Origin of the sequence: Paraburkholderia metrosideri (genome assembly GCF_904848625.1) — a bacterium.
Taxonomy (GTDB): Bacteria; Pseudomonadota; Gammaproteobacteria; order Burkholderiales; family Burkholderiaceae; genus Paraburkholderia; species Paraburkholderia metrosideri.
Genome location: NZ_CAJHCP010000004.1, coordinates 461,373 through 519,043, shown reverse-complemented (window position 1 = coordinate 519,043; position 57,671 = coordinate 461,373). Strand labels below are relative to the sequence as shown.

Annotated in this window: 49 protein-coding genes and 1 riboswitch (1 of these 50 only partly in view); of the genes, 26 read left to right on the top strand and 23 right to left on the bottom strand. The window is 59.6% G+C overall.

What is annotated here, in order from left to right; genetic code table 11:
- The first annotated feature begins 637 nt into the window (after positions 1–637).
- Positions 638–1,714, top strand: coding sequence for a helix-turn-helix transcriptional regulator (locus tag LMG28727_RS10905; RefSeq protein WP_201642308.1), 1,077 nt, complete (start codon positions 638–640; stop codon positions 1,712–1,714).
- Positions 1,715–1,816: 102 nt separating this feature from the next.
- Here the strand turns inward: LMG28727_RS10905 and LMG28727_RS10900 are convergent, their stop codons facing one another.
- On the bottom strand, positions 1,817–2,470 hold the full coding sequence (locus tag LMG28727_RS10900; RefSeq protein ID WP_201642307.1) for a TetR/AcrR family transcriptional regulator: 654 nt from the start codon (positions 2,468–2,470) through the stop codon (positions 1,817–1,819).
- A gap of 166 nt (positions 2,471–2,636) precedes the next feature.
- Between LMG28727_RS10900 and LMG28727_RS10895 the strand changes: the two genes are divergently transcribed.
- Together LMG28727_RS10895 and LMG28727_RS10890 are read left to right on the top strand one after the other, a co-directional pair.
- Positions 2,637–4,247, top strand: a complete 1,611-nt coding sequence (locus tag LMG28727_RS10895) for an AMP-binding protein (protein ID WP_201642306.1) — start codon at positions 2,637–2,639, stop codon at positions 4,245–4,247.
- A gap of 40 nt (positions 4,248–4,287) precedes the next feature.
- Complete coding sequence (locus tag LMG28727_RS10890; protein ID WP_201642399.1) at positions 4,288–7,560, top strand: carboxyl transferase domain-containing protein; 3,273 nt, start codon at positions 4,288–4,290, stop codon at positions 7,558–7,560.
- Between the two features lie 97 nt (positions 7,561–7,657).
- Here LMG28727_RS10890 and LMG28727_RS10885 read toward each other — a convergent pair whose 3' ends face one another.
- Positions 7,658–8,659, bottom strand: a complete 1,002-nt coding sequence (locus LMG28727_RS10885) for a hypothetical protein (protein ID WP_201642305.1) — start codon at positions 8,657–8,659, stop codon at positions 7,658–7,660.
- A 363-nt stretch (positions 8,660–9,022) separates the two neighbouring features.
- Between LMG28727_RS10885 and LMG28727_RS10880 the strand changes: the two genes are divergently transcribed.
- The gene (locus tag LMG28727_RS10880) at positions 9,023–10,384 is read left to right on the top strand and encodes an MFS transporter (RefSeq protein ID WP_201642304.1); all 1,362 of its coding nucleotides are present in this window, start codon (positions 9,023–9,025) and stop codon (positions 10,382–10,384) included.
- Between the two features lie 85 nt (positions 10,385–10,469).
- Here LMG28727_RS10880 and LMG28727_RS10875 read toward each other — a convergent pair whose 3' ends face one another.
- Positions 10,470–11,570 carry an NAD(P)-dependent alcohol dehydrogenase gene (locus LMG28727_RS10875; protein ID WP_201642303.1) on the bottom strand — a complete coding sequence of 367 codons (1,101 nt, stop codon included), beginning with the start codon at positions 11,568–11,570 and terminating at the stop codon, positions 10,470–10,472.
- A gap of 402 nt (positions 11,571–11,972) precedes the next feature.
- Positions 11,973–13,379 carry a sugar porter family MFS transporter gene (locus tag LMG28727_RS10870; RefSeq protein ID WP_201642302.1) on the bottom strand — a complete coding sequence of 469 codons (1,407 nt, stop codon included), beginning with the start codon at positions 13,377–13,379 and terminating at the stop codon, positions 11,973–11,975.
- A 444-nt stretch (positions 13,380–13,823) separates the two neighbouring features.
- Between LMG28727_RS10870 and LMG28727_RS10865 the strand changes: the two genes are divergently transcribed.
- The 5 genes from LMG28727_RS10865 to LMG28727_RS10845 all read left to right on the top strand — a co-directional run bounded on the left by LMG28727_RS10865 (position 13,824) and on the right by LMG28727_RS10845 (position 19,001).
- The gene (locus tag LMG28727_RS10865; RefSeq protein WP_201642301.1) at positions 13,824–14,714 is read left to right on the top strand and encodes a LysR family transcriptional regulator; all 891 of its coding nucleotides are present in this window, start codon (positions 13,824–13,826) and stop codon (positions 14,712–14,714) included.
- Positions 14,715–14,881: 167 nt separating this feature from the next.
- Positions 14,882–16,048, top strand: coding sequence for a CaiB/BaiF CoA transferase family protein (locus LMG28727_RS10860; protein ID WP_201642300.1), 1,167 nt, complete (start codon positions 14,882–14,884; stop codon positions 16,046–16,048).
- Entirely contained in the window at positions 16,045–16,809 is a 765-nt protein-coding gene (locus LMG28727_RS10855) for an enoyl-CoA hydratase (RefSeq protein WP_201642299.1), read from the top strand. Before LMG28727_RS10860 ends, LMG28727_RS10855 begins: the two co-directional genes overlap by 4 nt.
- Before the next feature lie 23 nt (positions 16,810–16,832).
- Positions 16,833–18,149 (top strand): MFS transporter, encoded by a 1,317-nt coding sequence (locus LMG28727_RS10850; protein WP_201642298.1) that lies wholly within the window; start codon positions 16,833–16,835, stop codon positions 18,147–18,149.
- Positions 18,150–18,362: 213 nt separating this feature from the next.
- Positions 18,363–19,001 (top strand): cysteine hydrolase family protein, encoded by a 639-nt coding sequence (locus LMG28727_RS10845; RefSeq protein WP_201642297.1) that lies wholly within the window; start codon positions 18,363–18,365, stop codon positions 18,999–19,001.
- A gap of 190 nt (positions 19,002–19,191) precedes the next feature.
- Here the strand turns inward: LMG28727_RS10845 and metE are convergent, their stop codons facing one another.
- Positions 19,192–21,483 carry a 5-methyltetrahydropteroyltriglutamate--homocysteine S-methyltransferase gene (gene metE, locus LMG28727_RS10840; protein ID WP_201642296.1) on the bottom strand — a complete coding sequence of 764 codons (2,292 nt, stop codon included), beginning with the start codon at positions 21,481–21,483 and terminating at the stop codon, positions 19,192–19,194.
- 112 nt (positions 21,484–21,595) lie between these two features.
- Here metE and LMG28727_RS10835 point away from each other — a divergent pair, with 112 nt between their 5' ends.
- Positions 21,596–22,504 carry a LysR family transcriptional regulator gene (locus tag LMG28727_RS10835; RefSeq protein ID WP_201642295.1) on the top strand — a complete coding sequence of 303 codons (909 nt, stop codon included), beginning with the start codon at positions 21,596–21,598 and terminating at the stop codon, positions 22,502–22,504.
- Between the two features lie 32 nt (positions 22,505–22,536).
- Here LMG28727_RS10835 and LMG28727_RS10830 read toward each other — a convergent pair whose 3' ends face one another.
- Together LMG28727_RS10830 and LMG28727_RS10825 are read right to left on the bottom strand one after the other, a co-directional pair.
- On the bottom strand, positions 22,537–24,468 hold the full coding sequence (locus LMG28727_RS10830; protein ID WP_201642294.1) for a TonB-dependent receptor domain-containing protein: 1,932 nt from the start codon (positions 24,466–24,468) through the stop codon (positions 22,537–22,539).
- Between the two features lie 72 nt (positions 24,469–24,540).
- Positions 24,541–24,750: a hypothetical protein gene (locus LMG28727_RS10825; RefSeq protein WP_201642293.1), complete on the bottom strand. Its 210-nt coding sequence runs from the start codon at positions 24,748–24,750 to the stop codon at positions 24,541–24,543.
- 127 nt (positions 24,751–24,877) lie between these two features.
- A riboswitch (cobalamin riboswitch) is annotated at positions 24,878–25,074 on the bottom strand.
- A 447-nt stretch (positions 25,075–25,521) separates the two neighbouring features.
- Here LMG28727_RS10825 and LMG28727_RS10820 point away from each other — a divergent pair.
- A complete protein-coding gene (locus LMG28727_RS10820) occupies positions 25,522–25,818 on the top strand; it encodes a hypothetical protein (protein WP_201642292.1) in 297 nt (98 codons plus the stop codon).
- 175 nt (positions 25,819–25,993) lie between these two features.
- On the opposite strand, the gene LMG28727_RS10815 is transcribed toward LMG28727_RS10820, so the two are convergent.
- Positions 25,994–26,917 (bottom strand): sterol desaturase family protein, encoded by a 924-nt coding sequence (locus LMG28727_RS10815; protein ID WP_201642291.1) that lies wholly within the window; start codon positions 26,915–26,917, stop codon positions 25,994–25,996.
- Between the two features lie 505 nt (positions 26,918–27,422).
- Here LMG28727_RS10815 and LMG28727_RS10810 point away from each other — a divergent pair.
- From LMG28727_RS10810 to LMG28727_RS10795, 4 genes are all read left to right on the top strand, one after another.
- Positions 27,423–28,775, top strand: coding sequence for an MFS transporter (locus LMG28727_RS10810; protein ID WP_201642290.1), 1,353 nt, complete (start codon positions 27,423–27,425; stop codon positions 28,773–28,775).
- A gap of 113 nt (positions 28,776–28,888) precedes the next feature.
- Positions 28,889–29,071 (top strand): hypothetical protein, encoded by a 183-nt coding sequence (locus tag LMG28727_RS10805; RefSeq protein WP_201642289.1) that lies wholly within the window; start codon positions 28,889–28,891, stop codon positions 29,069–29,071.
- A 290-nt stretch (positions 29,072–29,361) separates the two neighbouring features.
- Positions 29,362–29,826: a hypothetical protein gene (locus LMG28727_RS10800; RefSeq protein WP_201642288.1), complete on the top strand. Its 465-nt coding sequence runs from the start codon at positions 29,362–29,364 to the stop codon at positions 29,824–29,826.
- A gap of 1,415 nt (positions 29,827–31,241) precedes the next feature.
- Positions 31,242–33,047: a hypothetical protein gene (locus tag LMG28727_RS10795; protein WP_201642287.1), complete on the top strand. Its 1,806-nt coding sequence runs from the start codon at positions 31,242–31,244 to the stop codon at positions 33,045–33,047.
- 405 nt (positions 33,048–33,452) lie between these two features.
- On the opposite strand, the gene LMG28727_RS10790 is transcribed toward LMG28727_RS10795, so the two are convergent.
- Entirely contained in the window at positions 33,453–34,298 is an 846-nt protein-coding gene (locus LMG28727_RS10790) for an alpha/beta fold hydrolase (RefSeq protein ID WP_201642286.1), read from the bottom strand.
- A gap of 239 nt (positions 34,299–34,537) precedes the next feature.
- On the opposite strand from LMG28727_RS10790, the gene LMG28727_RS10785 reads away from it, so the two are divergent.
- Positions 34,538–35,602 (top strand): GlxA family transcriptional regulator, encoded by a 1,065-nt coding sequence (locus LMG28727_RS10785; RefSeq protein WP_201642285.1) that lies wholly within the window; start codon positions 34,538–34,540, stop codon positions 35,600–35,602.
- Positions 35,603–35,710: 108 nt separating this feature from the next.
- On the opposite strand, the gene LMG28727_RS10780 is transcribed toward LMG28727_RS10785, so the two are convergent.
- The 5 genes from LMG28727_RS10780 to LMG28727_RS10760 all read right to left on the bottom strand — a co-directional run bounded on the left by LMG28727_RS10780 (position 35,711) and on the right by LMG28727_RS10760 (position 40,909).
- The gene (locus tag LMG28727_RS10780; protein WP_236591701.1) at positions 35,711–36,268 is read right to left on the bottom strand and encodes a cupin domain-containing protein; all 558 of its coding nucleotides are present in this window, start codon (positions 36,266–36,268) and stop codon (positions 35,711–35,713) included.
- A 230-nt stretch (positions 36,269–36,498) separates the two neighbouring features.
- Complete coding sequence (locus LMG28727_RS10775; protein WP_201642284.1) at positions 36,499–37,275, bottom strand: sulfite exporter TauE/SafE family protein; 777 nt, start codon at positions 37,273–37,275, stop codon at positions 36,499–36,501.
- 12 nt (positions 37,276–37,287) lie between these two features.
- Positions 37,288–37,482 carry a hypothetical protein gene (locus LMG28727_RS10770; protein ID WP_201642283.1) on the bottom strand — a complete coding sequence of 65 codons (195 nt, stop codon included), beginning with the start codon at positions 37,480–37,482 and terminating at the stop codon, positions 37,288–37,290.
- A 229-nt stretch (positions 37,483–37,711) separates the two neighbouring features.
- The gene (locus LMG28727_RS10765; protein ID WP_236591700.1) at positions 37,712–38,845 is read right to left on the bottom strand and encodes a cytochrome-c peroxidase; all 1,134 of its coding nucleotides are present in this window, start codon (positions 38,843–38,845) and stop codon (positions 37,712–37,714) included.
- Between the two features lie 183 nt (positions 38,846–39,028).
- A complete protein-coding gene (locus LMG28727_RS10760) occupies positions 39,029–40,909 on the bottom strand; it encodes an alkaline phosphatase family protein (protein WP_201642281.1) in 1,881 nt (626 codons plus the stop codon).
- A gap of 569 nt (positions 40,910–41,478) precedes the next feature.
- Here LMG28727_RS10760 and LMG28727_RS10755 point away from each other — a divergent pair.
- Complete coding sequence (locus LMG28727_RS10755; RefSeq protein ID WP_201642280.1) at positions 41,479–42,093, top strand: HAD family hydrolase; 615 nt, start codon at positions 41,479–41,481, stop codon at positions 42,091–42,093.
- A gap of 200 nt (positions 42,094–42,293) precedes the next feature.
- On the opposite strand, the gene LMG28727_RS10750 is transcribed toward LMG28727_RS10755, so the two are convergent.
- The 3 genes from LMG28727_RS10750 to LMG28727_RS10740 all read right to left on the bottom strand — a co-directional run bounded on the left by LMG28727_RS10750 (position 42,294) and on the right by LMG28727_RS10740 (position 44,039).
- A complete protein-coding gene (locus LMG28727_RS10750) occupies positions 42,294–42,566 on the bottom strand; it encodes a hypothetical protein (protein ID WP_201642279.1) in 273 nt (90 codons plus the stop codon).
- Positions 42,550–42,954: an NUDIX hydrolase gene (locus LMG28727_RS10745; RefSeq protein WP_201642278.1), complete on the bottom strand. Its 405-nt coding sequence runs from the start codon at positions 42,952–42,954 to the stop codon at positions 42,550–42,552. Before LMG28727_RS10745 ends, LMG28727_RS10750 begins: the two co-directional genes overlap by 17 nt.
- Before the next feature lie 452 nt (positions 42,955–43,406).
- Positions 43,407–44,039 (bottom strand): LysE family translocator, encoded by a 633-nt coding sequence (locus LMG28727_RS10740; RefSeq protein WP_201642277.1) that lies wholly within the window; start codon positions 44,037–44,039, stop codon positions 43,407–43,409.
- Positions 44,040–44,370: 331 nt separating this feature from the next.
- On the opposite strand from LMG28727_RS10740, the gene LMG28727_RS10735 reads away from it, so the two are divergent.
- From LMG28727_RS10735 to LMG28727_RS10710, 6 genes are all read left to right on the top strand, one after another.
- The gene (locus LMG28727_RS10735; RefSeq protein ID WP_328810524.1) at positions 44,371–44,805 is read left to right on the top strand and encodes a lysozyme; all 435 of its coding nucleotides are present in this window, start codon (positions 44,371–44,373) and stop codon (positions 44,803–44,805) included.
- Positions 44,805–45,224, top strand: a complete 420-nt coding sequence (locus LMG28727_RS10730; protein ID WP_236591699.1) for a hypothetical protein — start codon at positions 44,805–44,807, stop codon at positions 45,222–45,224. The genes LMG28727_RS10735 and LMG28727_RS10730 overlap by 1 nt, the downstream gene beginning before the upstream one ends.
- 469 nt (positions 45,225–45,693) lie before the next feature.
- Entirely contained in the window at positions 45,694–46,158 is a 465-nt protein-coding gene (locus LMG28727_RS10725; RefSeq protein ID WP_201642276.1) for a hypothetical protein, read from the top strand.
- A gap of 587 nt (positions 46,159–46,745) precedes the next feature.
- Entirely contained in the window at positions 46,746–46,958 is a 213-nt protein-coding gene (locus LMG28727_RS10720; protein ID WP_201642275.1) for a ParD-like family protein, read from the top strand.
- Positions 46,955–47,722: a type I methionyl aminopeptidase gene (map, locus tag LMG28727_RS10715; protein ID WP_201642274.1), complete on the top strand. Its 768-nt coding sequence runs from the start codon at positions 46,955–46,957 to the stop codon at positions 47,720–47,722. Before LMG28727_RS10720 ends, map begins: the two co-directional genes overlap by 4 nt.
- 253 nt (positions 47,723–47,975) lie before the next feature.
- On the top strand, positions 47,976–50,180 hold the full coding sequence (locus LMG28727_RS10710) for an OsmC domain/YcaO domain-containing protein (RefSeq protein ID WP_201642273.1): 2,205 nt from the start codon (positions 47,976–47,978) through the stop codon (positions 50,178–50,180).
- Between the two features lie 44 nt (positions 50,181–50,224).
- On the opposite strand, the gene LMG28727_RS10705 is transcribed toward LMG28727_RS10710, so the two are convergent.
- Positions 50,225–51,172: a GlxA family transcriptional regulator gene (locus LMG28727_RS10705; protein WP_201642272.1), complete on the bottom strand. Its 948-nt coding sequence runs from the start codon at positions 51,170–51,172 to the stop codon at positions 50,225–50,227.
- A 246-nt stretch (positions 51,173–51,418) separates the two neighbouring features.
- Here LMG28727_RS10705 and LMG28727_RS10700 point away from each other — a divergent pair, with 246 nt between their 5' ends.
- Positions 51,419–52,234, top strand: coding sequence for an SDR family NAD(P)-dependent oxidoreductase (locus LMG28727_RS10700; RefSeq protein WP_201642271.1), 816 nt, complete (start codon positions 51,419–51,421; stop codon positions 52,232–52,234).
- A 121-nt stretch (positions 52,235–52,355) separates the two neighbouring features.
- On the top strand, positions 52,356–52,751 hold the full coding sequence (locus tag LMG28727_RS10695) for a tautomerase family protein (RefSeq protein ID WP_201642270.1): 396 nt from the start codon (positions 52,356–52,358) through the stop codon (positions 52,749–52,751).
- Positions 52,752–52,798: 47 nt separating this feature from the next.
- On the opposite strand, the gene LMG28727_RS10690 is transcribed toward LMG28727_RS10695, so the two are convergent.
- Positions 52,799–53,917, bottom strand: coding sequence for an XdhC family protein (locus tag LMG28727_RS10690; protein WP_236591698.1), 1,119 nt, complete (start codon positions 53,915–53,917; stop codon positions 52,799–52,801).
- Positions 53,918–53,978: 61 nt separating this feature from the next.
- Here LMG28727_RS10690 and LMG28727_RS10685 point away from each other — a divergent pair, with 61 nt between their 5' ends.
- Entirely contained in the window at positions 53,979–54,341 is a 363-nt protein-coding gene (locus LMG28727_RS10685; RefSeq protein WP_201642268.1) for a hypothetical protein, read from the top strand.
- Positions 54,342–54,480: 139 nt separating this feature from the next.
- On the opposite strand, the gene LMG28727_RS10680 is transcribed toward LMG28727_RS10685, so the two are convergent.
- The 4 genes in view from LMG28727_RS10680 to LMG28727_RS10665 are tightly spaced (at most 8 nt apart) and all read right to left on the bottom strand, a layout consistent with a single transcriptional unit that may run on beyond the window.
- On the bottom strand, positions 54,481–55,131 hold the full coding sequence (locus tag LMG28727_RS10680; protein ID WP_201642267.1) for a nucleotidyltransferase family protein: 651 nt from the start codon (positions 55,129–55,131) through the stop codon (positions 54,481–54,483).
- Complete coding sequence (locus LMG28727_RS10675; RefSeq protein ID WP_236591697.1) at positions 55,128–56,213, bottom strand: XdhC family protein; 1,086 nt, start codon at positions 56,211–56,213, stop codon at positions 55,128–55,130. Before LMG28727_RS10675 ends, LMG28727_RS10680 begins: the two co-directional genes overlap by 4 nt.
- A gap of 8 nt (positions 56,214–56,221) precedes the next feature.
- Positions 56,222–57,415, bottom strand: coding sequence for a vWA domain-containing protein (locus LMG28727_RS10670; RefSeq protein WP_201642266.1), 1,194 nt, complete (start codon positions 57,413–57,415; stop codon positions 56,222–56,224).
- Positions 57,409–57,671: the final stretch of an AAA family ATPase gene (locus tag LMG28727_RS10665; RefSeq protein ID WP_201642265.1), read on the bottom strand. 631 nt of this gene lie beyond the right edge of the window; only the last 263 of its 894 coding nucleotides appear in the window; its start codon lies beyond the right edge, outside the window — the gene reads right to left on this strand; it ends in the stop codon at positions 57,409–57,411. Before LMG28727_RS10665 ends, LMG28727_RS10670 begins: the two co-directional genes overlap by 7 nt.

Below are 57,671 nucleotides of genomic sequence, written 5' to 3'. Positions count from 1 at the left end.
GCGAGGCGTTGCACGATACCACGTGCGGATACTATTCATCGCAGTGCAAACGGAGCGCACGCCGTGACCAACCGCCGATAAGTATCACGACACAAGGGCAAAATTTTTGCGGTAATTGCGCAATCGTTTGCGTGTTTTGGTGAAGCGGCTTTGCACGGCTTTCGGAGCCGCTTCAGTTCGATCTTCGCGCGGACACATCAATCCTGCGTTCACCGTCTAAAAACTCTAAGGGGGAATGTTTCCGAAATCGCGACTTCGACGCAACACGTCATGCGAGGCTCTATCGTTATAATAAACAACGCATTCATAGGCCTGCCAGCCCGGCTGGAATCGTCGAGCGGGGTGGCTTTCCGGCAAAGGTGAAGCGAAGTTTGACGAGTCCGGTTGTCCAGCTTTGCCCGTGTGCTTTCGCGGAATGCGAAGCAACGGCCCGTCCACACGTCTGTCTGTCTGCGATAAACCTGGATGCAGGCAAAGCCTAAAGTCTGACCCGTGTGACGATGCAACTGGACCAACCGTTCACTGAGGTTCCGCTGCGCCGCCGCCATCTCACCCTTCACGCCAGTTTCTCCGTTTTATGAACGATCGAGCCCGACGTCATTCACCTGTTGGTGGAACCGTCCCCCATCCCTGTATCGTGAACACCCGGTTCAGCACGCGTGGGCTGCCGCGGCATCAGCAGGCGCTTGCGTGGCGCGATCGCGTGGGCCATGTGATCGACATGCTGCCTTCCAGAGAACAGCTTGAAAATGGCCTCGGGGCGGAGATCCGCTTCTTTAGCGTAAGCGATCACGTTTTTACCGACGCGTCGACTGACGCAATGGTGCTCGACCGATCACTGGGGCGGGTATCGAAAGATTCGCGGCGCGACATCGCATTTCATCTCTATGTGGGCGGCGCGACCGGTCGCGTAAGCGCGTCGCAAAGCAGGCGTAGCGGAGTCGATCACTTTGACCGCGGTATCGTCGCGTTCGACCTGGGCCAGACTTTCAAAATGGAACGGCCGACGTGCCGCGTGTTGACGGTCTTCATACCGCGCGCTGTCGTCGACGCTGTGCTGGTCGACGGCGCCGACTCGATTCACGGGCGAATCGTGCCGGATGCAACGCCGTTGACCGCGCTGATCTTTGATCACATCGCCGCGCTGGCGCAGGCGATTCCTTCTGCCACACCGGCTCAGGCCGTCGAGATGCTCGACATCGCACGAAGGCTGCTGATCGAGGCTCTGGGTGTGGGTTCGAAGCGCCGAGGCTCGGCTCGTTCGGCGGTCCAGGCGGCGATCATCGCGCAGGTGCGCCGGCATATCGACGCCCATCTGGACGACGCGGCTCTGACGCCCGCGAGCGTCGTCGACGCTCTGGGGCTCAAGCGTGCCACGGTTTACCGCTGGTTCGAGGACGAAGGCGGCCTCGCCACCGTGATCCGCAATCGGCGCCTGCGTGCAGCGGCGAACGACTTGATCCGCTTTCCGCATATGAAGATCGTGGAGATTGCGTTCGGCCTGGGGTTCAAGAGCGCGTCCGATTTCGCGCGGGCCTTTCGCCGCGCCTTCGACATGAGCCCGCTCGACATGCGGGTCCGCGCGCTCGACCTGCAACATGTGCGCGAATGGGACCGTGGCGAAAACGGTCTGTTCATGTCGGGCGGCGAACGCGTCGACCGGTCTTTGGTGTCTTCTTTGCTCCAGGGCGAAGCCGGGCGCGTTAGCGCTTGACGAGCCATCCTGACCCGGCGCGAAGCCGTGCGTCGGGGGCGGCCCAGCCAGGCCACGCTTCAGTGAAAATCAGCGTATCTCAAGCCTTGTCACTGCGCGGATTCAGCGCGCAGGTTTGCGGCGGGTTTTGCGCAACCCCAGCGCGCGGCATGCGATCTGTACCAGTTCCGGAACGATTGCGTCGACGTCGAGCCGGCCTTGCGGCTTGTACCACATATACAAAAACCCCGACACGCTGCACGCGGCCTGCGCCGTCACGCGCGTTTCGTTGAAATCGAACCACCCATCGTCGCGGCCCTGTTCGAGCAGCGCGCACAGACGCGTATAGAAATGCTCGGCAAGTTGATGCTGTTTCTCCAGGTATTCGGGACGGTACGCCTGCGGCTCGCGCGCCGGGAAAAACGAACTCGGGTAATGCTCGATCGTCGCGCGGATCAATTGTTCGATGCCGGCAATCACTTTCTCGTGCGCGGGGCGCAGATCGTCGGCGGGGAAATCCAGCACGGTGAAGCAGGCGACCGCCGGTCGCCACGACAGCGTCTCGAAGATCTCCTGCTTGTTACTGAAATAGTAGTAGACGAACGGCTTGGTCACGCCGAGCGCCTCGACGATCTGGTGAACGGTCGTGTCCGCATAGCCCTGCATGGCGAACAGTCGTTCGGCGGCATCGAGAATGCGCTCGCGCTTTTCATCGGTGCCCAACGTCGCGACACGTTGACGGCCTGTTCTTGAAGGGAGAGTCGGCGATTTTTTCATACTCGTCGGTATAATATTGATACTGTCTGGTATATTTTAATGAATGCCGTCGCGCCAGGTCCAGGTTGCCGCCTGCGGCGTTCCGTTCGCCGGCATATCACTGCAAATGCATAAGACCGGGGTCAATGCTGCGGCATGCATTCCGGCTGAGACAGGAGACGATCCGATGGACGAAGTCACCCCGCATGCCCAGCCACTTCACGAAATGCTGCGCCATCATGCGCGCACGATGCCGTCCCGCGCGGCGCAGATCTGGTACGGACGCACGATTACATGGGCGGAACTCGACGCGATGAGCGATGCGTTCGCGGCTCGCCTGCAGGCGCTTGGCGTCGAAAAAGGCGAGCCGGTCGCCCTGTTCATGAACAACTGTCCGCAGTACGTGGTCGCCCACTACGGAATCCAGAAGATCGGCGCAGTGGTGTGCCCGTGCGGTCCGTTGAACAAGGAGCACGAACTCGCCTATCAACTCGGCGACCTGCGCGCCCGCGTGATCGTCGCGGCTGACGTGCTGTTGCCCATTGTGGATAAAGTTCGAAGTCAGACTGAGTTGCAGCATGTGTTCGTGGTCCGCTACGGCGATCTGCTGCCGGATGAGCCCGATATTCCGGTGTTCGCCGAGTTGCTCGACATGCGGGCGCGGGCGGTGCCGGTGCCTGCCGGTTGCGAGGATCTGCTCGAAGTGGCTCGCTCGGGCGCGCGGCCCACGCCGGTCGACGTCGGTCTGGACGACCTCGCGCTGATGACCTATACGTCCGGTTCGACGGGTCTGCCGAAGGGTGCGATGCTGACTCACGGCAACACGCTATTCAAGATTTCGTCCGCCTCGAAGATCACCGGAAATGGGCCCGACGACGTGATGCTTGCGGTCGCGCCACTCTATCATATCGCCGGCATGAACAATGGCGTCTACGCGCCGGTCTGCACCGGTGCGACCTGCGTGCTGATGTACCGTTTCGATCCCGCCACGGTCGCGCTCGCGCTCGAACGTTATCGCATCACCTACTGGTACAGCATCGCGCCAATGAACGTTGCGCTGATGCAGTTGCCCGATGCGCGCGAGCGCGACTGGCGCGCGCTGCGGCGTAATCCCGTTACCAGCTTCGGGATCGCCTATACGGAAACGCTGGCGAACCAGTGGCGCGAATTCGCGCCGAACTGCATCTCGGCAGAAGCCGCCTACGGACTCAGTGAAACCCATACGTCCGACACCGCGATGCCGACCGATGCGATCCGCTGGGGCACGCATGGCAAGCCGTTGCCCGGCAACGAAATCCGCATTGTCGATCCGGCGACGGGTGCCGCTCTGCCGGTCGGCGAGGCTGGCGAGATCACGATTCGCGGGCCGGGTAATTTCAAGGGCTATCTGAACAAGCCGGAAGCAACCGCCGCGACGCTGCGCGACGGCTGGGTTCATACCGGCGACATGGGCCGCTTCGATGCCGACGGCTACCTCACTTTCCTTGGCCGCTTCAAGGAAATGATCAAGGTCTCGGGCTATAGCGTGTTCCCCGAGGAAGTCGAGGTTCTCCTGATCAAGCATCCGGCGGTGGCGCAGGCGGCGGTCATCGCGAAGCCGGACCCGGGCAAGGGCGAGGTGGTGTGTGCGTTCATCGTCAGGAGACCGGGTGCGGATGTCACTGCCGACGCGCTGACTGCATGGGCCCGCGACAACATGGCGGCGTACAAGGTGCCGCGCGACGTGCGCTTTATCGACGCGTTGCCTGCGACCGGTTCCGGCAAGGTGCTGCGGCGCATGCTGAGAGATCTGCTCTAACCGTTTCTTCCCGATAGATTCCGCCGTCATGACCCAACCTCTGTTCAACAAAGTTCTCGTCGCAAATCGCGGCGAAGTCGCGCTGCGGATCGTGCGCGCGTTGCGTGAACTGGCCATCGCCAGCGTCGCTGTCCATGCGGAAGACGACGTTCACGCGCCCCATGTCAGCGCGGCCGACGCATCGGTCGCGCTGGGTGTCGCGGGGCCCGCCGCCTATCTGGACGGCGCGCGGCTGATCGCGATCGCGCGCGAGCACGGCTGCGACGCGTTGCATCCCGGCTACGGCTTTTTGAGCGAACGCGCCGATTTCGCCGCCGCATGCACGGCCGCTGGATTGCGCTTCATCGGCCCCACGCACGAGCAACTCGCGCTGTTCGGCGATAAGGCCCGCTCGCGCACGCTCGCGGAACGCTGCGGCGTGCCGGTGATGCCGGGCAGCCAGCAGGCCGTCACGCTCGAAGAGGCGCAGGCGTTCTTCTTCGCGCAGCGCGGCGCGGGTGTGATGGTCAAGGCGATCGGCGGCGGTGGCGGGCGCGGGATGCGCGCGGTGGCGTCGATCGACGATCTGCCTGCCGCATACGAGCGCTGCCGTAGCGAGGCAAAAGCGGCGTTTGGCGTAGACGGCGTGTACGTCGAACGGCTGATGTCCGGCGCACGCCATATCGAGATCCAGATCGTCGGCGATGGTCACGCGGCGCTCTCGCTCGGCGAGCGCGAATGCACGTTGCAGCGGCGCTTCCAGAAGGTGGTCGAGATTGCGCCGAGCCCGTCGCTCACTGCTGCGCTTCGACAGCGGATCGTCGCCGACGCACTCGGGATGGCGCGCGAGGTTCGTTACGAAGGGCTAGGCACGTTCGAGTTTCTGGTCGACCTGACATCGGAAGATCTCCCGTATGTGTTTATCGAGGCGAATCCGCGTCTGCAGGTCGAGCATACGATCACCGAGGAAGTGACTGGCATCGATCTGGTACAGACACAGATCGCGATCGCCGCCGGCGAACGGCTCGCCGATCTCGGCCTCGACCCCGCTGCGCCGCCGGCACCGCGCGGTTTCGCGATTCAATGGCGGATCAACGCAGAGACACTCGACGCGCAAGGCAATGCGCAGCCGGGCAGCGGCACGCTAACGCGCTTCGACTTGCCAGCCGGGCCGGGTATTCGCGTCGATACGCACGGCGTTGCTGGCGGCTCGCCGTCGCCGCATTACGACACGTTGCTCGCGAAGCTGATCGTGCATGCACGCGCGCCGTCGTTCGAGGCGGCGCTGCGCCGCTCCGCGCGCGCGCTCGCCGAATTCCGGATCGCGGGCGTGGCGACCAATCTGCCGCTGCTGCGCGCGCTTGCCGCCCATCCGGCGATGACGAGCCAGCAGGTCCATACGCGCTGGCTCGAAGCTGCGTTACCGGCGTTGCTCGATGCGGCGCGCGAACAGGAAGATCTCGTGGAACGGGCCGAACACGTGGCGCCTGGCGCCTCACAAGCCGGTCATCCGGACGCGCCCGAGCATGCGGTGCTTGCGCCGATGCCAGCGCGCGTCGTGCAGTTGTCGGTGTCCGAAGGCGATATCGTGGCGGCCGATGCGGAACTCGGCGTACTCGAATCGATGAAGATGGAACATCTGCTGCATGCGCCGCACGCGGGCCGCGTGACGTCGATTCTTGCGGCGCCCGGCAGCTATCTCGCGCAGGGGCAGACGCTGCTGGTGCTGGAGCCGGTCGACATGGCCGAGGTGCAAACCGCGACGGCCGATGCCGCGCATGATCCGGACCGGGTCCGCGGCGATCTGCAGAAGGTGCTGGACCGGCACGCGCTGACGCTCGACGCCGCGCGCCCGGACGCGATCGCGAAACGTCGCGCCCGTGGCGGGCGCACGGCGCGCGAGAACATCGCGGATCTGTGCGACGACGGTAGCTTCATCGAATATGGTGCGCTTGCAATCGCCGCGCAGCGCAGCCGTCGCACGCTCGACGACCTGATCGCCAACACACCGGCAGACGGCATCGTCACCGGCATTGGCAGCGTGAATGGCGCGCTGTTCGGTGCAGAGCGCGCACGCACGACAGTCATGTCGTATGACGCAACGGTACTGGCGGGCACGCAAGGTTTTTTCAATCACGCGAAGACCGACCGGTTGCTCGAACTGACGCTGAAGCAGAAGTTGCCTGTCGTACTGTTCGCCGAAGGTGGCGGCGGACGGCCAGGCGATGAATCGGCGCGGGGCCCCGGGCTCGATGTCCGCACGTTCGCGAGCTATGCCGCGTTGTCGGGGCAGGTGCCGGTCGTCGGTATTGCGGCGGGGCGATGTTTCGCGGGGAACGCGGCGCTGCTGGGCTGCAGCGACGTGATTATCGCGACACGCAACAGCAACATCGGCATGGGCGGCCCGGCGATGATCGAGGGCGGTGGCCTGGGCGTGTACACGCCGGAGCAGATCGGCCCAAGCCCCGTGCAGTACGCAAACGGCGTGATCGACGTGCTGGCCGATGACGAGTGCGACGCGGTGGCCGTTGCGCGCCGCTATCTGGCTTTTTTCCAGGGCGAGACGAAGGAGTGGCATGCGCCCGATCAGCGTGGTTTGCGCCATGTGGTGCCTGAGAACCGGCTGCGCGTCTATGACACGCGCGCGGCAATGACGGGTCTCGTCGACGAGCACAGCCTGCTGATGTTGCGCAGCGGATTCGGCATTGGCATTCATACCGCGCTGGCGCGAATCGAAGGGCGCCCGGTCGGGTTGATCGCGAATAATCCGCTACACCTGGGCGGTGCAATCGACGCTGACGCAGCGGACAAGGCGGCGCGCTTCATGCAACTGTGCAACGTCTACGGACTGCCGATCGTGAGCCTCGTCGACACACCCGGATTCATGGTCGGCCCGGAGGTCGAGACGACCGCTCAGGTGCGGCATGTGAGCCGGCTGTTCGTGACGGCGGCGCATTTGCGCGTACCGGTGTTCGCGGTCGTGCTGCGCAAGGGTTATGGACTGGGTGCGATGGGGATGACAGCGGGCGGCTTTCATGGCGCGATGTTCACCATCAGCTGGCCGACCGGCGAGTTTGGCGGGATGGGGCTCGAAGGTGCGGTGCGGCTGGGGTATCGCAAGGAGCTGGAGGCGCTGCCGCCAGGCCCCGAGCGTGATGCGCTGTTCGATAAGCTGCTCGCGCGGCAGTACGAGCGCGGCGCGGCGCTGAGCATGGGGGCGACGCTCGAAATCGACGCGGTTGTCGATCCGGCCGAGACCCGCGCGTGGCTCGTGCGCGGACTGGCGTCGGCGAAGATTGGCGAACGCGTGATGCCGTTTGTCGATACCTGGTGAACACCTGGTAACGTTGCTGAGCGCGAGCCGATGCTCGCGCTCAGTTCCGCGCGCTTGCTCGGCTTACGCGCGGCTCACCCACGGCTCACCCCACGGCTCACACGACGCCGAGTGAGCGAGCCTCTTCGTCGTATCGCGGATACGACGCTTTCAACACCGCGCTATTCAGAATCATTTCCGCGACCAGTGGCCGGTCGGCGGACGCTTCATAGACCCGCGTCCTGACCCACACCGATTCAGTGCGAGCGCTTTCGCTGAGCGCGATGATTTCGCGTTCCAGTTCGTACGTCTGGCCGACGAACAGCGGCCCACGAATTCGCCGGATCTGCTGACCGGCGAACAGCCCAACGGCAGGCTTGCGACCTGACAACCCCGCCTGCGCGCTGGTGCTGCCGAGCAATACGCTGATCATTTCCGTCGGAATGATGGGGCGTCCCCACGGCGACGCCGTGCCTTGCTCAGCCGAGTACCACGCGCAGGGTTCGGTGATGACCGCGAGCTTGTCGTTCAACGTGAACGGGTAGTGGTCGCCCATGTGATCGTCGAAGCCCATTGTGACCGTTTCGAGCGCCGCGCCGCGCTGGCCGACCTTCAGGTCGCGATTGATCACGAGGCCGGCGGAGGGTCGCAATTGCGCGATACGTTGTTCGAGTTGATGCGGCGGCAGACCGCCAGGGTCGCCAACCGACGCGCTACCGGTCAGGACCGGCGTGCCGTCCTTCTTCTCGGCGCGGATGCGCACGTAGCGGCTCTGCGGCGTGACCGGCAGTTCGACGAACGCACGCACCTCTTCGCCTTCCACCACCATGTTCTGGTAATGCGCGCTGATGCAGCCGGTTTCCAGCCATGCGCGGCCGAATAGCCGGTACAGCAGCGGATCGAACTGGCTGAAATGCGTCGGGCCTTCGATCGGCGCGGCGCGCAGGCCGAGTTTTTCGGCCGTCGCGTCGTCGTGGATGGAGCGGTGGCCATCATAGGTCTGGTCGGCCAGCATCTGGCGCGGGCTGCGCAGCGGGCCGCACAGTTCGGCGGACGGAAGTGCGAACGGCGGCGCGTCAGCGTTAGTGTCTGTGCTAGCAGAGAACGGAATCGTAGGCATGGGCGATATTTATACTGGATGGTAGAAAGATTGTAACGATGGATCCCGGCAGCGTCATCCCGACGAACCCTGAGCGACGATGCCGCGATTCACGAACGCTTGCATCCGGCGTAGTATGGGCACCTGATGTTTATACCAATTAGTATAAATATTGTACTTGGCAGTATATTTGTTGTCGTCGCGACGAACCTGCAGTGTTCTATTCCGCCGATTCGCGAACGTAACACATGGGCCAACCGGGCTGTGTCGTCAGGCGCGCCTCGATGTTCGGTTGCCCGTGAATGCTGTAGCCGTCCACGCACCGCGTACGCATGGCGCAAGGACGGGTTGGCAACGGAACGAAACACTAGCCAGGAGTGTGCAATGACATCAGTCGCAACGCCCGCGCCGGACCAGAGCCTTTCCGAATCGGCCGCCGACAAGGCGATGTTCTCGACTATCGTCTGGCGGCTAATGCCGTTGCTGTTTCTCGCGTATGGCGTGAACTATATCGACCGCATCAACATCGGCTTCGCGAAACTTCAGATGGCACAGCGGCTGGGCTGGGGCGACACGGTATTCGGCATCGGCGCAGGGATATTCTTCATCGGCTATCTGGTGTTCGAGATTCCGAGCAATCTGCTGCTCGACAGGATCGGCGCACGTAAGACGCTGCTGCGCATCATGTTCTGCTGGGGCATCGCCGAAAGCGCATTGATGCTGGTGCGCACACCGCTGCAATTCTATGTCGTGCGTTTCGTGCTGGGTTCGTTCGAAGCGGGCTTCTTCCCCGGCGTGATGCTTTATCTGACGTACTGGTTTCCGGTCGCGCGGAGAGGACGCATCATCTCGAAGTTCATGATCGCCATGCCGATCGCCGGGATTCTTGCCGGTCCCACTTCAGGCGCCACACTGAAGTTTCTCGACGGATTTGGCGGCTGGCAGGGCTGGCAGTTGATGTTTCTCGTGCAAGGCGTGCCCGCGTCGATACTCGGCGTGCTGATTTTCTTTTTCCTGACCGACCGGCCCGAGCAGGCGCGATGGCTGTCGCCGGCGCAAAAGCAGCGGCTTCTCGAGTTGCTCGGTGCAGATCGCGCGGATGCCGGTGCGACGGCTCACGGTTCGCTGTTGCGCGTGCTTCGCGATCCGCTGGTGTGGGCCTTCACCATCACGTACTTCCTCTCGCTCGGGGGCAGTTATACGCTGGCTTTCATGCTGCCGAGCATCGTCAGGAGTTGGGGAATTCCGGATCCGTTCACGGTTGGACTCTGTTCGGTCATTCCGTATGTCGTGACCGTGATCGCCCTGATTGTGTTTGGCAGCAGCTCCGATCATTTTCGCGAGCGCCGCTGGCATTTCGCGTCGTCTCTACTGATCTCGGCCGGCGGCGCGGTGCTGATTCTCCTGGCGCAGGGGCATGTCATCGTGCAACTGGCCGCACTTAGCGCCGCGGTGCCCGGCACCATTGTCAACGCTGCGATGCTGTTTGCGCTGGCCACCGAGCGGCTGCCGAAACGCGATGCCGCCGCAGGCATTGCAATGATCAGTTGCTTCGGCAATCTCGGCTCGGCGGTGGCGCCGGTCATCACCGGCCGGCTTGTCGAAAGCACGGGCAAGCCGATGATGAGCCTCTATTTCATGATCGCGGTGTATCTCATCGCGGTGATCTGGCTGTTGCTGAGAGTGCCGGCGCGCGCAACGGCAGCAAGCGGTGAGGTTCACCGTCGCGGTACGGCGGGTATCTGATCGACCTGCGACGCAGCATCGCATACGTGGCATACATCGCAGCGGTCGCAGAACGAACGTCACCCGCCGTGCGCGCCGCCTCCACTCAATGCGGCTTGATCGCTACCTTAAGCACGCCGTCTCTCTGATTGGCAAACAGGTCGTAGGCGGCGACGATATCGTCCAGCTTGTAATGGTGCGTGACCAGTACGCCGAGGTCGACGCGCCCGGACCCCACGACATTCAGAAGGCGTCTCATACGCTCCTTGCCGCCGGGACACAGCGCGGTGACGATTTTGTGGTCGCCAAGCCCTGCTGCGAATGCGCCCAGCGGAATCGTCAGGTCGGACGAGTACACCCCGAGACTCGATAGCGTGCCGCCCGGTTTAAGAATGCGCAACGCCGACTCGAACGTACCTTGCGTACCGAGTGCTTCAATTGACGAATCCACTCCGCGCCCGCCGGTCAGCTTCATGATCTCGTCCACCACGTCGACGTTCTTGAAGTTGAGCGTCACGTCGGCCCCCATCTTGCGGGCGATGTCCAGCCGGTGGTCGTTGCCATCGACCGCGATGATCGTGGTGGCGCCGAGCAGGCGCGCGCCCGCCGTGGCACACAAACCGATGGGCCCTTGCGCAAACACCGCCACCGTGTCGCCTATGCGGATGTTGGCATTCTCCGCCCCCTTGAAGCCGGTGGACATGATGTCGGGACACATCAGCACCTGTTCGTCGGTCAATCCGTCGGGGATGGGTGCCAGGTTGGCCTGCGCGTCCGGCACGAGCACATATTCGGCCTGCGTGCCGTCGATCATGTTGCCAAAGCGCCAGCCCGCTGTCGCCTTGTAGCCATGGCAACCGCATAGACCTTTGGCAATCAGATAGCTGCCGTCCTGCGACGCGACGCCGTCCTGCGCCGCGTAGGAGTTGAAGTTAGGACAGATGGCGCCGGCGATCACCCGCTGGCCTTCCTGATAGCCCGTCACCGCACTGCCGAGCTTTTCGACCACTCCTACGGGTTCGTGACCGACGGTCAAGCCCCGCGCAACCGGGTACTCGCCTTTCAGGATGTGCACGTCGGTGCCGCAGATCGTGGTGGTCGTAATGCGCACGAGCGCGTCGTTGGCGCCGACGTCGGGCAGGGGCTTGTCGGCGAGTTCGATGCGGCCCGGTTCGATGAATACGGCGGCTTTCATCATGGCGGTCATGAATGTCTCCTTCCGGATTGGATCAACAGTGTTTCACGAGGGTGTTCGCACTTCGTTCAACGGACTGCTGGTGACAGCGAACACGGCGCAGCTTTGTCGCGACTTTCCATCGACCTTGCCGCGCGTCCATCTTACTCCGTCAAGAATAGCGTCTGCCGCGCGTGGCCGGCGCGCGTGAATAGCAGGGTGCTTGCGCCAGATCAACGATGTCTGCTAATCGGCCGCGAACGGAAAGGAGGGAAAGGATGCGCTGACTCAACCATTCAGCGGCGGTATGACGTCGAGGGTTTTTTGCGTGAGCACGATTGATGGCAGACCAGACGCCTATAAACGATTACGCCGACGGACCGTCGGCGTAATCGTTCGTACATCGTGCAGTGGGCTATTGCTATTGCAGAGAACTCACTGCCCCAGCTCTCGCAGTGGCTTGCCTGCCATCAGATTGCGCTCAATCTGTTCGAGCGAAGTGGAGCGGGTTTCCGGCACGAAACGCAGCGTGACAATAATGAAGAATGCATTCATTGCCGCATAGAGCCAGAAAGTCGGGGCATGACCGATCGTGTTGAGCAGTGTCAGGAAGGTAGCGCCTGCCACGGTGTTCGCCACCCAGTTGACGAAGGTGGATGCCGAGATGCCGAAGTCGCGTCCTTTGATCGGCTGAATCTCCGCACACAGGATCCAGATCATCGGACCCGCGGACATGGCGAAGCCAGCAATGAAGATCACAAGCGCCGTGACAGCGAGGATCTGCGACGTGCTCGACGAGATACCGGCGTGCAGCAACCCGCCCAGCGCCGCGAGCGACGCCGCCATGACCGAGAAGCCGGTAATGAGGATCGGCTTGCGGCCCCAGCGGTCAACGAGACCGATGGCGATAAAGGTCGCCGCGACGTTCACCGCGCCGACGATAACGGTCCCCCACAACTGATCGTGCGCCGACCCATATCCCGCCAGGCCGAAAATACGCGGCGCGTAGTACATCACGACGTTGATTCCAGTGAGTTGCTGCATGATCTGAAGCGATATGCCGAGCCACACCGAGCGGCGGAAATTCGGGTTGCTGCGGAACAGGCCCCAGCCTTCCTGGCTGATCTTCAGTTGATCGCGAATTTCCTGAACTTCGACTTCGACTTCCTTGGTGTCCGCGCGCAATTGCTTGAGCACGCTTTGCGCCTCTTTGTCTCGTCCGACACTCATCAGCCAGCGGGGACTCTGCGGCAGCAGCAACAGGCCAGCTAGCATCGCGACGGCGGGCAATGCGATGACACCGAGCATCCATCGCCAGTTGCCGGTGCTGCTAAATGCCGTGTTGGAGAGGAAGGCGACGAGAATGCCGACTGTCACCATCAACTGGTGCAACGAGATCATCGAACCACGCATTGTGCGCGGTGCGACCTCGGACAGATAGAGCGGTGCGGTGAACGATGCAATGCCGACCGCCACGCCGAGCAGCACGCGACCCACGATGAGCCATTCAGGATCCGCTGCGAACGCACAGAGCATGGATGCAGCGGCAAACAGCGCTGCGCCGATCATCAGCGAGAATTTGCGGCCGATCTTTTTTGCCATCCAGCCCGATAGCAGCGCACCCAGGGCGGCGCCGACCATCATCGAACTGACGATCCATTCCTGAATGCGGTCGCTTACGTGAAACTGTTTGCTGATGAACGGCAGCGCACCCGAAATGACCCCGATGTCGAGCCCGAATAACAGACCTGCGAGCGCGGCGATGACGCAGGTCATGATGATCTTGAAGCGGCTATTTGTGCTTCTGCTATGCGCTGTTAGCCCATGGTGTGTGGTCGACATGGTGATCCTTCTGCTTTTTGTTTGATGGAGGGCGCCGTGGGCATCGCGTGATGAACGGGTTGCGAGGGGGGGCGAATGCGGTTTTTATGCAATGACCTGGCCTCGGCGCCAACTGCAGGAGCATTAGCATGTGGTGTGCCTGTCGTTGACGAAAGGCTTTCAGCGCGATGAGATGGGTGGGCATTGCCGACGTTTGTGTATGCGCGTTGATATGCGAACTCATCGCAGCAAACAACCGCTGCTCGTGATGAAGCCATCCGCACGCTCTAGTTGCCGGCAGGCAAGATCGCGGTTGACAGGCACTGCGCGTAAAGCCGATGGCGCTCATCACACGCCCGTACGCCGACCGCCCGATATCATGTCCAGATCGAGGCCGCGCTAGCCGAACCGCCATGTTCCAGTGCCCTATACCCCCCACTCCCTTCGCTACCATCCGGAGCGCCTGTGAAATTCGACACCACCACCGTCCGTCTGATCCTCGCCATTGCCGAGGAAGGCAGCATCTCCCGTGCCGCCGACAGACTCGGTCTGGCCGTGGCAGCCGCCTCCCGCCGGGTGACGGACCTCGAAGAGCAACTGGGTGCCAAACTCTTCAAGCGCGTCCCGCACGGTGTCGAGATCACCGAGTCGGGCGCCAAGCTGCTTCAATATGTCCGGCAGATCGACAACCTCGTCGACCGCCTGCAAGGCGACGCTCAGGCGCTCAATCAGGGCCTCGAGGGCCGCATTATCATCGGCGCACCGAAGGCCGTCGTCATTCAGTTCCTGGCGCGCGAGATTGCCGGCATCCAGCGCAAATATCCCGGCATCTCGTTGAAGATCGTCGAAGAGAACAGCAAGATCGTGCAGCAATTGCTTCGCGACAAAGTGATCGACGTCGGCATCTACGAGAAGAAAAGCGGCTTCCTCGATCTGGCGAAATTCGCGTACAAGGAGGACCGCCTGGTGCTGGTCTATAACCGCCGGCACTTCCAGTTTTCCGGCGGACCCGTCGGCATCGACGATATTCTCGATCTCCCCATAGTGAGCCTCGGAAAGGGTTCCGCGGTTCTATCCGCCGTGCAACGCGCGTACCGCAGCCGCGGGCGGCTGTTCCCCAATAATCTCTCCGTCAGCGGCTTTGACACGATGCTGGCGATGGTGCGCCATGGGCTAGGTGTCGGCCTGATGCCGCCCGATGTTCTGCGCAGTTTTCATCCTGAGGAGTCGCTGGCGTCGGCCGAACTCGATGGCGAGTGGCATCAGCGCAGCTACGTTCTGTCCGGTGTCGAAGGTCACGCTCAGGAACAAACCCTGCGCAACGTGGTGGCCGAACTGGTCGACAAACCGGCCTAAGCGTTGAACGGAGCGCGCCGCCCGGTTTCGCGATGCGCGAAACCAGACATGATCGACGCATTCTTGCGGCACCCCGGCATGTAGCGGACAGTGACAGCAGAAGACCGTCGGCCATGCCCGGCATGGACAGACGGTCTCACTGACACCTTCTACAGAGGAGACTCGGGATGACCGAATCGAAGCATCAGCCGCTGCAAGGCATCCGCGTGCTGGACGTCAGCCAGGTCATGGCAGGCCCTTACGCCACCATGCTGCTGGCCGACATGGGCGCGGACGTGATCAAGGTCGAGCCGCCCGAAGGCGATCAGACTCGCGGTGCGATGGGCTTCAAGATGAAGGGGCCCGACAGCATGGGCTTCCTGAACATGAACCGCAACAAGCGCTCCGTCACACTCGATCTGAAGAGCGACGAAGGGCGCGAGTTGTTCTACAAGCTCGCGAAGACCGCCGACGTCATCGTCGAAAACTACCGTCCGGGCGTGGTGCAGCGTCTGTCCATCGACTACGAGTCGATCCGGGCGATCAACCCGAAGATCATCTACGTCAGTATCTCAGGCTTCGGGCAAAGCGGGCCGTGGGCGTCGAGGCCCGGCTTCGATCTGATGGCGCAGGCCATGTCCGGTGTGATGAGCGTGACCGGCTACAAGGGCGGCAAACCCGTCAAGGCGGGTGTGCCGGTGGCCGACATCGGCTGCGCGCTGTTCGCCGTCTACGGTCTGCTGTCGGCCTACATCGGCGCGCAAAAAACTGGCGAGGGCCAGCACATCGACGCGTCGCTGTTCGATTCGGTCATGGCTTTCTCGATCTGGGATATGTCCGAATACTGGGGCACCGGTGTGCCGCCGACGCCGCTTGGCACCAGCAACAAGATGAGCGCACCGTACCAGGCCGTGAAAGCGCGAGACGGCTACTTCGTGATGGGCGCAACCAATCAGAAGCTGTGGACGAAGCTGTGTGAACTGCTGGAGCGTCCGGACCTGATCGCTCACAACGACTACGCGAGCGTGTCGTTGCGGCTGAGGAATCGCGAGGCACTGATCGAAGTGCTGGAGCAGGAATTCGCGAAGCGCGACAGCGCCACGTGGGTCGACACGATGCTCGCCGCCGGTATTCCGGCCGGGCCGATTCTGTCTTATCCCGAGGCGTTTGAGAGCGAGCATGCAACCCACCGCCGCATGTGCATGGAGATCGATCACCCGAACGAAGGCAAGGTCAAGAACATCGGTTTTCCCGTCAAGATGCTGGGCACGCCGCAGACGGTGCGTCGTCATCCGCCGCTGCTGGGCGAGCACAACGACGAGGTCTTCGCCGAGATCGACGGGACCGCGCCATGAATGAACTCGTCAGTCTCACGATTCATCAGTCGGGCGCAGCGGAGATTGTGATCAATCGTCCCGAGCGGCATAACGCGATGACGCTCGATATGTACGAGTCGCTGCTGGCGCGGGTCGCCGAGTGTACGTCGAACGGCGGCGTGCGCTGCATCCTCTTCCGGGGCGCGGGTGGTAAGTCGTTTATTTCCGGCACCGACATCGCGTACTTCAACGGCTTCCGCGACGGTCGCGATGGCGTGGCCTACGAGGCCTTCGTCGAGCGCGTCATCGACACGGTCGAACGGATTGCGGTGCCGACCATTGCCGTGATCGATGGCTGGGCCGTCGGCGGCGGCCTGGCGCTGGCAACCGCCTGCGATTTCCGGCTCTGCAGCGACGGCTCGCGCTTCGGCGCGCCGATCGCGAAGACGCTTTCCAACACGCTGTCGTCACGCAACATCGCACGGTTGCAGGCGTCGCTTGGTGTGCCGCGGGTCAAGAAGATGTTGCTGCTCGCCGAGTACCTCACCGCACAGGAAGCGCTAGCGTGTGGCTTTGTCTATGACGTGTGCTCGCACGATGCCCTTCAGGACAACGCTGATGCGCTCGCGCAGCGCCTCATGGCGCTCTCACCCGTCACGCAGAAGGCCGTAAAGGAAAGCCTGCGCCGCATTGTCGTCGAACAGCGGCTCGACGATGAAGATCTGATCGAAGAGGTGTACGGCAGCACTCGTTTCACGGACGCCGTGGTCGAGTTTACTTCGGGATCGTCGAAAAAATAACAACGAACAATGTGGAGTGAGACATGAAACGACTACAGCTCAAGGCAACCACGGTCGTCCTGTTGATGTTGTGCCTGATGTACTTCATCACCTACGTCGACCGCGTCAACATCAGCACCGCCGCCGGACAGTTCAAGTCCGAACTCGGGCTAAGCAACACACAACTCGGCTTTATCTTCTCGGCTTTTGCGTATCCGTATGTGATCTTCCAGTTCATCGGCGGCTGGGTCAGCGACCGCTTCGGCGCCAAGCGCACGCTGATCGCGTGTGCCGCCATCTGGGCGGTGGCGACCACGCTGACGGGCCTCGCCGGAGGTTTCGCGACACTCGTCGCGGCCCGGCTGCTGTTGGGTCTGGGCGAGGGCGCCACGTTTCCCGCGTCCACCAGCGCGATGGCGTCGTGGGTAAGGAAGGACAAGCGCGGTATGGCCCAAGGTATCACTCACTCGTCAGCGCGGTTGGGCAATGCTGTGGCGCCGATCCTGGTGCTGACGTTGATGACTGCGTTCGACTGGCGATTCGCCTTCTATCTGCTCGGCGCGCTGAGTCTGGCGTGGCTGGTCCTGTGGTACGTGACCTACACCGAAAAACCGGCGGATCATCCGCGCATCACTGCTGCCGAAATTGACAGCCTGCCGCCGCCCAAAGTTCGTCCGGTGGAAGTGCCCGGCACCTGGGCGCGTCTTTATCGTCGCCTGCTGCCTGTCTCAGCCGTGTATTTCTGCTACAACTGGATCCTCTGGTTGATGCTCGACTGGATGCCTCTTTACTTCATGCATAGCTTCCATCTGAACATCAGGAAGGCGGTGATTTTCACTTCAGGTGTGTTTGTCGCCGGCGTGTTCGGCGATCTGATAGGCGGTCTCATCAGTGACAGGCTGCTTAGGCGCACCGGCAACCTGAAGCTCGCGCGCAGCGTCCTGGTCGCGTTCTGCATGACCATGACCGGCCTGTCGCTGATCCCGGTGGTATTGATCCACGATCCAATGTATTCACTGATTTTCCTGGCCGCGGCAATGTTCTTCAACGAAATGAATATTGGGCCGATGTGGGCAATTCCGATGGACATCGCCTATGACCGCTCGGGTACGGCCAGTGGCATCATGAGCGGCACGGGATTCACAGCGGCTATCGTCAGCCCAGTTGTGGCGGGTTATCTGATAGATCGCATGGGCAACTGGAATGTCACCTTTTTGCTGTCCATCGCGGTGATGGCATGCGGTGTAGTGCTGACGTTTGTCATGAAACCGGATATGCCGTTTGTCGTGACGCTCAAGTCAGCGGCGTCTTCAGCACGTGCTGGCCGAGATGTCGCGTTTCCGGTCGTCGATAAAAACTGAAAATGTGCCGATGTATCACAGATGTCATTTCTATCGCGGGAGCGGATGGCGAGAACACCTTCCGCTCCCAAGGCAGCGCGGTGATTGTCCTCGTCAGGATCGTTGACAATGCGTCGTTTGAACTGCTGTAATCGCTCAGGTGGTCCGCTCGGCTTTTCTTTCCGGGAGTTGCCATGCGCGAAACAACAGTCAATTCAAACGTGAGTTAAAGCTATGTGTAACATCCGAAGCCTGTTGTGCGCACTGGTGCTTGCGTTGCCCTTTTCCGGCATCGCGCACGCCGACATCATCGACTCCTGGGGGGCTGTCAAGACACCGCCGCCACCGGCTCTGAAGCCGGTCACCGTGACCGATCCCGCCCATACCGCGCTATTGCTGCTTGATTTCGACACCAGCACCTGCAACGACAATGAACGCCCCGACTGCGTGGCTTCCCTGCCGCATATTGCCGATCTGTTGGGCAGGGCCCGCCAGGCGAATCTGATGACCGTCTACAGCCTGACCAGCACGGGCACACTGGCGACCGTGCCGTCGGTCATTGCGGCTAAGGGTGATGAGCACGTAGTGCGGTCCGGCGTGGACAAATTCCTCAACACCGATCTCGAAGAGGCGCTGAAATCCAGGGGCATTCAGACGGTGATCATTGCCGGCACGGTGGCGCACGGCGCTGTGTTGTACACCGCGAGCGAAGCGGCGTTGCGCGGCTTCAAGGTGGTGGTGGCGACCGACGGCATGTCGAGCAAGGAGCCGTTCGGTGAACTCTCAACTGCGTGGATTCTCGCCAACGCGCCGGCCGGCGTGGCCAGGAACGTCACGCTGACGCGCTCCAGCATGATTGGGTTTCCGCAGTAGGCAACGCGTTGTCCCCGAGATTTTTCTGCGCGCTGCGGATGGTCGCTAACAAACTGGATAGCGCGACAATGTGACGGCGAAATCGCGAACGCAAAACGGGAAAAGCACACGGCCGCCCGGAGGCGGCCGTCTTATGCAGCTACCACTCAGACTTCAATCGTCCGCTGCGGTGTAACCCACGCACGCTTGATCAAGCAGCCGTACGCAGCGTCCTGGCAGCAGCAACCATGTTTGTCAGAGCCGGAATCACTTCTGCCCACGCCCGCGTCTTCAGGCCGCAATCCGGGTTGACCCACAGACGACCCGCCGGAATACGCTCAGCCGCTTTCTTCATCAGCTGAACGATGTGCTCCTCGCTCGGGATGTTCGGCGAGTGAATGTCATACACGCCCGGGCCGATCTCGTTCGGATAGTTGAAGTTGTCGAATGCGTCGAGCAATTCCATGTCCGAGCGCGATGTTTCGATCGTGATCACATCCGCGTCCATATCGGCGATCGACGCGATGATGTCGTTGAACTCCGAATAGCACATATGGGTGTGGATCTGCGTTTCGTCCTGCACGCCGTTTGCCGTGATACGGAACGACTCGATCGCCCATTGCAGATACTCGTTCCACTGCGCGCGGCGCAGCGGAAGTCCTTCACGCAGTGCAGCTTCGTCGATCTGAATGACACGGGTACCGGCCTTTTCCAGATCGAGCACTTCTTCGCGGATAGCGAGCGCGAGCTGGTAGCACGACACCGAACGCGGCTGGTCGTCACGCACGAACGACCAGTTCAGGATCGTGACGGGACCCGTCAGCATGCCCTTCATCGGCTTGGCGGTTTGCGACTGCGCGTATTGGGTCCATTCGACAGTCATTGCCTTCGGACGGCTGATATCGCCGAACAGAATAGGCGGCTTCACGCAACGCGAGCCGTACGACTGCACCCAGCCGAACTGGCTGAACGCGTAGCCGTCGAGTTGTTCGCCGAAATATTCGACCATGTCGTTACGTTCTGCTTCGCCGTGCACGAGCACGTCGAGGCCGAGCGCTTCCTGCTCCTTCACTGCACGCGTGATCTCGCGTTCCATCGCCGCCTTGTAGCCGGCCTGATCGAGCTCACCGGCCTTGAACTGGCTGCGTGCGTGGCGGATTTCGCTGGTCTGCGGGAACGAGCCGATCGTCGTGGTCGGGAATGCCGGCAGATTGAGAATCGCCGCCTGCTTTTCGGCGCGCAGCGTGTAGGCGCTGACGCGCTTCCCGAGTGCTGCATCAATACCCGCAATTGCAGCCTTGACCGCCGGGTTGTGCACGCGCGGCGATGCGCGGCGGCTTGCGATGGCCGCTGCATTGGCTTCGAGTTCCGCTGCCACCGAAGCGCGACCGTGGTTCAGCGCACCGGCAAGCGTCTTGAGTTCGTCGAGCTTTTGCAGTGCGAAGGCGAGCCACGATTTGATTTCAGCGTCGAGCTTCTGTTCGCTGTTCAGGTCGACCGGCGTGTGCAGCAGTGAGCACGAGGGGGCGATCCACAGCCGGTTGCCAAGCGAGCTATGCAGCGGCTCAAGCCATTCCAGCGCAGCCGTCAGATCGGTCTTCCAGATGTTGCGGCCGTTGATCGCGCCAACCGACACCACCGACAGATCGGGCAGATGCGCAACGACCTTGGCGATTTCATCACGCGCGTTGATCGCGTCGATATGAATACCGTCGACGGGCAGTTTGCACGCGAGTTCGAGATTGTCCTGGAGCTGGCCGAAATAGGTGGCCAGCAGCAGTTTGACGCGGCGCGTCGACAGTGCTTCATAGGCCGTCGCGAACGCTTGACGCCATGTCGGGTCGAGTTCGGTGACGAGTGCCGGTTCGTCGATCTGCACCCATTCGATACCTTGTGCCGTGAAGTAATCCAGCAGCGCCGCATACACCGGCAACAGGCGCGGCAACAGCGCGAGTTTGTCGGAGCCGTCTTTCGACTTGCCGATCCACAGGTAGGTCACGGGGCCGATAATGACCGGCTTCGCGTTGACGCCGTTTGCACGGGCTTGCGCCAGATGTTCCAGCAGACGCGACGGGTCCAGTGAGAACTGCGTGTTCGCGTCGAATTCCGGCACGATGTAGTGGTAATTCGTGTCGAACCACTTGGTCATTTCACCGGCAGGCACGCCGCCGCAGCACGCGTTGTGATCTTCAGCGCCGTGAGCCGAACGGCCGCGCGCCACGCGGAAGTAGTTATCCAGCGTATCGCCGTGAAAACCGCGCACGCGCTCAGGCAGATTGCCGAGCGTGAAGCTCATGTCGAGCACCTGGTCATAGAACGCGAAATCGCCAACGGGGGCGAAGTCGAGGCCCGCCTGATCCTTCCAGTGACGTTCGCGAAGCTGTGCGCCGACCGCTTTCAGCTCGTCGCGAGACGACTCGCCTTTCCAGTATTTCTCGAGTGCAAACTTCAGTTCGCGTTTCGCGCCGATGCGCGGAAAACCCAGATTATGTGTCGTGACCATTTTTGTGTGCCGTCCAGAGAAACCTAACTGGAAGCGATGATAGAATTTTCCTTGTATGAATAAAAATGGATTTATTTCATGCAAAGATCAATTTTGTTCATGTGAGGTCGCAATGCTGGAGCGTAGTCATCTGATGGTGATCAGGGAGGTGGAACGGGAGGGCTCGCTGACCGCCGCCGCCGACAAACTGAACCTGACGCAATCCGCGTTGAGTCATACCGTGAAGAAGCTGGAGCAGCAATTGGGCACGGCGGTATGGACGCGCGAGGGACGCTCGCTGCGGCTTACGCAGGCTGGGCAGTATCTGCTTGGCCTCGCGAACCGTATGCTGCCCCAGTTCGAGCTTGCTGAAGAGCGCATGAAGCAGTACGCGCAAGGCGAGCGGGGCACGCTGCGGATCGGCATGGAGTGCCACCCATGCTATCAATGGCTGCTCAAGGTCGTGTCGCCGTATCTCGCGCGCTGGCCTGACGTCGATGTCGACGTGAAGCAGCGGTTCCAGTTCGGCGGCATCGGCGCGTTGTTCGGCTATGACATCGACGTACTCGTCACGCCGGATCCGCTCAGGAAAGCGGGGCTGAAATTTCAGCCGGTGTTCGACTACGAACAGGTGCTGGTGGTCGCCGACGCACACGCGCTCGCGGGCGAACCGTACATCACGCCCGAACAGCTTGCCACGGAAGTGCTGATTACCTATCCCGTCGAAACGGATCGGCTCGACATCTACACGCAGTTTCTAATGCCCGCTAACGTTGTGCCAAGACGCCACAAGGTGATCGAGACCACGGACATCATGTTGCAGATGGTCGCGAGCGGGCGAGGCGTGGCGGCGCTGCCGCGCTGGCTGGCGGAAGAATACGCGGGATGGATGCCGCTTACGCCACTGCGGCTCGGCAAGAAGGGCATCGCCAAGCAGATCTTTCTTGGCACCCGCGAGTCGGATGATGGGATCGACTATCTTCAGGCATTCGTCACCTCGGCTCGTGCGGCGGAGTGGGCCGAGCCGAGGTTTCGTGCGTAACGTTCCCGCGTTGCCCGGGTGACGGTCAGTGCCTAGAACGTGTAGCTTAGTTTGCCAAATGCCGTGCGGCCCAACATGTTATAGCCGTACACCGTGAAGTACTGCCGGTTAAACAGGTTCGACAGATTGGCGGACAACGTCAGATGCGAGTTGACCCGGTATGCGGCGCGCAGGCCAACCGTGGTGTAAGACGGCAGATAGGTCGTGTTGGCCTGATCGTCGAATGTCGAGCCGCCATAAAGAACCGACACGCCTGTGCTCAACGCATGCAGGTGGAACTCGTCCCACGTATGGTCGATGTTGAAACTCGCGGTCTGACGCGGACGGCGACTCAGCCACGTTTGATCGGTGACATCCTGTGGATTCAGGATGCCAATCGTGAGGCTCACCGGCGTCGATTTGCCAATGGTGCCTTTGTACGAAAGATCGATACCCTGAACGTGCGCCCGGCCCACATTGACCGGCAGATAAGTCACCGAGTCGTAACTGATGAGGTTATGCACGCGCGTGTCGTACACCGCCGCAGTAAAGGTGCCCAATGACGTTGTGGCATCCAGCGCCGCTTCGATCGTATTGCTACGCTCTGGCAGCAGGTTGGGGTTCGCGTAGCCGGGGTAGTACAGGTCATCGAACGTCGGCAGGCGGAACGCGTTGCCATACGACACGCGCGCGGTATACGCCGGCGTGATCGCGTACGACAGCGCCACATTGCCGGTGTTGACCGATTGCCCCTGAATGACCTCGTGGCGGCCCGCCAGAAATAGCGTCCATGCGTCGAGCGTGACCGATTGATGCATCGAAACGGCCGAGTCGTTACGGGTCGGCACACCCGTCGGAATGTCGACTGGAAGGAACGCTTGTTCGCGGCTGAAATCGTACGCGAACTTCGTTTCTCCCGAGAGCGGCAGATCGAACAGCTTCAATCCATGCTCCTGATGGGTCACGGAGGTCGACGTGCTCAGACGCGTCGAATCGATCTCGTCGGTGGGGATGGAGGGGTTGTTCGCGTAGATGAACTGGCGGTCCGTGGAATAGCCCACGGACTGGTCGAATTGCGTGTACGGCGTGAGGTCCAGATGGAACGCAAGACCGGTCGTCAGTTGATGATCGAGTTGCCGGTCATCGCCGCCGGCATTGTCATAAGACAGGTCGGACTTGTGATAAAGCGCGAATGCAGACAGCGACCAGTCGTCATGGGTATAGCCAAGTCGTGCGTCCACATTTTGCGCGTGATACGGGTTGCGGCCATCTTCGTGTCCGTACGCATACGGCTGCGTGGCGTCAATGCCGGCCGTGTTGTAGTCGTGCAGACCCAATGAATAGGTCAGCCCGGATAGCGCGGCGAGCGGGCCCGTGGACGACACCGTCCCTGACGTGCGGATTTGCGTATCGAACGTTTTGTTCGAGCCGCCGCCCGTGGAGATCACGGTCTGGTTCGGCTGATTCGACGCATGATTAGTGAACAGTTGCACGACGCCGCCCACGGCATCCGCGCCGAACGACGCAGCGGCCGGCCCCGAGATGACTTCGACGCGGTCGAACGCAGAGGTCGGCAGATCTGCCCATTCGGCGCCGCCCGTCGTGGCAGAACCGACCCTGATGCCGTCAATGAACACTGCCACCTGGTTGCCCGACGATCCACGAATGCTGACCGACGCTGTGGTGCCCGGGCCGCCGTTTTGCGAAACGGTGATGCCGGGCAAGGTTGCGAGTGCCTGCGTAATGCTGGGATCGATGGGTGACAGACGATCGAGGTCCGCACGGGTCAATACCTGGGTCGTCGCGTAGCGCTGGTCGAACGACTGCGGCAGATGCTGTGTGTCGCCGGTGACGAGGATGGTCGGCAACGCGGCCGGTGTCGGTGTCTGGTCGGCTTGCTGCGACGACGCGTCGTCTGTGGCGTGCGCGATCTGCGTCGCGGACAGCGTCAGCGCAGAAGTGAGGATGAGATAACGCAAGTTCATGGTGTGGACATGGTGGTGCTTTTATAAGCCGGGCGGAGCCCGGCCTGCCGCCGATGGGCCGGCCTGCAATGCTTATCGTTCGACGCGTACAACCTCGGGATCGTCGTAACGCTTGACGCGACAGATCACGAAGGAGGGGAGCCACGCGTCGATAAACACGCCGATGATGATGATGCCGGGATGGTTGAAGCGGTCGTTCAGCGATCCCGTGAACGACCAGATTCCGCCGCCGGTGTTGAACATGGCGAGAACGAAATACATGCCGCAGACGCGACGGCGCAAGGTTCCTCCAAGGAACCGCTTTGCAGAGTAGTGGACATGACAGATCCTGAGGTTCGGGCTGTCGTTGCAACGGGCGCCCGCCTAAGCGGTGCTTGCGCGTCGGGACACCCCGCCCGACACGGCTGCGCAGACCTCGGTTTCGATGGCAGGTCTCCTGACTTGCGGGTCGACGCCCAGTGCCGACCTTCCCGGTTTCCCAGTGGTCATGAGTGGCACAGACTCGCCGCTTACAGTTGCGGGGGCAGTCGCAGACTCCGAGCATGGCTGCTCTCACTGCGTTCCCTTTGAATCCCGGTGACGGGAACCATCAGCGCGGGAGGGTACATAACTGGCGCGTGGTAAGTCAACCAATACCGTGCATATTGCGGGCAAAACCACGTTGCGGCGACCGTGCGAGCTGTTCGAGCGGCGCATATTGCGCGGCTTCGTCGATACGGCGCCCGCGTCAGATTGGAATCCGGATCCCGCAGCGGTAATTCCTAAAACAGAAATTCACCCTTGCGAACAAAGCGCTTAATTATCAGCGACCGCTTACCTACACTTTGTATCGCTGCTATGTACTCGATTCAGAAGGTCGGCGCACGACGTGTCGTCAAGAGTTTGCACGTGCGCCGGTTCAGTCGATCGAGATGCGGAAGGCATTGTTGGCCTGAACGAGGTGAAGGGCACTGAAGCAGGCCGTAGGCGGGCGAAGAGTACCCCGAACGCTATGGAGAGACACGGATGGATTGTTTGAATCTACAGTCCAGTCCAATTAAGGAGGAACGAATCATGAAAAAGGCAACCAGTACTTTAATCGCGGCCGTCGCTGCACTTGCGGTATCGGGCAGTGTTTATGCACAGAACAACACGCTGGCGACACCTAGCACCGTGTCGCCGGTCCATCCGGCAGCGAGCGGCTACGGCACGCCTGGTGCCACTACTTCGGAGAGCGGCACGGGCGCTGGATCGTCAAACGCGGGCTCGGCGAATGGAACCAGCAGCAATAGCGCGACATCCCTCACCAACCTTCCCGGAAGCCACAACACGTTGGCGACGCCGAGTACAGTCTCACCAGCTGGTCAGTAGTCGTCTCGCGAATCAGGAGTTTGAGTCTCCCGTTCGCGACTCACGCTAAGAAAAACCGCTGCCCTCACGGACAGCGGTTCTTTGACTACTGCTTCTATGGATTGAATCCCCCTGCGGGAGTTTCTTCCAGAAACCTTTTTCAAAAATTTCGATTTCCCTGGCGGGAAAAGGCACTTCATCGTCCCTGAGTGCTGACCGGAACTGCACGACGTGTAGCCAGATTCCGTTGACGCAGTGCTTCGGTGGATTCGCCGGCGCCATCCGCGCGCCAGCCGGGCGGCAGGATCACATAGCTGATCGCGGTCCAAAGATTACCTGCCGATGCGATATCACGCGCGAGACTCGCCCAATGTTCGAATTCGACGACGAACGGATTGCGCGAGCGCGTTGGCGTGGTGAGTCCATAGCGACACGGCTCGTCAGCGCGCTCTTCGACATAGGTGCCGAACAAACGGTCGAATATGACTAGCACGCCGCCGAAATTCGCATCGAGATAGTCGACGTTCGACGCGTGGTGTACGCGGTGCGATGAAGGCGTATTGAACACGTATTCGAGCCAGCCCAGTTTCGGCGTCCACGTGTTATGCAGCCAGAACTGATAGAGCAGGTTGAAACTCAGCGTCGCCAATACGATTTCCGGACGTACCCCGAGCCACACGAGGGGCGCGAAAAAAATCGCCGAGCCCGTCAGTTTTCCAGTCAGGCCAAGCCGGTAGGCCGATGACAGTGTCAGTTGATTAGGCGAGTGATGGACCGCATGCGTCGCCCAGAAAAAGCGGATCCGGTGCGACGCGCGATGGTACCAGTAGTAACAGAATTCCTGACCGATAAAGAGCAGCAACACCATTAGCACGCTGTTGAGCGTCACGGTAAAAATCCGGTGATCCCATGCGAACGCGAACACCGGCGTTGCAAGCGACAGAGGCAGCAGCGCCAGCAGCTTTCGACCGGCGACATCGGCCAGCGAAATCCACACCTCGTACCAATCGAACGGCGTGGCGCTGTCGCGCTGCCGGTGAGTGAGCACGCAGGCTTCGATCAGCGAGACGCCAATAACAAATAACGTAGCGCAAAGCGCAATTTTTCCAGTGGTAATCATGACGGGCAGATAACGGAATGAAATGGGACGCGTCGTCTGCGGGAAATGACTGCTGGCGCGTCAGGTGAAGCTAATGTAGTGGGCTGCCTGACTAAAAGCCATGCGGAAACTATGTCGCTGGATGTCACGGATAAATCCGGTCGCCCGATGCGCCCAAATAGAGGGCAACTCGCGTCCCGCCGACCAACGCTCGCTTACCCTGAGGCTCGCCAGACCGGTAGCCGTAAAAGCCTTTGCCCATCGTCCCTTAACCGGACGCTAAGTGGGGCTTAGGCGTTTTCGAATGGTGTCCATTTATGCGATATCGCATGCTAACTACCTGACTTTTGCGGCGAGGGCTGGCCGACGTATTTATCGCGCTGCCGGGCGCGATGAAACCCGGAAGGTTATCGCGGCAACGTTTTATTGCCGTCGTGTCATCATCGTGCTGCTTCCCGTCGAACGCAGGCAGTTCGTGCACAGCGCACGGTGAAAGCCGATAAATCGAACAAAGGAGACGACACTCATGCTACCTAGCAATACGTCCATCGGCCTGCGTAGCCGCTGGTACGACGAGCTTACTTCGATGCACTGGCGCGTGCTGCGCGCGAGCTTCCTTGGCTGGATCTTCGACGGCTACGAAACCCTGGCGCTGGTGGTCGTGCTTGCGCCGATGCTGCACTCGGTGCTCACGCCCGAACAGGCCGCGTCGACGCCGGTTTATGCGGGCATTGTGATCGGCATCACACTGCTCGGCTGGGGGCTCGGCGGGCTGATCGGCGGTGTGCTGGCTGACTATGCCGGCCGCAAGCGAATGATGTTGTGGTCCGTGTTTCTTTATGCGCTGTTCTCAGGTCTTACTGCACTCTCGCCAAACCTGATCGTGTTATGTGCGCTGCGCTTTCTCACCGGCCTCGCGATGGGTAGCGAATGGAGTACGGGCGTCGCGCTGCTGTCTGAAACCTGGCCGGAACGTGCGCGCGCGAAAGGCGCCGGATTTCTGCAGTCGGGTTTCGGCTGGGGGACGCTGCTCGCGGCGGTGGTCTGGTACCTGCTGGCACCGACACAACTGCTCGGTGCCGAGACGTGGCGGCTGATGTTCGTGTTTGGTGCGGTGCCTGCGTTGTTTGTGCTGTACATCCGGCGCGGTGTGGACGAGTCGGAGAAGTGGCAAACCGCGGTGCGCGAAAAGCGCTGGAACGCGACGACAGTCGAAACACCTGTTGCGCAGCACGCGCGCGAGGACAAGCGTCCGTTCACGCTTGCGCAGCTGTTCAGGGAGCGCGAAGCCGCACGGCGCACGGTGCTGCTGTTCCTGCTGTCGGTCGTTGCGACGATCGGCTGGTGGGCAATTTCCACGTTGCTGCCCGCTTATACCGTTTCGCTCGGCAAGGCCGAACACGTTGCCGACCCTGCGTCGTGGGGCGCACGCGTGTCGATTACCTATACGATTGGTGCGATCGCCGCGTACACGGTCGGCGGTTTCGTGATCGATGTGATCGGACGGCGCGCGTTCATTTCGTTGACGTTTGTCGGCGCGCTTGTGATCACGTTCGTCACCTACAAGCTCACGCACACGGTGGAGGCGATGGCGATAGTCGCGCCGATCAACGGCTTCTTCACACTCGGTTTTGCGTATGTGTGGATGGCGATCTATCCGTGCGAGCTGTTCACCAGCACCGTGCGTTCGACCGCGATCAGCTTCGTATTCAACGCGGCGCGAATGATTGCCTGGGTGTTCCCGATTCTCGCGGGCACTATCGTCAAGTCGTTCGGCGGCGCACCGCAGGCTGCGATGGCGCTTGGTCTGGCCTACCTGCTCGGGATCGTGCTGCCGTGGTTTCTGCCCGAAACGCGTGGCCAGGGGATGCCTGACTGAATGCCTCGTCGGCGGGATGGTGCAGGCGGTCGGTCATCATTTAGGAAACTATTGCGCTGAACCCGCTGCTGTTCTTCACAGACGGGACACGGAGCACTGAAGGACGCTGCCGCATGCGCTTCGAGTTCGTGGACCAGCGGCTGCGTGCTGTCCTGGCCTGGCCTGGTCTGGCCGATAGGGTAAATTTGGCGCGCGTGCGCCGCGCAAGCCGCATGCGCATTTGCAACGAAATCCATGCGGCGGCAAAGGAACATCTCGCACCCGCCTTTATCCCTTCGGCCAATCCCAACATTTAGCCTCCAAGACTAAATCCGAGATAGCCTCCCTCCCTTATAATTGCGAAGTCGCTGGGATACACCCAGTGGCCAGGTTTGACAGCCTGTGGCATAAACCGCACACCCGCCCAGGCGGGTGTGCGTCTACCTCTGCACGTCTATATTTCAATGGGCGGGCCTTGGTAGGGGAGCCGCAAGGCTCGCCGGTTTGTTTATGCCCCGGTCTGTCAACCCTACTTCGTGCCCGCTCACCCCTTCCTCCCAAAGGCCAGTGTCCGGGCGACCCTTCGAAGCAACAGGGAGATCGCACCATGCCCAGGTCCGTCAAAAATCAACCCGCTTCACGCCCACCAGTCGACGCAATCCAATACGAAAAACTTGCTCTTTCCGCATTCGACTTATGCGACCGACAGCTGAGTCAACTGGATACATTGATCACACTTGCGTCATCGATAGTTAGAAATCCTGCCTTCACGCACGACGAAAGAAGGCGTCGTCAAACGTTGCTCGAATTGCTGGTGGATACCGCCGAGCAATATCAGCAGGATCTCGAATGCGACCGCGAATTGTTCCAGGTGATTGCACTCGATGCGAAGGGCATCCCGCGCAGCCGTCTCACGGCGCAGCAGGCGACGAACTTGCTGGCCGATGCATCGAAGATAGCCAAAGCGCCCGTCGAAGAGGCAGATGCTTCTACCCGCAAAAAGCCGTCCACGAAACGCGCGATCAAGCTGCCTTCCACGCCTGTGCAACAACCGTCCAACGCGCCGCACTAAGCGATCAAATCAGGCGCGACACAACAGGCGACAAGCCACAGACAACAGCAAGCAGAAAGCACAAATAAAAATGGCCGCAGCGCCCGCTGCGGCCACCACATCAACTGATCAACGAATCAACCAGCCGTCCCAAAGTCTCAAAGCGGTGCGCAAGAAAATACACCCTCATACGCCGCCCAAAATCCAGAACCAAAAACCGTCAAGCCGGATTCATCGCCAACGCACGCATTACGATAATGCTGGCTGATGTTAACGCTGTCACCAAGCTCCTCTTTCACCTTGGCTAACGCACGATGCGGACGAATCTTCAACGTCCCGTTATCGGCAAGATTTAGCCTCCGTTTAAGAATATTTTGCCCGGAAACCCGGATTCGGTGAATAACAGTCGAGACTCACAATGCCGAATAACCCGAATGGGGTTAGATACCCTTTAGACGCGACTTTCTTTTCGATCATCTTATGAGATGCGGAATAGGTTAAATAGTCATCAGACGTCGGAGCTTGGCTATAACAAAGGCTGCCATGAAGTTTGAGCCAGCGGCATAGCTGGCGGAGTCATCGCTAATTACTAGATTTAGCATATTTATTGGCAATATGCTCGTTGATGGTGCGGGTAAATACCGTCTGTACAATAAAGCACACCTTTCATAGACTTCATCCGTCGTCTGACAACTAGATTTAAGTAATTATCAATTAATGGCTGAATGACAGGCGCGCAGACGGTGTTGTGCGCGTTATTCGTTAGCATTGAGGGTTATATCGACGCAGTCGAATAGACTGTTCTTATTACGTGTACTTTTAATGCGTGACGACGAGTAAATGCATATTCCACCGGCTAATGCTTGTTTCGTGCTAATCGGCGAAATCGTATTGACGATAAACAGTGCGGTATTTTCAAGGACAGCGGGCGCATCGAAACGATATCGTGGCTGCAGTCATCAACGGATGATCCGCCTTTCAAGGATCGTCACCATGGAAAAGCCAGGTCACTCCATTCCAGGCCGACGCGTATCGAAGCCCTTCACGCCGTGCGCAGTAGGCGAATCAATTTCGGCATAAGGGCGATGTCGCCAGCGACCGATCCGTAACCGCTGCGAATAGCGCGCGCGACGTGCGATTCCTCAAGCGTCTTCTGTTTCCCCGTTTATCACACTGTTGAATGCGGCGGGGCGCGCCGTCGCGTCGGAGTCAAAAGAAATAACGGATGAACAATTCAAGTTGAAGCAGCCCGGAAGCCTCGCGGATGACCGGGGTTGGACGACGCGTTCCTCGCGCGTGCCCCGCGTCTGAATTGCTTTATCGAGGTCCATGTCGAACCTTCGGTAGCGAACATTCCGGACCTGATCTGGCGAATGTTCTGGTGTCGTTTAAGTCGAGTTTCTACATCGATACCTACCTGATAAGAAAGGTAATTCATGTTGAATATCCGCGATTCAAAACTAACCTTGGTGGCCTGGGCGATTGCTCCTTGCATGGGCCTGTCGGCCTGTGGTGGCAGCACAGACTCGACGCCATCGGCGTCATCGTCTTCGGCACCTGTTTCCGCTTCGGCGCCGGGCTCCGCCAGCGCGCCTGCGGCCACACCCACGGCTGCATTCGCACCAGATAACGCCAACCAGATTCCCGACAGTTCGCTCGCCACGGTAACGGTCACCGTAACGTCGCCTTCAAGTGCCACGCCCGTTTCCCCTAATTTTATTGGGCTGAGTTGGGAAAAATCGGTGCTGTATTCTCCGCTCTTTCATGTAACGAATCCGCAGGATGGCGGCAACAATCTTTATAAGCTTCTCAATTCACTCAGCTTGCAGGGCAATTTCCGGATTGGCGCCAATTCGCTTTCCTACGCAACGTGGGATCCAAACGGCCCGGGGGGAGACGGCGACAAGATCGGAGACATACAGAACCGCGGCCCATTGGTTAACGGTCAACCGTCCGTGGGCGGCAAGATCGCCCCATCTGATATCGACGCGCTCGCGCAGATGATTCACAAGACCGGCTGGAATGTCACCTATGCCGTACCGGGGTCATATAACTTCTTCATGTCGGATTCGAACGCCAAAACGTTCACGTCGCCGTCTTACGCCAACGACATCGCCGCGGACGTGCAGGAAGCGAATTACGCAGCGGGCGCCATGGGCAGTTCCTTGTATGGAATTGCAATTGGCAATGAGCCTGACCACCAAGGCCTGCAAGCGTCCTATTACATACCGGACTGGCTGAATTATGTCTCCGCGATCAACACAAGCCGAACCGGCTCGCTCGCTCCGTTGAAATTCGTGGGGCCCGAGGCATCGGGGCTGAATTCGTCCCTCATCCAGGCGGTACTCAGCGATCCAACGGCCGGGCCCCTCGTCAGCCAGATCACCTCGCACTCTTACCTGGGAAGTGGCCAGTCGACTAGTTCGACGATCAGCAGCATGCTTGCGGGGGCTTGCAGTACTTCTTTGCAGTCGACCTGGCAGAGTCTCGAGCAGGAGAGCAAACAACTGCCCACAATCGACGGCTGGCGGATCGACGAAACGAATAGCTTTTATAGCGGTGGCCGCGCGGGTGTAAGCGATAGCCATGCGGCCTCGTTGTGGGCACTCCAATATATGTTTTGCGTCGCCCAGCAAGGTGCGCGCGGCATCAATTTCCATGTTCAGGACGATACCAATCCGGAGCAACTGGATTCGAACCTCAACGGGACGTTCGACAATGCCTATACGCCGATCCAGATTGCGGCGGGACAAGTGACGAAGGTCATGCCGGTTTTCTATGGAATGAAGTTCTTCTCACTCGCGCTGCAAGCGGATACCAATTCGCAGGGTGCTTCGGTGTTGGCGCCGCAAAGCGTCAATGTGTCGGTACCGGACGGGCTCGGTGTGGTTGCTTTTGCGGCTGTGCCCAACCGCGATCCGTCCGCTTCGACGCAATCGCCAGCAGAGGTTGAAGCGATCGTGGTGATCAACAAAGACTCGGCGCAATCGATCAAGGCGGTGATCAATCCGGGCGTCTCGTCGAGCAGCGCGGACTATATTCGCCTGACGAGCGGAGTCGTGTCTCCCACGGGTACGACGGCGGGCCTGCAAGGACTGCAGAATTCCGTGCTGAATAATCAGCCGATCAACGTGGACGGAAGCTGGAAGCCGGAATCGTACGCGCCGCTGGTTCCGGATCGCGATGGCAACTACACGGTCAAGGTTCCTGCTGCAAGCGCGGTTCTGCTCAGATTGCGGTAGAGGAGGGCATTAATCGCGCAGATACGAGGCGGGAAGCTTGCGAGGAAATCGCGAGCGGCCTGCCTCTTCGTCGCCAGTCTGCATGGCAATTCGAATCGCGGATTAGGTGCCGCGTTGCCTGGCGAACTGCGCGTCATCCGGTGTTCCAGGCAGGCGCCACGTTCTTGGTCTTCTCTGGTTTATCCCGTCAGGCAGCCGACGGCGCCAGCAAACGGAACCGCACACAGGGATTGCGCAGTTGCTGACAATGATTCCGTTTCGGTGACAGGTAATTGGACAGGTTCTCTGTGGACCTCGTCCGCCGAGTGTTTGGACCGGTAGCAGTCGGCTAACCTGGTCGTGGGCCGGGCCCGTCGAAATAATGCCTGAACGATGGTCCAGGCATCCCCTTGCGGATATGACGAATCAGGACTTGATGAAGGCCAGCAAGTCGGCGTTTATCAGCTCCGCATGCGTGGTCGGCATTCCGTGCGGCAGCCCAGGATACGATTTAAGCGTCCCGTTCTTCAGAAGCTTGACCGACTTTGCACCCGTGGTGGGGAAAGGACAGATCTGATCATCCTCGCCATGCATCACGAGTACTGGAACATCGATTATCGCCAGATCGTCGTAAAACTCGGTTTCTGACAGTACCTGGACGCAATCATATTGGGCCTTAATGCCGCCCATCATGCCCTGCCGCCACCAGTTCTCGCGAATCCCTTCGGATACCGTCGCGCCGGGCCGGTTGAAGCCATAGAACGGAATCGTAATGTCCTGATAGAACTGCGACCGATGATTGGCTGTGCCGTTGCGTATCTCGTCAACGACTTTCCTTGGAACGCCGTCCGGGTTCTTTTCCGATTGAATGAAGAGTGGCGGAATCGCGCTAATGAGCACCGCTTTCGCCACACGTCCGTTTCCGGTGCCATGCCGGGCGACATATCGTGTTACTTCGCCCCCACCGGTGGAATGACCGATGTGCACCGCATTCTTCAGATCGAGCGCCTTGACGAGTTCTGCGACATCGGCTGCATAGGTGTCCATGTCGTTGCCGCGCACGGTCTGGGTGGAGCGCCCGTGACCACGGCGATCATGAGCGATCACGCGGTATCCCTGATCCAGGAAAAACATGAGCTGCGCATCCCAATCGTCTGCGGAAAGCGGCCACCCGTGATGAAAGACCAAGGGTTCTCCTGTGCCCCAGTCCTTATAGAAAATTTGGGTTCCGTCTGCGGTCGTGATGGTTGAACTTCCAGTACTCGCTTGCATCTCGTATCCTCTAGGGTCGGTTTTGACGAAGGAATAACTGTTCTACGAGCGCAGACACTGCTTCAGGAAGCCGGTAAGTCAGCAATAAGTGGAAAATCGGGAACACAGCGGCTGGCCGAATAAAACCGGGCGCGGCTGCTCCCGGACCCACACGTCCGTCTTCTATTTGAAATCTGGTCTGCCGTCATCAGCGTATTCGGCGTGCTTTAACACCACAACGGACGAAAGTGACAAAAAACATGGCAAAAACGGCACCGGCTTCCGTCCCGCAGATCGAGATTGGACTTGCTTGTGATGCGGGCTCTTCAAACACGGGTATTTATGGACTGACCGACCTGTTCAGCTATGCGGGCGGGTTTGCGGCAAAGCGGTATGGCGACGCTGCGCGCTCGGCGGTCCGCATTACGCGTTGGCGAGCGGACGACGACGCGGCTGAGGTCCGCTGTGAATATGACAGCTGCCCTGGCTCGTCTCACAAGCTGTCCTTACTCGTCATCCCTGGAAACGTGCAAGCGCCAGACAGGACCGAAAAAGTAAGCCCGCTACTGGAATGGCTTCGTGAAAAACACGCCGACGGCGTAGTTCTCGCCGCTGTATGCGGTGGCGTCTTCATCCTGGCAAGAACGGGGCTGCTCGCCGGGCGGCAGGCGACGACCCACTGGTCGTTCAATGAAGTATTCGCGGACCAGTTTCCCGACGTGCTAACGGAAACCGATCACATGGTCATTGACTATGGCGACGTCGTCACCGCCGGGGGAGTGCTCGCCTGGGCGGACCTCGGGCTCAGGCTCACCGAGCGGTTTCTGGGAACCGCAGTGATGCTCGAAACAGCGCGTTTCATGCTCGTTGACCCTCCCGGACGCGAACAGCGCTTCTATAGCGAATTCGATCCGAAAACGAAACACGGCGACAAAGCGATATTGAAAGCGCAGCTATGGCTTCTCACGCAACGCGAGCGGGCCGTCAGCGTCGCTGATCTGGCTCAGCGCGCAGATCTTGAACAACGGACGTTTTTGCGTCGTTTTGTTGCGGCGACCGGCATGAAGCCGAGCGAGTATCAGCAGCGGCTGCGGATTACTCGCGCACGCGAAATGTTGGAGTTTTCGCAGACGACCATTGAAGAGATTTCCTGGAGTCTGGGCTATGGCGACGTCGCCGGGTTTCGTCGCGTGTTCCGCAAGGTCATGGGCTTAACGCCTTCTGACTATCGCAGACGCTTTTGCCAGCCGCCATTGCAACCCGCCGCGCCTGTACCTGATCGTCTCGTCGCAACGTCACAACAGGCGCTTGTAGAAGGAAACTAACCGGCCACTCCGGGTGGCGATATGCCGGTTGCATGAGGGGCGGCGGTCGGGCCACAACCGGCCATTCGAAGCTGACCTGATCGCCATGCCCCCTGACAGTCGACGGTGTTATGCGCTCAACGCGTCGGGCGCAAGTTCGGCGGGTTGGGTCAGCGGGGGGCCGACGAAATCGATGCGCCATTTGTCGCCGAATGCTTTCAGTACCCGCGGATCCGGCAAACCGTTCGCCATCACGTCCCGGAGTTCGCTAAAAAAATCCGTTGCATCCCAGCCTGGCGTTATCAGAACCAGTAGCCGCGACGGTTGATCGTCGATATTGATGAAGCGATGCGTAGTGCCCTGTTTCGCGACTATCGTTTCGCCTTCGCTCACGATGGTCTGCTTTCCGTCCACGTCGAAGAGATAGCGTCCCTGCACAACATGAAAGACTTCCGTCTCAACCTCATGCCTATGCTGTGGGGGGCCGAATCCGGGTTGGTCCGTTGTTTCGATCAACGTGGCCAATGCTTGCGTCGCGTCTGGAGCAATGCGTACCTGGAGACGGAGCCCAATGGCTGGGATGTCGATTGGGGCGGCGTTGTTTTCGCCGTGCAGGAACTCTGTTTGCATGATCTTTCTCTTTGAATCAGGATGCAGGGGTGCGGTACAACCCAATGCATTTCTCACAAAGGGTCGATGTGCCGGAGGGCTGTCCCGAAGGTCTCACTTCGGTTACCTCGATACTATTGGCGGCAACTTAGCTCAGAATGACTGCGGGATCAGCGTAGGGACTGCCTGCGTCGAACAGGCGCCGTATGACATGCGTTGTGCGGCTTGATACGTTCGCATTCATGGGCGTAGTGGGCATCGCGTGCACGTCCGCGTGCCGCGCTCTTCATTCTCTTCATTCTCTTCATTCAATAGAATAAATGCGCGAAGTATCGTATTGACAGGTTAGCCAGCTCGCCAACGATCACGACGACGAGCAGCCCCACAATCCAGCGCCGTGCCTGGTCGGAGATGGCCAGCCGCGCACCCAACAAACCGCCGGCGACGCTGCCGAGCGCCATGATGCCGCCGGTTGTCCAGTCGACGCTTTGATGCCCAGCGAAGATTGCCATCGCCACTGCAGTGGCAGTAGCCGTCGCGACATTTCTGAGGGCGTTCGCTTCCGGCAGCGCAAAGTCCGCCACCAGCACGAGAACGAGCAGCATGTATGTGCCAGCATCGAGCACGATGAAGCCTGTCCAGACACCGACACAGAAAAGCAGAAACATCACCTTCCAGTCGACCGTCGCGTTGCTGCTGGTGGTCGAGTTCAACAGTTTCTTGAGGTTGGTGAGGATCAGGACGAGCGCGACGCTCACAGCGGCCACGATCACGATCCGCAGATCGTGGCCGGGAATCCGCTCGCTTAGTAGCGCCCCCGCTGCCGCGCCGAGTGTGATCGGGCCAGCCGTCGTTAGCGTGCGTTTCCATGGGATCGCGCCGCGTCGCGCAAGTCCGACCGTGGCAGCTATCGCGCCTACCAGCACGGGAACGCGATTGGTTGCATTGGCGGCGACAGCATGCAGACCGACCGACATCAGAACGGGAAGGGACACGGCAGATCCCGAAGAGGCGACCGCGTTGAGAAAACCGCAGAACAGGCCGGCCAGGATAACAATAGCGATGGTTTCGGGATTTAATGCCATGGTGCTCGATGGTCAGATGCGTAGAGGGGCGCGCTCGAGAACAAGGAATGGTTGCGTGTCTCGCGCAGTGTTGAACGGCATGAGCATGCCGATCCAGACGCGCAGCGTTTTTCCCTGAGCTGGACCACCGCTGAGCGACTTCTTCCGCGCGCTCAAACCTGCCGGATGGTCAATTGCGATGGGTTCAAACGCCTTCATATCGATCATCTGACCGCCGCATGGGCAGTGTCGGCTACTTCTCTTAGCCGAAAATTACGTTGACCGGCCTGCCACTTCCTGATCGACGCTGCGCTCGCGAGTTGCTGCCTACCTATCCTGGCGATTACAGCGATGCCTGCGTTGCTCCATGGCTTTACGACACAGTAGTATCAGGTCTTTAAAACAAGAAAAGCCCGGTTAAAACTAACCGGGCTTTTCTTCTTTCTGCGCGACGTTTTTAGCGAGGCACCGTCTTTGCGTCCGCGTCAGTCAGCGTATTCAGAAACGCCACCACGTCACGAATATCCGAGTCCGACCAGACCGGTTTGCCGCCCAGGTGATTCGTCATCGGCTCCGTCTTGATATCCACGTTACTGCGCAGATCCTTTGGCAGGTCGTCAAACTTCACGACGTGCCCGTGCGCGTCTTTCGGATACCACTTCTTCGGGTTCGTGTCGCGCTGAACATAGAAGCGCATCGAATCTTCAAGATTATGGAACACGCCATTGTGGAAGAACGCGCCTCGCGTGGCGACGTTGCGAAGCGTGGGCGTGCGGAACATTCCACAGAACCACTTCTGCTTCGTCTGATCTTCACGCAGCGGTCCACATAACCCCATGTCGAAGAAATTCGGGTCGCGGTTAGCCGGAATATCCCTATTGCGTGGCACACCCAGCGTCTGGAAGTTGTAATCCGTCAATGCCGGATGCGTGCCGTGAGCGCCTTTGTCGACCAGATGGCAGCTTGCACAGTTGCCCTTGTCCGGGTCGCTGAACAGCGTCAATCCGTGCGCTTCCTGCGGCGTTAAATGATCCTTGCCGTCAAGCACGCGGTCGAACTTGCTGGAGTAGGGGGCGAACGACGGATCATTGAACTGGAATGCCTGCAATGCCTTTCCAAGGTCGGCCAGCGCCTCTGCCGGTCGCGAGAAAACGTCCTGGCCGAAGGCTTCGCGGAACTGCTGTGCGTAGGCGCTTTTGCTCAACTTCTTCGCCACATCATCCGCACCCGTGTTTGCCATTTCATCCGGATTGAGCAGGGGAAATGCAGCCTGCTGCGCGGGGGCGTTGTAGCGCCCATCCCACGTGTATCCGCCAATGGGCTGGTTATCTCCGTCCTCCAGGCGCTCTTTCAGGCTATTTGCCTGCGTGTACGTCCAGTAAGGCACAGCACGCAGATAACGCAGTGACGGTACCGAGCGCAGTCCGGCTCGATCCATGTTTGGGCCACCTAACTGGACAGCCAGACCATTCGGCGGCCCATAGGCATTCGCAGGGCTGTGACAGGACGCGCACGACTGCTTGCCGGAAGCTGATAGCGACGGATCGAAGAACGCGGTCTTGCCGATCGCTACCAGATCAGGCGCAGCCATTTTGACCGGGGCTGCCTGAGCGGCGGGCGCATCTTTGCCGCATGCGGACAGAAGGGAAAGGCAAAGGGCCGTCGCGAGAACAGCCCTTGAAGGAAATTGGCGCATGACTCTCTAAAAGAAACTGCCCGGTTCGAACCCCGAACCGGGCAAACGACAACAGAGCTATTACGAAACCACTAAGGATCAGCGGTTATCAATGTTGGCCGACGTGAAGATCGGCTTGAGCGATGCATCATCGGCATAGCCGAGATACGAGCCGATGCCGAAGTTGTCTTCCAGCGAATGCAGCAGCGCGTAGTGGTTGTAGCCCGTGGTATCCACGTGACCGCCCTTGATGAACGGCGACAGCAGAAGCGTACCCACCTGATCGCCACCGACGCCGAGGTAGTTCAACGCAATCGACACGTTCTGCACGGACGTAGGCAGCGTCGCCGGGTTAATACCGAGCATGCTTGCCTCGGCCACCGGCAGCGTGGACATCGTGACCTGTTCCGGACGCGTCACGTTCGGACCCGTTTGCTGATTGCAGCCAGGGCACTGGCCGCCTTGCTCCGGCTCCAGCAAGGAAAGCGTCTTGCCATCAGCACTGACTTGCGTTGACGGCGTCAGTCCGGCCACAACGCCTTCGTCCGTGGTGATGATGATCAGGCCGTCCTGCTTGTAGGCGGGCGAAGCCTGGATCAACGGGATCGTCTTCTTCAGGAACGCGTCAATCGAAGTCAAACCGCCAGGCTGACCGTTTGCACAGCCCTTGCCCGCAGTTCCCGTACCGTCACCATCATGGCCATCGTCACACAGGTTCGGCGTGAGGAAGGAGAAGTTCGGCGTGGTATCGATCGACTGAAGATCCGTTGCCAGGTTGGCTTGCAGGTTGACCACGCGCGCGTCGCAGTTTGCCAGATCATCGATGGTCGAATGGAAATACGGGAACGGATTGTGCCGCGTTGCGTACTCATCGCCCGCGATGTCGCCCGAAGCCGAAGGAGCCTGCGCAGCCTGCGTGCCGTCTACAGCCTTCATCGGGTCGGTGCCCGCAAGCTGTGCGGTACGGCGCGGGAACGAACAGGTCTTCGTGCCGTCACGGTCCAGGTTGTTGCCCATGTCCTCGTTGTAGCTGCGCCACGTGAGCTTGGCTTGTTCCATCTGGTTGCCCAAATGCTGCACGCGAGCCGGGAATACGCAGCCGCCGCTCGGGTGGCCGTTTGCGTCGGTGCCCGCCTTGAGAACCTTGGGGTTCGCCGAGTCGTTGCCGGCATCCACGATATCGGACCACAGTTGGAAGCAGTCCGTTTCCGTGTCGTGTGTCGACGGCTGACCCGACACCATCGAAATGTAGTTGTCCAGCGAAACGTGGCCGGTGCCATAGTAGTTCGCGAGGAACGTGCCCTGCGGCATCAGCGACTTCAGGTACGGATCCTGGGTCGAATCAGAGGCCGTCGTGCCGTATGTCGATTCCGCGCTCTTGTTTTCGAGCACGATCACCCAGACGTGCTTGATTGCCTTGTTCGATGCGACAGTAGCAATGTACTGGTCGCTCGCCGCTTTCACCACGGCGTTGCCGTTGGTGTTGAAGTCACCCAGCAGAGTGTCTGACGTCGTGCCGATCTTGGCCGCCAGTTGCGTTTGAGCATCCGACTGCGACAGGCCGCTGTCGATCAGTTGCGAAAGCTGGGTGGTGATCGCGCTGACGAAGCTGACACCACGCGGCGAACGGAACGTAGCCGTGCTGTTGAACGTCGTTCCCATGTTCTTACCGGATGCGTCGTTCTCCGTGGCACCATTCAGGTCGGCAACAACATACTTCCAGGAACCGTTGCTCGTATCGCTGATCGAGAACTTGCCTTGAGCGTCCGAGCGCGCGACAGGCTCGCCCTGGTCACACGTGCCGTTGTTGTTCACGTCCAGGCAGACCGCCGCACCCTGGATATAGCTGCCGAGCACCTGACCGGTGACCTTCGGCCCGCTCGGCCCATCAACGCTGCTTCCGCAGGCAGACAACCCTGCCACTACGCCGATGCTTGCCAGCATCCCGAGCGCACCCCTGCGCAACCCTGCATTTTTCACAACTTCTCCTCGTTATAGGCCGGGTCTACCCGACGGCATTTGACTCGCGTGCAGGTTATGTAAGTTGTGTTACAGGCATATTAAGAATCTGTTAGAAGACGAAATAGATACGGGCTCGAACCGCCGCCGGAAATTGAGGCTTGACGAGTAAGAGAAGGGGCGAACTCCGGCAACCGGCCGCTCGATGTCAACGATCTGAATCGTTGGCATTTGATGCGCGAGCAACGAAATCGGGGAAAACCCGAGAAGAAGGCGCCGAATGCTCGTCGCGATATGAACCTGTACTCAGCCAATTGGGCGATACGCAAGCTTCGCGCAACTTCGCCGCGTTTGCCCCCGAGCGCTTGAACGGCCGCTCGAAGGAAATCCCACGTGGCGAATCGGGGCGGCTACGGTCCGGCCCGGGATACGCTCTGTGTGAGCACCTCAACAATTAAGCATCGGACCGTGACCGACCAATAGCGGCCGGTCGACAACCATGGCTGGATCGGCGAAAATCGACGCCACATCTAGCTTTGGTCATTGACGTCGCTGCAACACGTCTTCTTCCCAATCATCCAGTTTCCAGAATGCAGATCTCGCTTGCTTTGTTCGACATGGACGACGTGCTGGTTCACTACGACCGGTCGGCACGTGTCAGGTCTCTCGCGTCGCTATCCAATCGCTCATCGGACGAAGTCACTGACGCTATATGGGGCTCCGGACTGGAAGCGAAAGCCGACGCGGGATTGATCGACGACGTCGCATATCTGCGCGAGACAGGCGATCTACTTGGGTGCAAGGTGTCTGTCGACGACTGGCTGCTGGCCCGCCGCCTATCGATGTCGCCGAACCTTGAGGTACTGGCGCTGGCAGCGGCGGTATCCAGGACGTGTACGATCGCCGTTCTGACCAATAATCCTCGACTTGTAGCGGAAAATATCGGCTACTTGTGCCCACCTGTCGCGGACCTCTTTGGCAAGAATGTGTTTGCGTCGGCATCTTTCAATGCCGCGAAACCTTCGCCCGAAACTTTTCTGAAGTGCACGGACTTGTTAGGAGTCGCTCCCTCGGAATCGCTCTTTGTGGATGATCTTGAAGCGAATGTGGCGGGTGCCCGAAATGCGGGGTTGCTCGGGCATGTGTTTACCGGGCACACCGCGCTGTCCAGAGAACTCCGCAAATACGGCCTACTAGATCATTGATGTGCGGGAACGGCAAACCACATCCGCACGCGGGCAACGATCGTCAATTGGCTAGCGGCTTCCCGGTTTTTGCCGCGAGCTGACGTGGGTCCCGAATCCCGCAAGCAACCGATTAGCTGGGGATCGTACGTCTGTGACAGACCGGCGGTTGTCGATCACATACGGCGGCCTTTGCTAGAAGGTCGGCTCAAGATAAGCCACTATCGATTCTCCTGGCTGAAAAGGTCGTCAATGATTTTTCGCGCAGCGCTATATCCGCCCATCATGGCGTCGACTTCGGTTGCGAATGGCCGACCCGCGGTATCACCAAACCGCAGCGGCGAGAATAATGCGACCGCGGTGTTCGCCTGATAAACCTTGACCGTCGCAATGTAGCCCGCTCGCTGGGCAGGAGTGGCATTTCGCTGCCAGATGAATTCAGCCTCGACACTCACCTTAAGCGTGAATCCTTGATACTCATACGAGCGGTTCATAGGGTGCTTCCATGAGATTTGCCACGACCTTGAATTGAGTCGCCAGGTGCACGATTGCGCGGGTCGGGACACTCGCAGACAAAGTTTCTATTTTGCCCGGGCTGAACCAGCGGCATTGCGAGATCTCATTTCCGGGCGTTGGGGACGCGTCTGGCGTGGCCTTCATGAAGAATACGTGGTGTCGCTTGCTCAGGCCGCCGAACTGGAAAACATAAATCAAGCCGGACGCCAGCAGATTTGTCTCCTCTGCCAGCTCACGCCGGGCTGCGTCCAGAGGGCTTTCGGACCGTTTGATCGTACCGCCGGGCAGCGACCAACGGGAGCGGGCACGCGCAACCAGAAGTATCCGGCCCTCCCGTGTGCACAAGACTGTCGATCGATCTTTCATTTTTTGAGCTATCCAGCTGACGTTTTGAGGGCGGAGACGGTGCCAGCCCGATCAAACAGGCTTCAGCGACAAGCATAGCCTGGTGTCGAAAAAGTCATATTGCGGTTCAGAAGATGGCGGAAGCCCCTCGCCGATTGGCGCCAGAGATACCTTTAGCTGAAGAGTCGACGCGGTTGTACCGGGGCCACCGAAGCATGAAAACCCGCAGGCCGGCTGCACGAGCGAGGCGCCTCGCTGTCGCGCTGATCCGGCATGAGCTGCGCCGAAAAGCGTGGACGCCGACAGGTTTAAATGAAGAGACGGTTATCGGGGGAGTACGGGTGGTTATATTCGTTATAGTGCGTCGAACGCGCTGTGCTGCTCTTCTAATTCCTTGGCATCAGGCTGCGCTCGCCCCAGTTTCTGCCGTTCGAACGTAGGGGCGAGTTGTTGACACGTCGACAGCGTCCACGTCAAGCACGCTTGGCCGTCAACAGCTTGATACCCAAAGCGAAAAAGATTACTCCGCTACTGCGTTTCACTGCCGCTAGCCAAGGACTTGTCCCAAGGCCATTGTGAATGCCACGGACGCTGACCGAGTAGATGGTGTGAACAAGCGCCACGATTGCAGCGACGGTCAAATACATAACGATGAACTGTTCGGGCAACGGACGGTCATGCGTGATGAACTGTGGCATGAAGGCCGAAAGGAAAATAAGTGTCTTGGGGTTGCTGCCCGAAACCAGAATCGCTTCCCGAAAAATCTTCCGTTTGTCCAAGGTATGCAAGAACTGCGCGTTAGCCGTGGGGTGTGCGTTAGACGCCGTCTTTCTTAACTGTTTTACACCGAGGTACATGAGATAGACAGCACCCACTATTTTCATGCCCACGAAAAGAGGCGGCATTGCAGCCAATACAGCGCCCACACCAAGTGCAACAAGAATGACTACGACGAGCTGAGCTAACAGGTTCCCGGCAATAGTAGGGGCCGTCCCACGGCTTCCGTACCTGACCGTGTTGCGAATGACGAGTAGAACGTTGGGACCGGGTGAAATCGTGGTGACGAGGTATGCCGTTGCGAAAAGAAACCAGGTATGGAAGGTCATTCGTTGTTCTTCAAGTCAGGAGGTCTTTAGGTCTTTACGTCGTTAGCGGCTTTAACAGCGACAGTTTGATTTTGCCACGAATGTCGGACTCGACGGTTCGCAGTCGTCGACGGGTTCGACCGCGCTTTTGAAGCCTGTCTCCGTTCGGAGTTCGAGCGCATACCGAAATGGTCCGGCAGCGCGATCCCCGCATCATTACTTCTGCGTTGTGGCACGATCTGAGTTCTGCTGCCAATCGGGCGGCACCGTCGTGAAGGATACACACGGCGAACGAGAAAGTGCGAATGAGCGCGGCTTGATACACGGCTCTTCGCTTTAACGAAGGGGTTGAATGCACTACTACAACGACGCGCCAGTCGACGGCAATTGTACCTGGGGCGTGGGTACGCTCGCTCACCTTGGCCCTTGCACGCAGGAAGAACTGCAGAGGACTGTGCTACCAGAACGGGTGAACGCTATCCTTGAGACTCGCGTACGTGAAGCGGAGCGCGTCGTCAAAACAATAGTCACAGACCATGAGTTGACGCAGGCGCAATTCGACGCCGCCGTTTCCTTCGCGTACAACTCGTCCAACCAGAACGTCCGGCAGGCGCTGGCGCCTGCCAATAATGGCGACATGAGGTCTGTCTCGCAGCACATGCTGCGCAATATCATGATTACGCCGCGCGATCGCAACGGGCGACCGGCTGGGCCGCCGCGAGTAAGCCAAGGGCTCCTGAACCGCCGGCAGCGCGAAACAGCGCCGTTCCGACAAGGAGCGCACTAATGTTGAAGCGGCTTGGCGCCGGCGTGGCACTGTGCCTATTCGCGTCTGTGAGCAGCGCACAGGCGGCGTCGGTTAGCGACTTTCAGGGAAAATGGACAGTAACCGACATCGTTGGCTATGCGAGCACGTCGGGCGGGATACCTGAAGCCAAGGAGCTTCTGGGTAAGGTATTGCGCATTTCGCCGGGAATCATCGAGTTCGCCGGGGAACGATGCAAACCACATCAAGGATTTAATGTCAGCGTCGTCGACACAGCGTCCCGTCTGAAGGACGACTTCAATATCGATATTGGAGATACGGGACTTCCCGTCAGGACGGCTGTCCTCGATAGCTCGAACTGCACAGTGGTCTATCGCATGGGTGACCACCGGGTACTGTTCGGATGGGATGGTGTCGTGCTCAGGGCGATTCGGCGTTGAGGTCTAGCCGCGCTGCGTGGTAACGCAAGGGGTGTCCTGATTGTCAGGATCTGCGCGGGCTGTTCCAACAATGTCTGCGGCGCGTGATCACGATAGAGAGAGAGGGGACGATCACGGCACCGACCAATCAATTTACCGCCGCCCCCGCCTTTATCCACTCGGCCAATCCCAACATTTATCTCTCAAGTCTAAATCCGAGATAGCTTCCCTCCCTTATAATTGCGAAGTCGCTGGGATACACCCAGTGGCCAGGTTTGACAGCCTGTTTGTTACGTCCGCACTCCCGCCCAGGCGAGAGTGCGTCTACCTCTGCACGTCTATATTTCAATGGGCGGGCCTTGGTAGGGGAGCCGCAAGGCTCGCCGGCTTGACGTAACACCGGTCTGTCAACCCTACTTCGTGCCCGCTCACCCCTCCCTAAAAAGGCCGGTGTCCGGGCGACCCTTCGAAGCAACAGGGAGATCGCACCATGCCCAGGGCCGTCAAAAATCAACCCGCTTCACGCCCACCAGTCGACGCACTCCAGTACGAAAAACTCGCTCTTTCCGCATTCGACTTATGCGACCGGCAGTTGAGTCAACTGGATACGTTGATCACACTTGCGTCATCGATAGTTAGAAATCCTGCCTTCACGCACGACGAAAGAAGGCGTCGTCAAACGTTGCTCGAATTGCTGGTGGATACCGCCGAGCAATATCAGCAGGATCTCGAATGCGACCGCGAGTTGTTCCAGGTGATTGCACTCGACGCAAAGGGTATCCCACGCAACCGTCTCACGGCGCAGCAGGCGGCGAACTTGCTGGCAGACGCATCGAAGATAGTCAAAGCGCCCCTCGAAGAAGAAAACGCTTCGCTCAACAAAAAGCCATCTACAAAACGAGCGATCAAGCTGCCCGCCAAGCCCGTGCAACAACTATCCAACGCGCCGCACTAAGCCATCTAATCAGGCGCGGCACAACAAGCAATAGACAACAGCAAGCAGAAAGCGCAAGTAAAAATGGCCGCAGCACCCACTGCGGCCATTACCTCATAGTCGACCACCCGCACATGGCCGAGCCCGGAGTTGCATCGATAAAAGTGGGTAGCCCCCACCTCGAAGCTCAGTAGACGAGCCGCAACCCATCGTGGCAAAGCCATTTCGATGTTAGCCGCGGGAAGCAGTCAACCGGCACAAGATGACCTGTCTGAGCTGTCAACTACCTTGCGAGTTGCCAGCCTCTGTCTTAGCCCCGCAGTCCGTCTCTACAGTTGATGGGCGGCGCAAGCATTCCAGTCAACGCCGCGCTCAACTGCCGGGATGCGATCGACGGTATTCGACCCCACGGTGGTCCTCATCTGCCCTGAGCGCGGGCGTCTGCTTCCGCCGTCTCATCGGGTACTCCATCGCGCGCCCGACGCGAACTCCCTAACTCACCCTTTGCAACTGAGACCCGCAATCCGCCGCCTCTAATGTCAGAAAAGGCTTGTCCTGCGACCTGTCGACAATATATGATTCGTATACGTTATATATATGGAGGTGCTGTGGGCATTGTGAATATCGACGACGACTTGCACGATCAGGTACGTAAGGCAAGCGCAGTGTCATGCCGGTCGATCAACGCGCAAGCGGCGTTCTGGATCAAGATCGGCATGTTGTGCGAAATGAACCCGACGCTGAGTTTCAACGAGATAGTTACCAGTGAGCTGAAAGCCGCAGGCGTCGTCGCGCAAGCCGTCAAGGTCGCTTTGACATGACCAAGCGACCCGAAGAGATCGCATTGATGGCGGAGTCGGGCCAGTTGCTGGCGGATGTATTTGCCTATCTGGATCAAATGAGCCTGATTGGCATGTCTACCATGCAGGTCAACGATCTGGTCGACAACTTCATCGTCAACGAACTCAACGCACGCCCAGCAAGCAAAGGGCAATACGGCTACGAGTACGCGCTTAACTCTTCGCGTAATAGCGTCGTTTGTCATGGCGTTCCATCCACGACAGACATTCTGCAAAACGGGGACATCGTCAATTTCGACATTACGCTCGAGAAGCACGGCTATATCGCCGATTCCAGTAAAACCTATCTCGTTGGAGAGGTGTCACCGCTGGCTAAACGGCTCGTGCAAGTGACCTATGAGGCGATGTGGAAGGGGATCAAGGCCGTTCGTCCCGGTGCCAGACTTGGCGATATAGGCCATGCCATCGAGCGGCATGCCCGCAGAAACGGCTATTCCGTCGTCAGGGAATATTGCGGACATGGCATCGGGCGTGAAATGCACGAGGATCCTCAAGTGCTGCATTGGGGAAAGCCGCAGACGGGTATGTTGTTGCGGGAAGGCATGGTGTTCACCATCGAACCGATGCTTAACCAGGGGCGACATTCTGTTCGAACCGAGGAAGACGGCTGGACCGTAGTCACTCGCGACGGGCAGCTGTCGGCGCAATTCGAACACACCGTGGCTGTGACCCAAAACGGCGTAAGGGTCTTAACGCTACGATCCGGAGAAACGGTCCCCAACTGACAGTTTGGGGAGCAAGGGCCGCGCATTTGAGAGGAATCTATCCGAGGTCGCCGTCGTTGACGGATCGCCGTTGCGCAATCTTGAGAAGACCGACGGGGCCGCACGCCGGTTCATACAAAGGGGATGAGCGACGCCCCGGACGCTAGCGGAATCAACCGACGCCACCAGCAATATTCGCGATCTGCAACAGCAACTGCGGCCGGTGACGGATAATAGCGCCTATCTCAGTTCGGGCACCATTTAGGATTCTCCCATGGAAATTAAAGTCAACTTTCTCGATAAGCTTCGTCTTGAAGCCAAATTCGATGACTTCACGGTAGTGGCCGATCAGCCTATCCGTTATAAAGGCGACGGCTCGGCGCCGGGTCCCTTCGATTATTTTCTGGCTTCATCGGCATTGTGTGCAGCTTATTTTGTGAAGTTGTACTGCGTGAATCGCAATATCCCGACAGAAAATATCCGCCTGTCGCAGAACAATATTGTTGATCCAGAAAACCGGTATCAACAGATTTTCAAAATTCAGGTTGAGTTGCCATCGGATATCTCGGAAGTCGACCGCCGGGGTATCTTACGTTTTATCGACCGTTGTACGGTTAAAAAGGTGGTGCAGGCCGGCCCCGAGTTTGTCATTGAAGAGGTTGAAAACCTGGACGCCGACGCTCAGTCATTACTGACGTTGAAGCCGGCTTCTGACGCCAGCACCTATATCGCGGGCAAAGATCTGCCGTTGGAGCAAACGATCGCCAATATGTCCGGCATTCTGGCGAGCCTGGGCATGAAGATTGAAATTGCTTCGTGGCGCAATATCGTCCCGAATGTGTGGTCGCTGCATATTCGCGATGCGCATTCGCCGATGTGTTTTACCAATGGCAAGGGATCGACCAAAGAAAGCGCATTGGCGTCGGCATTGGGCGAATTTATCGAACGCCTGAATTGCAATCATTTCTACGGTGGTGCGTTTTGGGGCGAAGACATCGCCAATGCGGCGTTTGTACATTATCCGAACGAACGCTGGTTCAAACCAGGGCGCAAGGATGCGCTGCCGGCCGATATTCTGGATGAGTACTGCCTGCAAATTTATAACCCCGACGGCGAGTTGCGTGGCTCGCATCTGTACGACACCAACTCCGGCAATGTGGAGCGTGGTATCTGTTCGCTGCCGTATGTGCGGCAATCGGACGGTGAAGTGGTGTACTTTCCGTCCAACCTGGTCGAGAACCTGTTCGTCAGCAATGGCATGAGTGCCGGTAACACGCTGGCCGAAGCGCAGGTGCAATGTCTGTCCGAAATTTTCGAACGGGCGGTCAAGCGTGAAATTATCGAGGGTGAAATTGCACTGCCTGATGTGCCGCAGGAAGTGCTGGCGAAATACCCAGGCATTCTGGCCGGGATTCGAGGGCTGGAGGAGCAGGGTTTTCCGGTGCTCGTAAAAGACGCGTCGCTGGGCGGGATTTATCCGTTGATGTGCGTCACGTTGATGAACCCGCGCACAGGCGGCGTGTTTGCCTCGTTCGGCGCTCACCCGAGTTTCGAAGTGGCGCTGGAACGGAGTCTGACGGAATTGCTACAGGGGCGCAGTTTTGAAGGCCTGAACGATTTACCTCAGCCTACCTTTGTCAGCAATGCGGTCACTGAATCGAATAATTTTGTTGAACACTTCATTGATTCCAGCGGTGTGGTGTCGTGGCGGTTTTTCAGCGCTAAAGCGGATTTCGAGTTTGTTGAATGGGATTTCTCCGGCCAGGGTGAAAATTCCAATGCCGAAGAAGCGGCAACGTTGTTTGGCATTCTCGAAGGCATGGGCAAAGAAGCATACATGGCAGTGTATGACCAGTTGGGTGCCGTCGCCTGCCGGATTTTAGTGCCGGGTTATTCCGAGGTTTACCCGGTAGAGGATTTGATTTGGGATAATACAAACAAGGCGCTCTTGTTCCGTGCCGACATTTTGAATCTGCATCGTCTGGACAATAAAGCGCTGACAGCATTGCTGGATCGGCTGGAGAACAGTGAGCTGGATGAGTACTCCGATATCGCCACGTTGATCGGCATTGAATTTGACGAGAATACCGACTGGGGGCAACTCACGGTTATCGAGTTGAAGCTGCTCATCAATCTCGCCTTGCAGCAATTTGAGGCGGCGCAAGAACTGGTGGGAGCGTTTCTGCAGTACAACGACAACACGGTCGAGCGCGGATTGTTTTACCAGGCCTTGAACGTGGTGCTCGAGGTGATGCTGGATGACGATCTTGATCTGGACGACTACAAGGTCAACTTCCGTCGGATGTTCGGCGATGCCCGGATGGATGCGGTAATGGGGTCAGTGGACGGCAGTGTACGTTTCCATGGACTGACGCCAACGAGTATGAAACTGGAAGGCCTCGACCGGCACCATCGCCTGATCGACAGTTACAGAAAACTGCATACGGCGCGGGCCAATGCGGCGGCTGCTGCAAAGTAGGGTTGTGTGACATGGCGGGGCGCGATGATGCCGCTCATCCCCCGTTACAACGCCACCGCCGCTCCCGCCGACGTTCTCTGTATGGCCTGCGGCGGTTGCCCGAACGCCCGAAGAAACGCTTGCCGCATGCGTTCCCGATCGCCGAATCCGGTCTCTCGCGCGATGACTTCGATCGGGTGCCGGGTCGTCTCCATCATCAGCCGGGCTGCCTCCACGCGTAGACGCTCGACGGCTTTGGCGGGCGACTGCCCGGTCTCCTCACGAAACACCCGGCTGAACTGGCGCGGACTCAGCCGCGCGGCCTCGGCAAGGACCTCAACCGACAGATCACTGCCAAGATTCTCCGTGGCATACGCCACGGCCATCTGCACGCGGTCGGACTTTGCATCCAGTTCCAGCAGCGCCGAAAACTGTGACTGTCCGCCGCCACGCCGCTGATGCAGCACGAGCTTGCGCGCGACCATGCGGGCAGTCGTCAACCCAAAGTCCTTTTCGACGATCGCCAGAGCGAGATCGACTCCCGCGGTCATGCCGGCTGATGTCCAGATTTGCCCGTCCACCACGAAGATCCGGTCTTCATCGAGCAGCACGTCGGGGTATTGCTTCCTGAATGTCTGCGCATGAAACCAATGCGTCGTTGCGCGCTTGCCTGCCAGCAGCCCGGCTGCGGCCAGTACGAAGGTGCCGGTGCAAATCGCTGCGACGCGCCTGCTCCGGGCCGGCGCTTCTCGCACATAGTCGAGCAGGCTGGTGGGCGGCAGATGACACTCGTTGTCGCCAGCGACGATGAGCGTGTCGTACGTCGAGTCCCTCAGGCGATCCGTATTGACGGAGAAGCTCTGCGACGTCATCACGGGGCCGCCTTCATCGGACACCAGACGGAATTGGTACACCCTCTCGCCGCGGACGAGATTCGCGTATTCGAAGACGCTGGCCACGGCGAGGCCCAGAGCCTGGAAATTTGGATAAACAACGAGGCCGATGGTATGCATGATTGCGTGCGCAAGGGGTTGTCGTAATACACCGGATATACCACAAAACGGACATCGAGGCGGGATCCGGGGTGACCGCCGTCTCGCATCGCCCATCAGGCTCAGACAACAAAATCAGGCTCGTGGCGCAACAAATCGACATGTCCTAAATCATTGCATATACGTCATTGAGGATACATCGCGTCGACGCCAGAATGATCACCAGCCCCGACATCTTGCCGGGAAACATTCTGAAGAGAAACGACCATGACCTCATCGAGCAAGTCTTCCAAAGGAACCGCACTGATCACCGGCGCGTCCGCCGGCATTGGCGCGGTGTACGCCGACCGCCTGGCCAGGCGCGGTTACGATCTCATTCTGGTGGCGCGTAATGGCGCTCGGCTGAACGCGCTGGCCTCCCGCCTGACGGCCGACACCGGCCGTTCGGTGAACACCATCGTGGCCGATCTCAACGACAAGACCGCGCTCTCGACGATCGAGCGTGTGCTGCGCGACGACCAAGACATCACCGTGTTGGTGAACAACGCGGGCGTTGGCTCGGTCGCGTCGGTACTCAACGGCGACGTCGATGAGATGGAAGCGATGATAGACCTGAACATCACCGCGCTGACACGCCTGACCTATGCCGTGGCGCCCGTGTTCGCGAGCAAGGGCGCGGGTACGATCATCAATATCAGTTCGGCTGTCGGCATTGCCGTCGAGTTGTTGAACGGCGTTTACAGCGCGTCGAAATCCTACGTGCTGAGCTTCGGTCACGCACTCCAGCGGGACCTCGCGGACAAAGGCGTGCGCATTCAGACGGTACTGCCGGCAGCAACGGCCACCGACTTCTGGGACTTGGCCGGCTACGCCAAACAGAAAGAAGCGGCCAGCACGATGACGGCCGAAGATCTGGTCGACGCGGCATTGGCGGGCCTGGATCAAGGCGAACTGGTAACGATCCCGACATTGCAGGATGGAAACGACTGGACGAAATGGGAAGCGGATCGCCGTGCGCTGACTCCAAAGTTCGCGAATGCAAAAGCCGCTCCGCGTTATAACCTGGTGACGAATAACACCTGACGCGAACGACGGCCACGGTGTCGGGTTATCGTTGGCAACGCCAGGTTGCCAACGCGTCGCGATGCGCGTTGCGGTTCATGACGCGCTATCGCAATCATTCGATTTTTCGGGAGCTCAAACGATGCCGTACCTTCAGCTCGATACGAACGAACATTACTCGGTAGCGCAAAAGAAGCTGCTTGCTGCGCGAATGAGCGAAACCTATGCACGCATGATGTCGGTGGATATCCGGCGTATCAGCGTCGCGATACGGGAATTGGGCGACGGCGGCGTTTGGCGCATTACAGCGGCGGGTAGCGATCCTGAACCCGTATCGGTGATGATGCTGGATATCCGCCGTGGCCGTACCCCCGAATTGCGCATGGAAGTCGCTGCCGCGCTCTGTGCGCACTGTGTGGAGATACTGGGTCTGAACGAACACCGTCTCAACGTGGAGTTTACGCAGCACTCGGGAGACGAGATGTACCATCCGGCGCTGGGAGGGTACAGCCCGGAATGGACGGAAGACGAACAATGAGTGATGCGCGTTGTTCTCTGCGGCTCTATCTTGCGGAAAGAAGGGGACTACCTGGAGTCGTCTACAGAGATGGACTGGACCTGTGCTGCGGGCCTGGATGCATCTTCTGAAGTCACCGTTGCCGTGACCCGTACGATATGGTTTTGTAGTTTCGCAGCATCGGGCCGGCTGATGCCTTCGAGAGCCCAAACGCCTCCTGTGTCGTCGAATACGACCGGGTAGACGAAAGGTTCGTTGCCACGCAAAACGAGCCGCCCGTGAAGCGGAATCGATCTACGTTGCAGAACGGGTATCTGATATTTGGCTGCGGTAATCTCCGCAAGAATAGAGATTGCCATTTCTGCCGGAGTGCGCGAACCGATGAACAATCCAGTCGGTCCCTGCAGCCGGTTCACCTGCGCACGTGTCAGGTCAAATTCCAGCAGACGCTCTCTTCGTTTCTCGGTGTTGATTCGGCTGCCCAGCGCGCCTACGTAGAAAGCAGGTGATTTCAGCGCTTCAATCAGCGCCATGTCATCGAGCTTGGGATCATGCGTCAAGCCAACAATGGCGGTATGCGCATCGACTTGCAATGCGATGACGGTGTCGTCAGGCATGCCGTGTGCCACGGTCACTGCCGGGATATCAAAAGTCGAACTGAATTCCTCGCGTGGGTCGACTACGATTACCTCATAGTCCGCACCCACCGCAATCTGCGCGACGAGCTGCGATAACTGACCCGCACCGATCAGTATCAGACGCCAGCGCGGCCCATGAATCGTGCGCATAACGAGCCCGTCAAAAAGCGGTGCGGCATCGTGATCGGCGTCATGCAAACTCGACTTGCCACTGCCCATGTCGAGCACGCGCGCTGTCAGTTTTTTTGCCTTCGTGCGGTCCAGCAGAGATTGCAATACGCGTAATTCGGGGTGCGGTTCTACCACCAGACGCAGTGTTCCGCCACAAGGCAAGCCGAATCGCGCCGCTTCTTCGCGCGAGACACCATACAGCACGTTTTGCGGTAAGTCGGCCGGCAGAAAATCGTGCTCCAGGCGATGGATCAGATCGTCTTCGACGCAGCCACCGGAAACCGAGCCGATCAGCCGCCCATCGTCACGAATGGCGGCCCATGCGCCGTGTGGCCGCGGCGCGGATCCCCACGTCTGCACGACGGTCGCGAGAACCACACGGCGTCCGGACGCGAGCCATTCGATACTGGCGTTGAGGACCGTGTGATCGGTACTGTCCATGGTCGATCAGGTGGTGAAGATTGATGCGCGACAGAATGTTCTGGTGAGACGCGTGCAGACCGTCAATGCAATCATGCTGCAAGCCATTCCGAAGATCATTGCGCCCAGCATGATGACGCCGCGCAGGCTCGAAGGTACGGCTTCGATGAATCCCGACGCCATTCGCCCGCAGAGGATCGTGCCGAACGTCATTCCGGCGAGCATCCACAGGGTACGAGCAGCAGAGCGAAAGAAATCGGCACACAAGGTCAGATGGAAACGAGGCTTGATCACGCGGCGCAAGGACGCTGCGCCGAGGCTGGCAGCTACCACGCCGATGTACATTGCTGGCAACTCGCTCATGTGTAAGGTCAGCGTCTGAAGAAGACCGGACCCGCCGTCTGCTCCGCATTGCGACATGATCAGTTGCGGGCCCGCGCCGCGAACGTCGAGTGCGAATCCTGCAAGCATGCCAAGTGTCTCGGGCACTATGCTGTAACCCGACATTGCGGATCTGGGATTCATAGCGATTCGCCGGCGGTCACGCGCTTCGAACCCGTATTCAACCGCGCAAGTATGTCTGCGTAGTCCGCGGGCGTGTCCATGTCGATTGTGAATCGCTCATGGGTTGCCGGGTGAACAAACACTTCGTCGGGATGTTCTGCGACCAGTTTCCGGCAGCCAGGGTTCACATGTCCATTGATCACCTCGGTGGCGTAACTGGCCGCGAACGCAACGGGATTGCCGCGCTGTCCGTTGAACGACGGCACCAGTATCGAGCCGTGTGGCATCGCAGCGTACGCATCGATCAGTTCGCGATAGTCAGCTGGCTTCAGCAGCACCTGATCGGCGAGACACACCATCACCACGTCGCACGGTGCATTCAGCGCAGCGACGCCCACCGCGACCGATGTCATTTGGCCCTGATCGTAGTACGGATTGAACTGGAATCGGAGTGGCAGGCCGTCCAGCGCGTGAATCACCGCAAGGCCGTTGAATCCGGTCACCACCACGATTTCTTCCGGGCCGGCGTCGAGTAATGCACGCACGGAACGCCTGATTACTGTTTCGCCAGCCATTGGCAACAACAGCTTATGACGGCCCTGCATGCGTGTCGACGTCCCCGCCGCCAGCATCACGGCGGAAAACGCCGGTGACCGTGTCGCCTTCATATGACCTCTTTGGGGTGTCGTTCTTCGATGATGTCCAGATATCGTGCGGGCGCGCGTTCGAATTCGAGCTTGCAGCCATCGCAACAGAAATACACGCGCCTACCACGCATCTCGACCACGTGTTTCGCCGACGCGATATCGATCGCCATGCCACATACCGGATTGACGTAGCGCGTGGGCGGCTCGACGATAGCCATCGATTCGCAAGGCGGCGCTGCGGGCAATACGGGCAGCGTCTCGACACCGGTCGCTTGCGACGTCGTCGAGATAGCTTTGTCCCGTTCCAGCGTCCGGCGCAGCGTTACGAGCCCTGCCACGGCGCCGAGCGCGATTTCCTGAGGGGTGCACGCGTGCACGTCGGGTCCCGCCGGCGCATGCAGCGCGGCGAGCCGCTCTTCCGCGATACCGCGTGCGCGCATGGCGCCGCGTAAATGCAGGCCTTTTCGATGACTCGCCACCAGTAAGACCGCTGCCGCCGATGTTCGCAACGCAGCTTCGAGCGCGTCTTCGTCGCCATCGCCTTGCGTGGCGACGAGAATCAGCTGCGCGTTCGACATCCGCAACGCGTCGGCATCGAAGCCCTGCATCACCGTCGACAGATCGAGCAGCTCCAACGCGCCGGTTACGTTGGCCGCAGCATGCACGCGGAATCCCATCCGTTGCGCGAGCACGCAGGCTTCGAGCGCAACGGGTGTCGAGCCGAGAATCAGTACGGCTGGCGCGGGCACCGAAGGCTGGATAAACAGTTCGATCGTGCCGTTGCTCGCGCATGGCATCGCGTAATGCTCCACGCCGGCCTCAGGCGGGACCTCGGCGTTGCTGATCCGAATCAGCTTGGGTTGTCCCGTTCGCATGGACTCCAGGGCCGCCTGTACCACGATGGCCCGCGAGCAGCCGCCGCCGATCCAGCCATGCAAGGTGCCGTCGCATTCCACCAATGCTTGCGCGCCGACCCACGTCGATGTCGGCGGCAGTGCACGGATCACCGTGGTGACGGCGAACAGGCTCGCGTTCCGGATCAGCCGTTGCTCGAGCTCAATCAGATTGTCGGCATGGATCGCTGGGTGCGTAGCTGGGGTCATGACGAGGCTCACTGCAGAACGGACAGGATATGCGGCAACACGCGCTCGAGACTGGCGAGGTCATTCACGCCGGTCATCAGATCGAGGTAAGGCATCGCGGCCGCCATGCCCGCGCTGACCGGCGTAAACCCCGGGCGGCCAGCGAGCGGATTCAGCCACGCAATGCATCTGCAACGGCTCCGTATCTTTTGCAACGCCTGTTGCAGGCGTGCGGGTTCGCCTGCGTCGTAGCCATCGCTGACGATCATGACGGCCGTGCGGGAGTGCAGCAGCGCAGCAGCGTGGTGCTGGTTGAAATCGTCGAGGCTATCGCCGATGCGCGTTCCACCCGCCCAGCCCGCAGAGAGCAATTGCAGCCTTTCCTGCGAGCGCCACGGATCGGGGTCGCGCAAAGCCTGTGCGATGCCGATCAGTCGCGTATGAAAGACGAAGCAATGCACATCGGACAAACGCGCGCTGACGACCCGCGCAAGACGCAGGAAAAAGAAGCTATAGAGGCTCATCGAGCGGCTGACGTCCAGCAGCATGACAATGCGCGGCCGCACGCGTTGCCTGCGACGCCATGCGAGCTCGAAGGGCACGCCGCCATGTGCGACGCTCAGGCGGATGGTGCGTGCCATGTCGATTGCACGGCCAGATGAGGCGCGACGTTCGCGGCGGACCTGCATACCGCGCAAGCGGTGCACGAAGCGCCGGATCGCTTCGTCGATGGCGAACAGTTCGTCGGGCTGGTTCAGATGACGAAAGTCGGCATGCATCAGCGACGCGTGGCGGCTCGCGCCGTGTTCGGTGGTGGTGCCGTCGACCTGCGAGGTGTCGCCGCCGGAACCAGCGAGCGAGAGCGGTGTGCCTTCGCTTTTATCTCCGGCCAGGTCTTCGCCTTGTGTCGTCAGCTTGCCTGCACCGCCCGCGTTCGCTTCGACTAGCGAGTGCCGGTTCGGCGCGAAGAAATACGCTTCGAAGAGTTCATCGAAACGCCGCCACTCTTCGGCGCGGGAGCAAAGGCATGCGCGCAGACCCCAGCGCAGCAGGTGAGCGTTAAATTGCCCGGTGCGATATGCGATTTCAGCGGCCGCGGCCATGTCGCTGCTCGTCACGTGAAAGTCGTTCTCGCGCAGCCATCCCGCGAAGCCGACATAGCGCGAGATCATCGCTTCGGCGAGTTCGGGTGGTGGGGTGAAACCGCCGGTGCCGTTCAGCATGACGCCGCCAGCCGCTCGACCACCGAGCGCGTGAAGCCGGCCTGATCCTCGCGTGTCTTGACCAGGGTCGACAGCGAATCCATGATTCGATCGATACCGTCCTCGTCGAAGATGGTCACGCCGAGGCGCAGCAGCGCGGCCACCCAGTCCAGCGTTTCGGCGACGCCGGGTTTTTTCTGCACATCCATCTGCCGGACGGCCTGCACGAATTCGACGACCTGCTGCGCGAGTTTCAGCGGCACAGCAGGCGCCTGGG

Excerpts from the sequence above, each read along its gene's own strand:
- LMG28727_RS10900 (WP_201642307.1), bottom strand. The coding sequence starts at position 2,470 with ATGAAAAAATCGCCGACTCTCCCTTCAAGAACAGGCCGTCAACGTGTC.
- LMG28727_RS10895 (WP_201642306.1), top strand. The coding sequence starts at position 2,637 with ATGGACGAAGTCACCCCGCATGCCCAGCCACTTCACGAAATGCTGCGC.
- LMG28727_RS10885 (WP_201642305.1), bottom strand. The coding sequence starts at position 8,659 with ATGCCTACGATTCCGTTCTCTGCTAGCACAGACACTAACGCTGACGCG.
- LMG28727_RS10880 (WP_201642304.1), top strand. The coding sequence starts at position 9,023 with ATGACATCAGTCGCAACGCCCGCGCCGGACCAGAGCCTTTCCGAATCG.
- LMG28727_RS10875 (WP_201642303.1), bottom strand. The coding sequence starts at position 11,570 with ATGACCGCCATGATGAAAGCCGCCGTATTCATCGAACCGGGCCGCATC.
- LMG28727_RS10870 (WP_201642302.1), bottom strand. The coding sequence starts at position 13,379 with ATGTCGACCACACACCATGGGCTAACAGCGCATAGCAGAAGCACAAAT.
- LMG28727_RS10860 (WP_201642300.1), top strand. The coding sequence starts at position 14,882 with ATGACCGAATCGAAGCATCAGCCGCTGCAAGGCATCCGCGTGCTGGAC.
- LMG28727_RS10855 (WP_201642299.1), top strand. The coding sequence starts at position 16,045 with ATGAATGAACTCGTCAGTCTCACGATTCATCAGTCGGGCGCAGCGGAG.
- LMG28727_RS10850 (WP_201642298.1), top strand. The coding sequence starts at position 16,833 with ATGAAACGACTACAGCTCAAGGCAACCACGGTCGTCCTGTTGATGTTG.
- LMG28727_RS10845 (WP_201642297.1), top strand. The coding sequence starts at position 18,363 with ATGTGTAACATCCGAAGCCTGTTGTGCGCACTGGTGCTTGCGTTGCCC.
- metE (WP_201642296.1), bottom strand. The coding sequence starts at position 21,483 with ATGGTCACGACACATAATCTGGGTTTTCCGCGCATCGGCGCGAAACGC.
- LMG28727_RS10835 (WP_201642295.1), top strand. The coding sequence starts at position 21,596 with ATGCTGGAGCGTAGTCATCTGATGGTGATCAGGGAGGTGGAACGGGAG.
- LMG28727_RS10830 (WP_201642294.1), bottom strand. The coding sequence starts at position 24,468 with ATGAACTTGCGTTATCTCATCCTCACTTCTGCGCTGACGCTGTCCGCG.
- LMG28727_RS10820 (WP_201642292.1), top strand. The coding sequence starts at position 25,522 with ATGAAAAAGGCAACCAGTACTTTAATCGCGGCCGTCGCTGCACTTGCG.
- LMG28727_RS10815 (WP_201642291.1), bottom strand. The coding sequence starts at position 26,917 with ATGATTACCACTGGAAAAATTGCGCTTTGCGCTACGTTATTTGTTATT.
- LMG28727_RS10810 (WP_201642290.1), top strand. The coding sequence starts at position 27,423 with ATGCTACCTAGCAATACGTCCATCGGCCTGCGTAGCCGCTGGTACGAC.
- LMG28727_RS10805 (WP_201642289.1), top strand. The coding sequence starts at position 28,889 with ATGCGCTTCGAGTTCGTGGACCAGCGGCTGCGTGCTGTCCTGGCCTGG.
- LMG28727_RS10800 (WP_201642288.1), top strand. The coding sequence starts at position 29,362 with ATGCCCAGGTCCGTCAAAAATCAACCCGCTTCACGCCCACCAGTCGAC.
- LMG28727_RS10795 (WP_201642287.1), top strand. The coding sequence starts at position 31,242 with ATGTTGAATATCCGCGATTCAAAACTAACCTTGGTGGCCTGGGCGATT.
- LMG28727_RS10790 (WP_201642286.1), bottom strand. The coding sequence starts at position 34,298 with ATGCAAGCGAGTACTGGAAGTTCAACCATCACGACCGCAGACGGAACC.
- LMG28727_RS10785 (WP_201642285.1), top strand. The coding sequence starts at position 34,538 with ATGGCAAAAACGGCACCGGCTTCCGTCCCGCAGATCGAGATTGGACTT.
- LMG28727_RS10775 (WP_201642284.1), bottom strand. The coding sequence starts at position 37,275 with ATGGCATTAAATCCCGAAACCATCGCTATTGTTATCCTGGCCGGCCTG.
- LMG28727_RS10770 (WP_201642283.1), bottom strand. The coding sequence starts at position 37,482 with ATGATCGATATGAAGGCGTTTGAACCCATCGCAATTGACCATCCGGCA.
- LMG28727_RS10765 (WP_236591700.1), bottom strand. The coding sequence starts at position 38,845 with ATGGCTGCGCCTGATCTGGTAGCGATCGGCAAGACCGCGTTCTTCGAT.
- LMG28727_RS10755 (WP_201642280.1), top strand. The coding sequence starts at position 41,479 with ATGCAGATCTCGCTTGCTTTGTTCGACATGGACGACGTGCTGGTTCAC.
- LMG28727_RS10750 (WP_201642279.1), bottom strand. The coding sequence starts at position 42,566 with ATGAACCGCTCGTATGAGTATCAAGGATTCACGCTTAAGGTGAGTGTC.
- LMG28727_RS10745 (WP_201642278.1), bottom strand. The coding sequence starts at position 42,954 with ATGAAAGATCGATCGACAGTCTTGTGCACACGGGAGGGCCGGATACTT.
- LMG28727_RS10740 (WP_201642277.1), bottom strand. The coding sequence starts at position 44,039 with ATGACCTTCCATACCTGGTTTCTTTTCGCAACGGCATACCTCGTCACC.
- LMG28727_RS10735 (WP_328810524.1), top strand. The coding sequence starts at position 44,371 with ATGCACTACTACAACGACGCGCCAGTCGACGGCAATTGTACCTGGGGC.
- LMG28727_RS10730 (WP_236591699.1), top strand. The coding sequence starts at position 44,805 with ATGTTGAAGCGGCTTGGCGCCGGCGTGGCACTGTGCCTATTCGCGTCT.
- LMG28727_RS10725 (WP_201642276.1), top strand. The coding sequence starts at position 45,694 with ATGCCCAGGGCCGTCAAAAATCAACCCGCTTCACGCCCACCAGTCGAC.
- map (WP_201642274.1), top strand. The coding sequence starts at position 46,955 with ATGACCAAGCGACCCGAAGAGATCGCATTGATGGCGGAGTCGGGCCAG.
- LMG28727_RS10710 (WP_201642273.1), top strand. The coding sequence starts at position 47,976 with ATGGAAATTAAAGTCAACTTTCTCGATAAGCTTCGTCTTGAAGCCAAA.
- LMG28727_RS10705 (WP_201642272.1), bottom strand. The coding sequence starts at position 51,172 with ATGCATACCATCGGCCTCGTTGTTTATCCAAATTTCCAGGCTCTGGGC.
- LMG28727_RS10700 (WP_201642271.1), top strand. The coding sequence starts at position 51,419 with ATGACCTCATCGAGCAAGTCTTCCAAAGGAACCGCACTGATCACCGGC.
- LMG28727_RS10695 (WP_201642270.1), top strand. The coding sequence starts at position 52,356 with ATGCCGTACCTTCAGCTCGATACGAACGAACATTACTCGGTAGCGCAA.
- LMG28727_RS10685 (WP_201642268.1), top strand. The coding sequence starts at position 53,979 with ATGGTCGATCAGGTGGTGAAGATTGATGCGCGACAGAATGTTCTGGTG.
- LMG28727_RS10680 (WP_201642267.1), bottom strand. The coding sequence starts at position 55,131 with ATGAAGGCGACACGGTCACCGGCGTTTTCCGCCGTGATGCTGGCGGCG.
- LMG28727_RS10675 (WP_236591697.1), bottom strand. The coding sequence starts at position 56,213 with ATGACCCCAGCTACGCACCCAGCGATCCATGCCGACAATCTGATTGAG.
- LMG28727_RS10670 (WP_201642266.1), bottom strand. The coding sequence starts at position 57,415 with ATGCTGAACGGCACCGGCGGTTTCACCCCACCACCCGAACTCGCCGAA.